Genomic DNA, 57,671 nt, shown 5'->3' with positions numbered 1-57,671 from the left:
CATCCATACCCTTGTCGATCGGCAAAGTACGAATAAAATCGTTGCTTCCATCTCCATTCAAGCCTTGAAAAAAACGCCCCAGGGTGGCGATACTCTCAAGCATTTCGGCGAGATTTTCAAAGGAGCCTACAATAGTCGCACTCAAGAAGTTATCCCAGCCAAAATGCAAGCCATTTCTAAGCGGTTCAAACATCTATTTATCATGATTGATGAAATCACTGGAGATGATAGCGGCGTAGAATTCTTAAATCGCATGACTCACATTCTCAGAGGCTATGGGTTAACCACAGGAAAACATGGATTTAATCCTAAGTTTATTATTGCTGATGCTTCCATTGTAGACAAAAATGTAATTCAACAGCACTTAAAATCCGGCAATCCCGAACCCGATAAAATATTTTTCCGCAAAGCGCAGAAAACGGCTTCACCCTTGACGGTAGAACCGTTTCAATTCAAACGCTATCCGGCAACCCTCATTAATACTAACTCCTATCCCGCCAGCGACCTCAATATAGGCTACAATATTATCATACATTCGACTCGATTTCAAGAGCGCGATCGCTTAAAACCCCAAGAAGATGATTTAGCCCAAAAATTGCGAGAAAAAATCTTAGCGGATATCGAGCGTATTACTGAAGAACAGGGAGAAACAGATGCTCAAATTTTAGTCTATATTCAAAACAAACAACGATTGCAACAACTGATTGAAGCACTTCAACGTCGTTGGCAGAGGTTTGAGAAAAACCAAGACTATCTAGAAATTCATGCCAGCCTTTCCGAGAGCGAAAAGCAAGCCATTCATCTTTATCAAAACGAAGTCAAGATCATCTTTATGACTTCCTCTGGCAGTCGCGGGTTATCTTTCCCCAAAGTTAAGCATATTTTAGTCGATATTCCGCGCTTCCAGGTGGAAAAAAATCTGATGGAAATCATTCAAGTCATCTATCGGGGGCGAGGAAATTTAGATCGGGATAATCAATCCAAATCTTTACACTTTTATCTGGCAGAACGTGCCGTTTACTTTGACGATGAGCCGCAGCTTTCCCTGCAAGAGAAAATTCTTAGCATTTTCAATATTTTACTGCTGCTCAAAGCTTCGATCATGACTCGGATTTTGGGAGCGGGAAAAATGGGCAGACAGGAGTATTTAATTATTCCCATTGGCGGAAAGTCGGTATCTGCGGCTGGACAAACTCTGAGTTCTCAACTGGCAAATTTGCTCAGGGAACTGAAAATAGAAACGAGAAATCATCCCAAGGATCGGCGCTTACAAGATTCCTATGAGCATTTAAAGACTTTACTGAGCCAAGCTGATTTTACGATTCCTAAACCGAAAAGCTGTTCTTATATTGCTGAAAACTTCAAAGATCGGTTCTTAGAGTTTATCCAACCAAACTTGAGCAGATTAATCGATTTCCCCCCTCTAGAAACGGGCTATCTGCAAGGAAATTTGCTGATGGTTCCCTTGGGCGATCGCATGGTTTCGGAAACCTATACGTTGTTTCTGGATTTAATTCTGAATCCGAGAACGGGTGAACTCTGGAAGAACTTAAGGTATATCAGTAGCCCCAAAAGTGACTATCATGAGAATCTTAAGTTTGCGACTCGAACAGCGATTGATTTAATTGATGAAATTCGGGAAACTGAGAATAAATCCCAACGCTATGAGCAGCAAAGTCAACGATTGGATCGCTATTATGCGCTACCTTTGTTAACATTTGTCGCTAGAGAGCAGATGAAAGCGTATCTAGCAGGAGGCGATCGCACTCTGTTTCCAGAGATGACATTTCGCTATATTCTGGAAGCCTATGTGCGATCGCTCTATCCCGTCGATAATGTTCTCCCTATGGGGGATCAGTACGAGAATTTCCCGTTCTTGATCTTCAGTAGCTATAGTTTAGGGGACATCCGCAAGCAATGGTTCGGCGATCGCTATCTGCTCAATTCCCATGAGTTAAATATCCTCAATTTGGTTTTATCTCAAGAGGGATAAACTCAGTTATTGCATTAGACCTCAACATCCCTTAAAAGCGCAAACCAGCTCCCATTTGTAGGTTCACTGAAGAGCGATCTCCATTTTGAAGCGGTTTGAGTTCCCAATTCGCTTTTCCATAAACAATAAAGTTATCTAATAGGGAGCTTTCTACCCCAGCAGTGACAACAGGGGTATTTTCTACCGCTTGATTTCCATCCCCATTCACAAAGCGATATCCTGCACCCACAAAGATATTGGCATTGCGGGTAACTGGGAGATCGTAGGAAAAGGTTGGTTCAAGGGTGAGGCGATCGCCTTCCATCACCAGCGATCCCCGTACTGATACCGGTAATAAAGGCACATCCCATCGTCCTTCTAGCGATCGCATCTCTCCCGGTTTAGTTTCGTTTAATAGACTTTCCACAAAGTTTGCACCCGTGGGATCGAGTAAATTATCCATCATGCGATCGGGAGTTTGTCCCACCCCCACATAATTGCCATTTAATCCTCTCGATTGGGCGATCGCACTGTCTGCTGATAACATCAACGGTAAGACTAAGAATAGGGCTTTTAGATTAAACATGATCTAGGGTTCATCCGTTACACAAGGGGCTTTAGAACGCCTTTCCTTCTTAAAAGATTAACGTCAGGATCATTTCTGAGGATAGCAGATTTGGAGTTTAAAGACATTGCGCTACCCGGACAACACCAAGTAGCGCAAGTTACAATATTTAACGGACTATTCCGGTAGTTTAACCAAAAAAGGATTATTCTAAGTCCCGACGACCGGGGTTACGAGAGGGATCGCTGGATAGGAACCCAAATACAAATAACGCTACAAAGAAAAGCACAACGATATTAACAACGATTTTGAGCGTGAGCATTTATGTTTCTCCGAACAGATAGGCTTTGGATCATCATATCGAAATTTGGCTTAAAAACCTAGTAGAGGAGATGAAGCGAGACTATATACCCTTGCGCTATTCCTCCTTTAGACTTCCTCATTCAGCCAACGCCAGACTTTACTCACCTGTTCTTCTACTTTTAGCAAAAGGCGATCGAGCCAGAGCAAGAATTTTTCCGTAGGCGATAGGATATATTCATGGCTGGTGGCTTGGGTTTCAATGTAATCTGGTGCAGGTTCTGGAGGTGCAGAGGCTTGGGGTTGACGAATCGATGAGGGTTGCTTGGGAGTGGAGATCGGGCCAAATAACTCTTCTGAGGTTAACCAAGGGTCATCGGTTTTGATAGGAGCGGGTTGGGCAATGGGTTGGCTTGAGGGAACATCATAATTAAACCCACTAGGTGGATGGAGATCTAAAGAAATCAGCCAAGGAGCGTTAGCGGTAAAGCTATTCAATTGGGCTGTAGGTTCGGGTGGCTGGGTTTGAGACTCCCCAAAGCTATCAATGGCTAGGGCAACTTCCCCTTTTTCTATCCAAGCCATGAGCTGCCAAAAGCGGCGTATGGGGGGCAATACGTCGGCCTGTTGAGCCAGAGTAGAGAAGGGAGTCTGAGGTAGGGCAGTTGGGGAGGGGGGGAGTAGTTTTTGGGCGATCGCCTGTTGGATTTTTTGCTGCTGTTCGGGCCTTAAAATATCTAGGGTTTGATTGGTCTGCGAAATCAGGACTAATTTGCCAGAGTCGAGTTGACTGGCAATACCTTGGAGCAGTTGTTTGGGCAGAGGATAGGCACTCGAAGGGGTAGGTTGAATTAAGGAAGGGAGTTTAACCGGTGGATTAAGTTGGATGACTTCCTCTAAAATTTCCAAAATGGGGGTATCCGCTTCCACCTCTTGCAGTTCTGGCCCTTTCAGCCAAGGCGTTACTTTTTGCTGAAATTGATGATTAATGGTGCGCCCACTTTGGAAGAGCCAATAAATGGGATAAACCATGACTTGGATTGTCCATTCGGCAGCAACTTTCAGGTGTCGTAGGGCGCGGTTTCCCCGGTCTAACCATTGTCGAGAATGGTAATGAAACCCGTTTAAAATCCGACTTTGATAGCGATCGCCAAGAGTCATGTTTTCCCTCCCATTAACCCGTATGATGGTGTTATTCTATAGCATTTGGGAGAGGGCGGGGGCGAGATGGGGGGAAGTGCAGATCGGCTATGACCCATTACTGATGACCCATGATGGATTTTGCTCTTTTTCAACAAACACTGGATCGATTGCGATCGCTCACTTGTCTGGATCTACAATCTCAATGGTTCTACTCTCCCGAAGATCTGCCCATCAACCAGGGCATTAATCCCGATACTTGGTTGTCCTGGAGTCCCGTGCAGATCAATGCCAAAGGCCATGTGGCTTGGGATAAGGGGCAAGTGCTTTGGCTCGGACAACGATTCACCGTTCCCCAACAGTTGCAAAACTATCCCCTAGAAGGATTATGCCTGAGATGGAGCCTGATGTGGTGGGCAGACCTTGCTCAGGTATTTGTTAATGGCGAATCTGTGCAGCAGGGAGATCTCTTTGATTGTGCCACTCGCATTTTATTATCTCCAGAAGTTTCCCCGGAAATGACGTTTAATTTAGCTGTGCGCTTGGTCAGTCCAGGGCACGATCTGGGGGCTATGGTGCGGAGTTTAGCCCTATTTGAGGGGCAAATTGGGCACGATCCAGCCTTTCTTGCGGATGAGTTGGAAGGCTTGTTTTTGTCTGGATCGGATGACCCCGTATTTTTAGAGGGGTTGATGGGGGTAATGACTGGGTTAGACTGGTCTAAGGTGGGCGATCGCCCTCAGTTTAATCGCCAGTTAGAACGATTAGGCGATCGGCTTTTAACCCTCAAACTTCCCCCTACTCCCCAGATTTTCCTCCTCGGCCATGCCCATCTCGATTTAGCCTGGTTATGGCCCGTTTCCGAAACCTGGAAAGCCGCCGAGCGTACCTTTACCTCCGTCTTGCAGTTGCAGGAAGAATTTCCCCAACTTACCTTTGGCCACTCGACTCCCGCTTTATATGCTTGGCTAGAAGAACATCAGCCCCACTTATTTAACGCCATTCAAAATCGCGTACATGAGGGCAGATGGGAAATCATTGCCGGATTGTGGGTCGAACCCGAATTCAATTTAGTCAGTGGGGAATCAATTATTCGTCAAGTCTTGTACGGACAACGGTATATTCTAGAGCGGTTTGGCATTCTTAATCGGGTGGCTTGGTTGCCCGATAGCTTTGGATTTTGTTGGCAACTACCGCAAATCTTTAAGTTGGGAAAAATTGATTATTTTGTTACTCAAAAGCTTCGATGGAATGATACCAATGAGTTTCCTTATGATGTATTTTGGTGGCAGGGTTTAGATGGTACTCAGATCTTAAGCCTGATGTCTGCACCCATTGGTGAAGGCATCGATCTGGTCAAATTAACCCGCTATGCCATGCAGATTAAAAAGAAGACAGGACAGGCACAAGTCCTTGGTTTACCAGGGGTGGGCGATCATGGAGGGGGGCCAAGTCGCGATATGTTAGAGGTCGCAGAGCGATCGCAAAATTCTCATTTTTTGCCTCGGATTCAGTTTACTACTGCTCACACTTATTTAGATCGTTTAGCTCAAGAGAAAGAGTATCCGATTTGGGAGGATGAGCTATATTTAGAATTTCATCGAGGCTGTTATACCAGTCATGCCGATCAGAAATATTATAATCGTCGCTGTGAACGGTTGTTATATCAAGCAGAGCTGTGGTCAAGTTGCGCTAGTTTGTTAACCGGGTGTGAGTATCCTAAACCTAAATTAGAACAGGCATGGAAAACTGTTTTATTTAATCAATTTCATGATATTTTGCCCGGTTCTTCTATTCCACAAGTTTTTGCAGAAGCTAATCAGGAATGGCAAAAAGTAGTCCAGGCTACAGAACAAATTATTCAGCAGGCTTTCAGGGCGATCGCTTCTCAAATCTCTTTCCCCCAAAGTCCGGCTTTAGGAGCGCAACCCCTGCTCATTTTTAATCCTCTTAATTGGTCTCGTTCTGAAGTTGTTTGTCTGACTCTTCCAGAGGGGATGATTTCGGCTAATGTTGTTGATTTAGAGGGACAAAAGCTAGTTAGTCAAATTGATAGTAATAATCTCTATTTTTTAGCTAATAATATCTCTTCTGTTAGCTATAAAATGGTCTGGTTACTGCCGAACAAAACAGATCTTTTATCCCTCAATTTTCCAAAGGATTTTACCCTCGAAAATGAAGCAGTCACAGTCGCGATCGATCCCGAAACAGGGGATATCTTAGAATGGCGCGATCGCCAGCATCATCAATCTATTTTGAGCGGGTTGGGTAACCAACTCCAAGGATTTGTCGATCGGGGTCAATATTGGGATGCTTGGAATATTGATCCTGATTATCAAAACTTCCCTTTACCACCCACAAAGCTAGAAGAAATTAAATGGGTGACTTATGGGGAATTGGTAAAAAAAATAAAAGTTGTTCGGACGTTGGGCAATTCTGAAATCACTCAATACTATACATTATTAGGTCATGAAAATCAACTCAGAATTACTACTCATATCAATTGGCAAGAACGTCAGACTCTTTTGAAGGTAAGCTTTCCGTTGCTCTTACAAGCCAATTATATGACTTATGAAATCCCCTGTGGTGTGATTCGCCGTCCTACGAGATTCAAGACTAAGCAAGAAGAAGCCAAATGGGAAGTCCCTGCACTCAACTGGGCTGATTTAACTGATCAAGATCGAGAGTATGGAGTAAGTCTAATTTCTGATTATAAATCGGGCTACGATCCTCACCCCAATCAATTAAGATTAAGTTTATTACGGGGGTCAACTTGGCCCGATCCTCAAGCGGATTGGGGAGAGCATGAATTTAAGTATGCTCTCTATCCCCATGTGGGCAGTTGGGAAACAGCAGGAACTGTCCAACGGGGATATGAGTTTAACCATCCTTTACAAGTGTATTGCTGTCCTTTATCAGAGCCAGATAGTGGAGGAATTTTGCCCACCCAAATGACGGGTTTAGAGTTTTCGTCAAACTCGTTTATTTTGATGGCTGTGAAGCCATCTGAGAATCATCCACACCATTGGATTATTAGAGGTTATGAATCCCAAGGAAAAACCCAGAGTATACAAATGAAAAATAATCTCGGTCTGGATGAAGGCAAGCGGATTAATTTATTAGAAGAAGAGGACGAAAACAATCCCTTAGAGATTCAACCTTGGGAAATTCTGACGTTGAAGTGTCGCCAACAAAGAATCGAGAAGGTGGATTGAGGATCGAGAGTAAAGAAAAATTAATATGATTCATAACTCTTCCCCTATGCTAAACTGAGGTGTGAAGATTAAAATCGGTAGATAACTTGGTTCGCTTTAATTGGCTTGAAGGGTACGAGTATCTCCGGGTATAAACTTCGATATGCTATTGATTCTAGAGTGAGTTCATGACTGTATATATTGGTAACCTTTCTTTTAAAGCCGAAGAAAACGATCTCAGGGACGTCTTTTCAGAGTATGGCACTGTGACCAACGTTTTTCTACCCGTTGACCGTGAATCAGGTAAGAAGCGGGGTTTTGCGTTTGTAGATATGAGTACGGAGGCAGAAGAAGCTAAGGCGATAGAAACCCTTGATGGAGCGGAGTGGATGGGAAGAATGATGAAGGTAAATAAGGCTAAACCGCGTGAAAACCGTGAATCCCGTGGTCATAATCGCAGCCGATGATTGTCCGGTTAAGACATCAGGAGGAAAGTTGAGTCCCTTGGCTGGAGGTGAAAGTTCAGTCAAAGGACTAAGCGGGAAAAGACCTATGATGATAACGATGATGAGTCGAAGCGTTAAGAAACAGGCGATCGCCAAATCCCAAAGTCCAGTTGGGCAAGAACCGGATTTCCAATCTCGTTTCAACCGACAGGGTTTACCCAAAAATAATCTTCATCAATACCGCACTATTGGCTCTAGTGTGTGCTAAACTGTCTACTGAAGACTAAAATCGGTAGATCACTGTGTTTGTGTTAATGCTTGGCGTATCTCCGAATAGCAACTTCTGCACCTAAATGATTCTGGAGGTATCGCATGTCCGTTTATATTGGGAATTTGTCCTATAAAGTTAATGAAGAGGATGTTAGAGAAGTCTTTGCTGAATATGGCAGTGTAACGCGTGTAAGTTTGCCCGTTGACCGGGAAACCGGTCGGATGCGGGGTTTTGGATTTGTGGAAATGCAAACGGAAGCTCAAGAAGATCAAGCCATTGATGAACTCGATGGAGCTGAATGGATGGAGCGGGTTTTGAAGGTTAACAAAGCCAAACCCCGTGAAACTCGCTCAAACAGACAACCACGCTACTAAGACGCAACATCGAATAGGAAAGGATTCAGAGACAACTACAACGAGCGGAACTGAATCCTTTGTAACTCAAGACCTATGATTGGGAACCAACTCAATTCATAGGTTTATCTGCAATCGATTCTAGAGGTAATTCATGACAGTTTATATCGGTAATTTATCTTATGAGGCCACGGAAGACGACCTAAGATCAGTTTTTACTGACTATGGTTCCGTCAAGAGAGTCTCTTTGCCGACTGACCGGGAAACTGGTCGGATTAGGGGGTTTGCTTTTGTAGACATGGAGAAGGAAGCGGACGAAGACAGTGCTATTTCCAATCTTGATGGAGCGGAATGGATGGGTCGCCAGATTAGAGTGAATAAGGCCAAACCCCGTGAGGATAATCGAGGACGTAGAGATAGAGACCGTAGAGAGCGCTATTAAGATAGCGATCGGGTAAGTATATCCGCCTCTTCAGACATAACTGGAAGTCAAAAACCAGGAAAGTCTAGCATTAATTTGATAAGGCTTCAAATCCATTAGAAGCGATTCAGACACAGAAAACACAGAAACTTTCTTCTTAGTGTTGTTTGTGTCTTTTTTAAGGCCTTTTTTCCTGTGCTGCTGATTTCCTATGAGATTAGAACTCGATACTTACGCCGATCTTCACTCTCCTGTCCATCATTGGGAACCTCGATGTAAGTTCATTGGCTTAATGGGGTTAATTTTTGCCTTTTCAGGAATTCAATCTTTAATCTTGTTACCCATAATATTGGCAATAACCTTAGTTTTATATGCTATCTCTGGCCTCCCCTGGTCTTTTTTAAGGCAACGTTTGCGCTATCCAGGCTGGTTTTTGTTGGGGATCGTGATCTTTTTACCCTTCATCGCTGGAGAAACGGTGCTGTGGGAATGGGGAATATTTGCCTTGCGTTTGGAGGGATGTTTAGCCGTAATTTTAATCAGTGTGCGCTTTGTTTGCATTTTGGTGGTGGCTCTGATTTTGTTTGGTACAGCTCCCTTTTTGCTTATGATTAAGGCAATGGGACAATTGGGGTTACCTTTGGTGGTAGGAGATATGATGCTTTTGAGCTATCGTTATTTAACTGAATTTGGCGATCGCCTGAAAACCCTGAAAATAGCTTCTCGTTTGCGGGGATTTGACCCCAAGCGCTTCAGTTGGCAAAATATTCAAACCTTAGCCGCTTTAATCGGCACTCTCCTAGTGAGAACCTATGAACAGTCTGAGAGGGTTTATCAAGCCATGCGTTTGCGGGGATATGGTAATACTCATGGCATGTTAAGATATGCCTCATCTATCCATCCCCTTGATTATATAGCGACTATAGGAGTCTTGGGGATTGCCCTAGGGTTGGCGATCGCTCAAACCCTGCTTAACTCTTAATCCTTACCCTTTGTAATTCCTGAGTTAGAACCTCCTATGTTAATCAACTATGGTCGAGAAATTCCGCCCTACGAACAAGACATTACTCGAATCGGTTACATTCAAAGCTATGGAGCATTAATTGCTCTAGAAGAAAGCTCTTTTAGAGTCATTTACGTCAGTGAAAATATCGGCGATCTGTTCAGCATTTCCCCCCAAGAATTACTCGGTCATACTGTAGATCGGATACTCGATCAAAACCACCTAGAAGAGTCTATTGCTCAATTGCCTGACTCTGGAATTTTGCCCATTTATACCCCAATCAAAATCAAAAACACTCTTAAAATCATTTCTGCCTTTATTCATCGCAATATTGATCGGCATATTGTCCTTGAATTTGATCGCAATTTATCAGTTGATAACCTTGAACTGTATTCTCTATTAAGCCTAACCCAGGAAGTCAGTAAAAAGCTCAAAGCAGATATCAACTTACAACGATCTTGCCAAACCTTAGCTGAAGAAATGAAAAAAATCACTCAAATCGATCGAGTGATGGTTTATCAATATGATGAAGACTTTAATGGACAAGTCATTGCTGAAGCTAAAAATTTCGATCTGGAACCCTTTTTGGGTTTATATTTTCCCCGACAAGATACTCAATTTACTTTAGAAATATTAGATAAAATTTGGATGAGGATGATTCCAGATATTCATGCAAAAACTATTCCCATATTATCCCATCCCCAATCGGTTGGCGAGGAAAATCTCAATTTAAGCCATTCCATTTTACGGGGATATTCCAGTTGTCATCAAGAATACTTGCAAAACATGGAAGTGGGTGCGAGTCTAGTCTTTTCTTTGAAAAAAGAAGAAAAGTTATGGGGCTTACTCTCTTGTCACCATAATAGCCCCAAATATATCCCCTATGAAATCAGGAAGGTTGGAGAATTCATCTGTCAACTCTTTTCCTTAGAGTTGAGTACCAAAACCGATCATGAAATCTATGAATATCGGGTTGAATCTAGTAGTGTTCAATCTCAACTGCTGGCTTTTATGGGTCGGGATCATACCTTTGTTGATGGTTTGGTTAATCATCGACCCAATTTATTAGATTTAGTCAATTCCCAAGGCGCTGCCATTTTTTGGAACGGCTCCTATACTACTCTAGGAAAAACTCCCGCAGAAAAAGAGCTGAACAAGTTAATTCAATGGCTCAATCAACATCCAGAAAAAGATATTTTCTACACTCAAAATTTATCCCATGTTTACTCAGGAGCAGAAACTTTCCAGGGAATAGCAGTGGGATTATTAGCGATTCATATCCCCTACAATAATTATCTCCTCTGGTTTCGACCCGAAGTCCTCCAGACTGTTAATTGGGGAGGAAATCCCTATGAAAGTTATCGAGAAATTAGGGATGATGAGAATAACATCAAACTCTTGCCGCGCAATTCTTTTGAAGCCTGGAAGGAAATTATTCGCGGTACATCTTTGCCCTGGAAAACTCATGAAATAGAAGCCGCTAAAGAATTGCGTAAGTCTCTCATTCATATTATCTTAAATCAAGTGGATGAATTATCCAAATTGACCAAAGAGTTAGAGCGCTCTAATGCAGAACTAGAAAAATTTGCTTATATTGCTTCCCATGATTTACAAGAGCCATTAAATCTGATTGCTAGTTATGTGGAATTACTGGGAATGCGTTATGAAGATCAATTCGATCGAGATGGTAAAGACTTCCTAGAATTTGTGGTGGAAGGAGTCAGCCATATGCAAGGTTTGATTGATGATTTATTAGCCTATTCAAGGGTGGGGAGAAAAGGACAAGAGTTGATACGGGTGAATTCTCAGGATTGTCTCAAACGCAGTTTAAGCAATTTACAGGTGAGAATTGCTGAAATGGAGGCTCAGATCGCCTATGATGCTCTACCGGAGATTGTGGCTGATCCCACTCAATTAACACAACTGTTTCAGAATTTAATTAGTAATGGGTTAAAGTTTCATCGGGATAGCACTCCTGAGATTTATATCGGAGTTCGAGAAGAGACAGAAGAGTGGTTATTTTGGGTACAGGATAATGGAATTGGTATCGAGAAAGGAATGACCGATCGTATTTTTACGATTTTCCAACGTCTCCACACTCGCGAAGAATACCCAGGCACGGGAATTGGACTAGCTATATGTAAAAAAATAGTGGAATTTCACGGAGGAAGAATATGGGTAGAATCGGATTTAGGTGCAGGATCGACCTTTTACTTTACTTTGCCTAAGCGAACTATCTAAGTGCTGAAGGGTTTAATTAGTACGAGGTTTAGACTTGACATTAGAGATCTCTATGATTATGATTACTTGAAAGCAATTAACATTTTTTAATATAAAACGTAGGTAATAACTTAAAATGACTCATTTGGCTCAACCTCATCGCATTTTAATGATTGAGGATAATTCGGCCCATGTACGTTTAATTCAGGAAGGGTTCAAGAAAATGACGGAACCGTATCAGATTCAATCCGTAGGCAACGGGGTAGATGCGATCGCCTATTTGCGTTCTGAGCCTCCATTTACTGAACGCATCCTTCCAGATCTGGTGCTGCTAGACCTAAATTTACCCCGAAAAAATGGTCGAGAAGTATTAGCAGAAATAAAAGCCGATCCAACTCTAAAACATATTCCGGTTTTGATTTTAAGTACATCTCAACGACCCGAAGATATTCAAGAAACCTATAATTTACATGCAAATTGTTATCTTCATAAACCCAGTAATCTAAAACAGCTTTTTCATCTGGTTGAACAAATCGAAGTATTTTGGTTTCGCACCGTTTCTCTGCCTCTGGCTTGATCCCTAAAGGTTTTTGGCTAAATAGTTAACTTTTGTAAACAAAAGATAACTTTGATGTTCTAAGGGAGAACATTCCTTCTAGAATATGAAAATAGGCTTAAAAACTGTATCATAAATATCAAAATGGTTGGGAAGGGTGATTGGCTGTGGAAGACCCCTTAATTGAGATCTTGTTAATCGAAGATAACCGTGCAGAAGCTCGTCTCTTACAAGAGCGTTTAAAACAAGCGCCCTCTATGGAAGTTGAAGTAACTCATGTGAGTCGGTTATCAGAAGCGCTCCATCAACTGGAGGAGCAGGTGTTTAAAGTGATCTTGCTGGATCTGAGTTTACCGGATGCTGAGGGGCTAGAGTCCCTGTCTCCTCTAATCGAGAAAGCGCCAGATGTACCGATTATTGTACTTACCAATAATACCGATAGTTCCTTGGCGGTTGATGCAGTGCGTCAAGGGGCGCAAGATTATTTGATCAAACGGCAGTTAAATACGGAGCTGCTGATGAGATCTCTGCGCTATGCGATTGAACGCAAACAAGCTTCTGATGCTCTGCGAAAAGCGAATGAAACCTTAGAAAATCGGGTGGTTCAGCGCACCAGTGATTTAGTGCAAGCGAATCTGCGTCTGAAACAAGAAATTAGCGATCGCCAGAATCTTGAACAAGCCCTTCAGCAAGAGAAAGAACTGGCTCAAATCACGCTCAACTCTATTGGTGATGCAGTGATTGTCACCAATCTGAAAAATAAAGTTGAATTCCTCAACCCCATAGCAGAAAATCTGATTGGTTTAACCAGTGGTGCAACGCAAGGCAAATCGGTTCGGGAAATTTTCTCTAGCAGCGATATTAAGCAAAAACCGATTGAATTCTTAGTGAGTCAAAGCCTAACCACGGGAAAAATTATCAAAGTCTCGAACTACAGCCTGTACTCCAAGAGCGATCGCCAACAGTACATTATTGAACTATGCATTGCTCCTATCCGTTTCAAGGGCGATCGCATCGTGGGAACTGTGATTGTTTGTCGAGATGTCACCTCAGCCCGCAATCTTGCCCATCAACTCTCTTGGCAAGCCAGCCACGATCCCCTCACCGGCTTAATTAATCGCCGCGAATTTGAGCAATGCTTAAAAGCTGCTCTTCTAGAAACCCATCAATTTAATCAACAGCATATTTTATGCTATTTAGACTTAGATCAATTCAAAATTGTCAATGATACCTGTGGTCATTCTGCCGGAGATCAACTTCTGATTCAAATCACAGCAATTCTCCAAAGTAAAATTCGTAAAACGGACACTTTTGCCCGTTTAGGTGGAGATGAATTTGGGTTATTGTTGCATTACTGCTCCCTGGCAGAAGGACAAAAAGTTGCTCAGAAAATCATTGAAACCATTCAAGGTTTTCGCTTTGTTTGGGAAGACAAACTGTTTACAATAGGAGTCAGTATTGGCTTAGTCCCGATCGATCGCTTAATTAACAATGAACATATTGCCCTAAGTGCGGCAGATACGGCAATGTATGCGGCCAAAGATGGTGGACGGAACCGGATTCATATTTACCAAGCTGAAGATCGGGAAGTGGCTAAACGCCAAGGGGATATGGAATGGGTCGCTCGAATTAATCGCGCCTTAGAAGAGAATCAATTTTGCTTGTATATCCAGCAAATTATTCCCATTAATTCTACATCCAAAAATCGCCCTTGTGGTGAATTATTTATCCGCATGATTGATGGCAATGGAACACTGATTCCTCCTATGGCATTCTTACCGGCGGCTGAACGTTATGATTTGATGCCAGAAATCGATCGATGGGTAATTCGTAATTTATTTAAACAGTTATCAAGTCACATCAGTGAAGGATCGGGAAGTAAATCTACTCGCCTTTTGAAGCCCATTTATTTGGTCAATTTATCAGGAGCTAGTTTTAATGATGTTTCGTTTTTAGAGTTTCTTAAGGAACAATTTTGGTTATATCATATTCCACCCTCTCTAATTGGTTTTGAGATTACAGAAACGGTGGCCATTACTCACTTAAGTCAGGCAGTCAGGTTTATCACGGAATTAAAAGAGTTGGGTTGTCAGTTTGCTTTGGATGATTTTGGCAGTGGCATGTCTTCATTTACTTATTTGAAGCAATTACCGATTGATTACTTAAAGATTGATGGAACATTTATTAAAAGTTTGATTGACGATCCTGTGAATCGGGTGATGGTTGAATCGATTCAGCGTATTGCCCAAGTGATGGGTTTGAAAACGATTGCCGAATCGATTGAAAATCAAGGAATTTTAGAGCAGGTGCGAGGCTTGGGGATTAACTATGCTCAGGGTTATGGGATTCATAAGCCCCATCCGTTTAATCTGGGAAAAAAGCTTGAGTTTAACTATGGTACTTTGGGGGGATAAATACCAGGGAAGGCGATCGCCTAGAAGCGAAAATACAGATAACGTAAGCGGAAAAGACTTGAGCAATATCTCTCGGACTAATTGGGAAGCATTAGAGAATGGGGATATCGTCAGGATGAGGGTAATCATCTAGGATAGGATAAAGCAGAATCTTAGCTAATGGAGTTTCTAGACAATGAATAAGCGTCAACAGTTAATTGAAGAACTTGAACAAGTGCCCGATGATGTAGTGCAAAAAGTTCTAGAGTTTTTACATCGAATTCAAGTCAGTAAAACAGAACACCCTCTGGCAAAATTTGTCGGGATTTTAAGTGATGCTGAGGCAGAGGAGATGCAGCAAGCTATTCGGCAAAATTGCCGGCAGGTAGATGAAAATGAGTGGTGATACCATTTCTCTATGATGATGCGTTTAATAGTTTTGCCGTAGTGGATTGTTTCAGCTAATTTGATGCATTAAATTTTGTTTGTAGTGAGCGCTTTAGTGCTAAAGCGCCAACACCGAACGGTAAAATCGACACGAATTATATTAAGTCCGGATAAAGGGTGAAGAAGCGGGCAAGATGCCCGCACTCCTCTAATCCCTTGATATTACTGGAGTGGGAGCGTCTCGCTCCCTAAATTTTTAATCATGGTATTTCCGCTTCGCGGACATGAACAATCGGACTTGATATTAAGTGCAAACTTAAAGAGAAATGGTATGAGATAGCTTTAGATACTTCAACTTAATGAAATTTCCCCAAGAAACGCTCTAACCATTTGCGTCGCCAGGTGAGGCGCAGGAGATACATCCACAGCAAAACGATCGCCAGAATAAACGCATAATCTGATACCGATAAGAGCGTCAAGTCAAAGAAGGTTCTCACGGGGGCGATCGCCAAAATCAAGCCGTATAACCCCAACAAACTCAACGCAACCGCCGTATATCGCCAATCTCCGCTCAGGGGTTCCACCGCCACCCAGAACCGGGTTGGGGGTTTGAGAAACAACATTAAGGTTAAGCCGCACAGGATTAAGAGGGTGACTAAGGCGCTGCGGGGAATGGCTAATAACTCATTATCAATGATGACGATTCCATCACGGCTCACCGCTCGCCAAACACTGGTGACTAAATAGCCTAAATAGACGATTAATCCGGCTAAGGTTACTGATAATGTAGCCGGTAAAATAAACCTGAATAAAGAGTGTACGCGGTTTTCACTCTGTTCTCCTCCGGCTTTAGCATAAACGGGCAAACTCATACTCGGAAAGCCCACGGAAAGCGCCGTTACCAAAGCACTATGTTTATTCAATAAGGGAAATGTGCCAATCACTTGACCGGTGGCTAAAATGAGTAAGGTAAACGAAAAAATGCGGATAATAAACAACTTCAAAACATCCTGAATTCCGTTTTGAATGCGTTGCCCTTCCAAAAAAGCAAAGGGGAGGGACACAAACGAATCTTTTAATAACACTAAATCCGCTACTGCTTTAGTGGCTTTACTGCCACTTTCCATGGCTATCCCCAAATTCGCTTGTTTCAGGGATAAAACATCATTGACTCCATCCCCAATCATGGCTACATAAATTCCTTTTTGGCGTAATTCTTTGACCAATTGGGCTTTTTGATCGGGGGTAATGCGCCCAAAAATGGTATAGTCTTGTACCACTTGCGGCCATTGGTGGGGTTCAATTTGGGCTAACTCCGCTCCCGAAATCATGGCTAGATTGCCCTTTAATCCGACTTGACGGGCGATCGCCTGTACCGTCTGCGGATAATCTCCCGAAATAATCTTCAGTTGCACCCCTGCTTGCTGGAATCCTTGCAGCGTTTCTAACACGCCCGGACGCAATTGATCCCCTAAAATTACCAATCCCAAAGGCACAAGGGTGGGGGGAATGGCGGGGGTATTTTCCCCATCATAAAGGCTCACCACCGCTTCAGAACCGGCAAACAGCAAGACGCGATAGCCTTGTTCTGTCCACTGGTGGATGGTTTCCCGGATCTCCTCAGCCAGGGGAATGGTGCGAGCAAGAATATCCGGAGCGCCTAAGACATAGGTTCCTTGAATTTCACCTGTGGCAAAAATGCAACCGCTCCACTTGCGTGCCGAGGTAAAGGGAACTTCACTATTCACCGGTTGGGGGGGGTGGGGAAGGTAGCGAGCGATCGCCTCACTGGTGGCATTTTGCGTCGTTGCACTGGCTGCAAACACCCCTAAAATCTGCTCTAAACGCGCTCTATCTCCCTGAATCGTCTCCAACTGATGCACCTCAATTTGATTCGCGGTTAGGGTTCCCGTCTTATCTAAACAGAGGATTTCCACATGGCTTAGGGATTCCACGGAATTCGCCTGTTGGATTAGAATATCTCGATCCAGCATCCGCACCGCTCCCAGAGCATAGGCGAGAGTAATCGATAAATAGAGGCCCGCAGGCACTAAACTAGAGATCACCGCCGCTTTTTGCACCCCATCAGGGACTGAAAGGGTACGACTGAGAACGGCGATCGCCACTAAAATCCACAGAAAACCAGCCACTAAGATAAAGATGCGAATCACCAGGTTAATCTGTTGTTGTAAAGGTGTATACACCTGTCGCACCGCCCTAGCCCCCGAAGCCAGGCGATAGGCTAGGGTTTCCTTGCCCACCTGTTGTGCTTCATAATACCCATTCCCACTAATGCAAAACGTGCCAGAGAGCAGGCGATCGCCCGGTTTTTTCACAATCGCATCACTCTCCCCCGTCAATAGGGACTCATCCACCTCCATCTGTCCCTGCAACAGCTCCCCATCCACCATAATTTGTTCTCCAGGAATCAGATGCAACACATCCCCCTGTACAATCTCACGAGGATCGAGAGTATGTTCTTGGCCATTGCGTATCACCAAAGACTGAGGACGAGTCAACAATGCCACCTTATCTAACTTACGCTTTGCCCAAATCTCCTGACAAACACTTACCATCACCGCACTAAATAACACCACAATCACAATCGCCCCATCACTGTAGCGTCCCAGGGAAACCAGCAGCGTAAAAATCGAAAAGAACACCCCATTAATGAAAGTAAACACAGTTTCCCGTAGAATATCTTGGTAGGAGCGACTATTGGGCAAATTCACATTATTATGCAAGCCTGACCGATAGCGGCTTTTCACTTGCTCGTCTGTTAATCCAGTGGGTATAGGGTGAGGATTTACCATAAGTCATTTTGAATGGAAAATAGAGCATCAATAATAGAGAATGGGTTAACTCTTTCCCTTGAAAAACCCATTCTCTTGTCCGGAGGATCGCAATTGTCTCTCAATTGTGAACATTCGTCTACTTGCCAGCAGACCGTAATTAAAACATCCTGAATTTTCAAGGAGTATGGAGCAGGATTAGCCCTGAACCAAATACTTATCGAGCAACAGTCCCAACTTTTCGCGGGTTGCATCCGGGATAAACTCTGGTCGAGTAACAATCGCATATTTTAACGCCGAATGGGCCTCAGAAACTGGTGGATTTTCATGCAGCCGACGCACGGTTTCTTGAATCACTTTTTGGGCATTTTCCGCATTATGATATAAATTATCTAGAATCATCTCAACCGTCACATGATCGTGATCCGGATGCCAACAATCATAATCGGTAACTAAATTCAAGCTGCCATAGGCAATTTCCGCTTCTCTCGCTAATTTAGCCTCCGGTATATTAGTCATCCCGATGACTGTTGCCCCCCAACTGCGATAAAGTTTAGATTCTGCTTGGGTAGAAAAAGCAGGGCCTTCCATACACAGATATGTCCCCCCTTTATGTAGGGTTATGTCCGGTAAATCTAAACCTTCAATCGCTTCTGCCAAAACTTGGCTGAGTTGGGCGCAAACCGGATGACCAAAACCAATATGAGCTACAATTCCCTCACCAAAGAACGTAGATACTCGATGTTTAGTGCGGTCAATAAATTGATGAGAGATGACCAAATCGCGGGGTTTAACTTCTTCTTTGAGAGAGCCAACTGCCGAAGCAGAAATAAGATATTCAACCCCAATTTTTTTGAGAGCGTAAATATTAGCCCGAAAAGGGATCTCAGAGGGCATAAGATGATGACCTCGACCGTGACGGGCGAGAAAAGCCACCGGAGCGCCTGAAAGTTGACCAACAATCAGAGGAGCAGAAGGGGAACCAAAGGGCGTTTCGATGGAGATTTCTTGCACATCTTGCAAGGCTTCCATTTGATAGAGTCCACTGCCACCAATAATACCGATTTTAGCGTGACTTTCTGTTGAATAGGTCATAAAAAAGATAAGTCAAGAAAAGAACTTCTGCCCTACCTTATCACCAAACTCGGATCGTTTAGAGGATGGAGTCGGGAATGAGGAGCAGATTTTATGTTACTCTGTAGTTCAAGTTACGAGATGCAATTGCTGTGACCCTTAATCCTCCTGATACCCTCAAGAAAGAACCGCAAACTGCCCCAAAAGCTGGTCAACCGGCGACTCGGATTTTCTGGTCTACGTTTATCACCATTTTCTTAGCCGAAATTGGGGATAAAACCCAAGTGACGACTCTGCTGATGACCGCAGAATCCCATTCTCCTGTGATTGTTTTCCTCGGTGCGGGAAGTGCTTTAGTTTTAACCAGTTTCCTAGGTGTTTGGGTGGGTCAGTGGTTAGCCTCCCATCTGACTCCTCGTCTACTCGATACCTTAGCGGGAGGTATTTTGTTGATTGTTTCCGTGGCCTTATTGTGGGATATGCTACAGATTTAAGAGGAAAAGAGGCGATCGCCCAAATTAACAAGCCAATCCTTAAACTGTATTATAATGTAGTATGACAACACCTGCTGTATTAAAAAAAATTAATGACTTCAGACCGTTTAACTCAGATCAGCAAATATCTCAGTAAACAATTGATTGTTGAGAAAACCTTAATTTGATCCCAATCTTATGGACTCTTTTTATTTCGATCATCCTCAAAACTATCCGAACTATAACAACCAAGCCCAAAGTCGAGGGTTACTCAGCAGTGGCTGGCGACCCCTAAACCGTGAATTTGATTGGGAGCATTTTAGCTATTTACTCGCCAATGACTTTTGGGAACTCAACAACAAAACCATGGGAGCCGTAAGTGACCTAGCCGATGCTTTGGGTCGCAACCAGTATGCTTGGTGGGCTAATATTTTCAACCTCTTCTCTGAAAATACCCGCTATAACCTGGAAGAATATTGGGACTATATTACCCCCCAACCGCCGTTTCCCGACTATCGCTATAAAGATGTACTCATGACGGAAACGCCTGTAGTACAATCAGTAAGTCGCGATCGCATCCCCATTGATTTCGTCCTCAACCGTCTACAAGAAATCACCGTCTTCAAAATCCTCGCCCTCCTCGACAAACCCGACGTAATCACCCAATACTATCTCGACCGCTATTTCTACTATCCCATCAATCGCTTTAACCAAAAAACCGGTATCAACACCTCCTCTAGCCAATCGTCCAAAGACTTTTGGGAGCGTCTAGAAATCCTCGGAACCGTCTATTCCTGTTGGGAAGAAGCCAAAGTTTGGTTACAAGTCGAAAACCTCGGACGAGGAAAACGGCGCTATACGCTCATTGCAAACAACCTTGCCCCCCTCGTCAACAAAGCCACCTATAACCTAGCCGTCATGCTCAGTGGCTATCAAAGCCGTGTGGGACAAGTGCAAAGCCACTTTCCCATCCGCACCTTTCCCACCGATATCCAAGGATTCACCGACACCGTACAACAGAGCATCCTTGACCAAAAACAACTCGCCATCCTTGTCCATGGGGAACCCGGAACCGGCAAAACCGCCTGGACGCAAGCCGTAGCCAAAGAAATCCTCATGCCCCTAGGATATGTGATTTTCATCCTCGATCATGATGCCGTGGAAAACTTTGTGCCTCCCACCTACCTGGAAAAAATTTGTCTCGTCATCAACGAAGCTGATAATCTGGCTCAAGACCGCTCTATAACCGCCAAACAAGACAACACCAAAACTGAGCATATCTTGAGCTTATTAGATGGAACCCTCTATCAAAGCGTCATCGATGAAGATGGCATTCAACTGCAACAACGGCTCGTGGTGATGATGACCTGTAACACCACAGAACGCCTCGATCGCGCTATGCTGCGTAAAGGTCGAGTCGATCTGATGCATCACTTTACCCATCACTTTGTGTAATCGGCATCTCCTAATGGGAACACCGATGGAAATCATCAAGGCATTTGGCGGGCAAAAGGGCTATTTTAAGGCCGTGCGGGAGTTGGAAGCCTAGTTATACTTGAGTAATGAATACAGCGCAAAGCGCTGTATCGGTGGACAGTAAAAGATCCCCCCTTGCCCCCCTTAAAAAGGGGGGAATAGGAAAACCCCCTGCTTTTTAAGGGGGATTTTCCGCAAGCGGACATGAAAGGGGGATCAAGATGTCCCACATAAAGCGCGAAAACTGCTGTAATGAGTAAACGGGTAGGGTGGGGCAGTGCCCACCTTACAAAATTTGACTTGCTCCCTAGGGGAGACAACGAGCGAGACGCTCGCACTCCCTAAAACCCAATGCACTCATTGAGTGCAGTCACAGCACTTGGAATCTGGATTACTCATTACTCATGACTCATTCAGATGAATCGGAATTTGAATCGTAAATTGGCTCCCCCCATCAGGCAATGGGGTATAACTCAGTTGTCCTTGATGTTGCTCCACAATAATTTGATAGCAAATGGAAAGCCCCAAACCACTCCCCTTACCGACGGATTTAGTCGTAAAAAATGGATTAAAAATTTGCGTTTTTATCTCATCTGGAATTCCAACCCCATTATCCTTAAAACAAATTTGCACTTGTTCATCGTTCATCAGGTGAGTGCTAATTTCTAAAGTAGGAATAGAATCATCCGAAGCTAAACCATCAAAGGTTTGATCTTCTAGGGCATCAATAGCATTTTCAATCAGATGCAGAAAAACTTGATGAATTTGTCCAGAATAGCAGGTGACTTTAGGCAACTGACCATAGTTTTTGATCGCTTTAATAGCTGGTCGATTAGGGTTTTGGTGCAATCGATGTTGAACAATTAATAGGGTACTCTCAATCCCTTCATGTAAGTCTACGGATTTAATCGCGGCTTCATCGAGTCTAGAAAAAGTCCGCAGTCCCAAAACAATCCCATGAATTCTTTCCACACCACTTTCCATGGAAGTCATCATCATCTTGAGATCGTCAATCACAAAATCTAAATCAATTTCTTCCGTAAACGCTTTAATATCTTCTGTCGGTTCAGGATAATTTTTCTGATATTTTTTTATGGTATCGACTAAATCATCTAAGTAATCTCTGACATAATGGACATTACCGTAAATAAAGCTGATCGGATTATTAATTTCATGGGCAATACCTGCAACCAGTTGTCCCAAGCTGGCCATTTTTTCACTTTGAACCAGTTGTAATTGAGTTTTCTGAATTTTCATTAAAGCGGCTTCTAAACGCTCAGTTTGTTGTTTCAGCTCTGTTTCTCGTTCTTCTAGAGATACCTGAATTTTTTTGCGATCGCAGATTTCTTGCTCTAAAATCACATTTTGTTGGGCCAGCATTTTTTGTGCTTGTCGCAGTTGTAACTGATTTTGTACCCGTACTAGCACTTCTTCAATTTGAAAAGGTTTGGTAATATAATCTGAGCCACCGACACGGAAAGCTTTTACCTTATCAATCACATCGTCTAATGCGCTCAAAAAAATGACGGGTATTTCTTGGGTTATTTCATGTTCCTTGAGTTTAGTACAGACTTCATAACCATTGAGGTCGGGCATATTAATATCGAGCAAAATTAAATCCGGTGGTTTCGCTTGAGCCGCTTTGAGTCCCATGGCTCCATTAATCACGCTTCTGACCTTATATCCTTGCTTACCTAACAAACTCGACAGCAAGCGAAGATTGTTGGGCATATCATCAATCAACAAAATATTAGCGGGTTCTGGATGATTGGGAGTGTGATTCATGGGAGGGAAAGCGAGTTAAGCTACACTATAAAATTTAACAATTGCATATATTAGCGAGTAATAAACTGGTGACTTTCTTGGCGAATACACTCTTCTGTTATCTCACAAATCGCTTCAAACTGGAAATTATCGACCCAATTACCTAACTGTTGTCTCAATTCTAATTGAGAGGTGGGGAGTTGGTCGATCAAGGGCACAATAAGATCGGCATCGGCTTCAGTTGCTCCTTTTTGTAAGGCTGCAATCCATTCTATCGGTTGTTGGGCCATGGCATCTGCAAGGGAGAATTGGGCAGCTTGAGGGGGGGAGTTGGGATCAGCATCACTTTCTGGTTCTGATTCATAAGTATATTCTAGTTCTAAATACTGAGCAATTTTCTCTAAAATTAGGGATTCAGGAAAGGGTTTATGGACTAAATCATTACATCCGGTGTCCAACATCTGCTGACGCTCTTCTTCAAAGGTACTGGCAGTGGTGACGATGATGGGAACAGGGGTGAGGGCACGTTGCTGTTCTCGTTGACGGATAGTGGCGACTAGACCATAACCGTCTAGGATGGGCATCCGAATATCGGTTAAAATCAAATCTACTGATTCTTGTTCCCACAGCGCAAGGGCTTCTTCTCCTTGAGTGGCTGCTTGCACTTCAAAGCCTAAAGGAGTGAGCAAGCAACGGAGAATTTCCCGGTTTTCCCATTTATCATCCACGACTAAAATGCGATAGGTTTGGTCTGTGGAGGCAATGCCTTGAATTCTGCGCTCGACTCTAGGTATGGGTTCTGTTGTCTGTGGATTAGAGATGAGGGGGAGATCAAACGTAAAGACGGTTCCTAGATTGAGTTGACTTGATACGGTGAGGGTTCCTCCGAGGAGATGGACTAATTGGCGGCTAATGGTTAATCCTAGTCCAGTTCCTTCCTGGGATTGTTTGCCACTTTGGGTTTGTTCAAAGGGTTGAAAAAGTTGGTCTAATTCTTCGCTGGCAATCCCCATACCGGTGTCGGAGATGGTAAATTCTAGAGTGTCTGGTTGATTGGCAAGGGCGATGGTTAAGGAAATTACGCCTTGATCAGTGAATTTTATGGCATTACTGAGTAAATTGAGTAGGATTTGGCGTAGTTTCTGTTCATCGGTGTAGAGTTGATCGGGGACATTTGCTTGAATTTCGATCTGGAGATCGAGGCTTTTCTTTTTGGCTTTGAATAGTAAGATACTTTCTAAATGATGGATGAATGTGGGTAAGCTAAAGGAGTGGGGTAAAAGCTCTAGTTTTCCGGCTTCGATTTTGGATAAGTCTAAAATGTCGTTAATTAGGCCGAGTAGATGTTGGCTACTGCTGTAGATGGTTTGTAGTTGTTCTTGATGTTTGCCGGGTAAGTTTTGCTCTTTAACCATAATTTGGGTGAATCCGAGAATGGCATGGAGCGGTGTACGCAATTCATGGCTCATTTTGGCGAGGAATATGCTTTTGGCTTGATTGGCTTTTTCGGCGGCTTCTTTGGCTTGGAGGAGTTGCTCGGTATGGGTTTGTACTCTTTCCATGAGGGCGTTGAGGGTTTTACCCAGGGTGGCGATTTCGTCTTGGGTGTGGATGGGTATTCGGAGTTGCCAGTTTTCGTCTTGGGTGGCGGTGCTGGCTAAGTGGGTGAGTTTTTCTAGGGGACTGAGAATGGCTTGGGTGGTGCGTAGGGCGATCCAACCGGCGATCGCCACGGCTAAGAGGCTACTGGTAATAATAATGCTTTTTTCTAGACCTTGGGCATTTTCGAGTTCGACTTCGGCTTGCCGAGCTTGCTGTTGAGCCATGATCAGCATTCGATCGAGGGTAGTGGCTAAGTCTTCTAATTCTTGTTGTTGGGAGAGAATCAGGGATCTGAGTTGATTGTTCTGCTCTTCTAAGGAAATATTCGGTTGGTTAATAATCTGTTGGATGCGATCGCTATATTGGGCTAAGGCTTGGATATACTGGTCTAAAAATGGCCCAAAGGTTTCTACAGGAACGGCTAACCAGGCGGGATTACCTGTGATAAAGGTTTGTAGGTTTTGATGGATGGTGTCGATCTGCCCTAGGTTGTCTTTGAGACTGTTTTGGTAGAGTTCTAGAGCTTGGCGATCGCCGACTACAGTGGTGAGTAAAAGGGCGAGTCGCTGCGATCGCTCAATTTCCACCTGGAAATGAACCAACAATTGAGCCTGAATATTCGCATCCGCCAATTGTAGAATTCCCTGTCCTTGATAATAATCCGCCACCACCAAGCCAACTAAGGAACCCGCTAATCCTGTGCCAATGGCTAACACATAACCCGATCCGATCTTGTCCCGGATACGCCCTAACCTAATGCGATTCCACTGCTGTTTGATCTGACGAGTTATGTTACCCATTGCGATCATCAATTTACCTGTTGAGAGAGTTGCTCACTAATTAACTGATGGACTCGATCGAATTGGAAATCATGAACCCATTCAGTCAGACACTCACGCATCTGTGAGTTAGGAATAAAGATTTCATCAATTAATTTGAGGAGTAATTCTTCTTCAGCCGCTAAAGTTGCTTGTTGCAGTTTTATCCAATCTGAGGATTGAACATAACTGAGATCTTCGATTTCAAAGAGTTGCGGTTTGATCTCCAAATCTGTATTCAGGGGTTTGAGATGGGCTGGTATGGAATACTCTATGGGTTCTGAAGGGACAGTGGAGACTAAAGAAACATCGAGTTTGACAGGTAGAGTAAACCGGAACTTACTTCCTTTTCCTACCTCCGATTCTACGGTTAGCGCACCTCCCATCAGTTCGACTACTTGTTGACTAATGGGTAAACCCAAACCCGTTCCTTCTTGAAAACCGCGATCGCTCGAACTTTGTACAAAGGGTTCAAATAAGTGATTCAACTCACTCGGCGCAATCCCAATTCCGGTATCTTGAACTTCACAGACTAAGGTTGCCTCCTCCAAGGTTCTATCATGGGAGAAATCTACCCGCACATTAATCCCCCCTTGGGGAGTAAACTTGAGAGCATTACCTAATAAATTAATAAACACTTGGCGCAATTTTCCCGAATCGGCTTCAATAAAAGGAGGAACCTTAGCCGAAACATCAAAAGACAAATTTAACCCTTGATGATCTGCTTTAAGTTTAAACATTTGATAGAGGGTACTGAGCATATCGTACAAATTGAAGCGAGTCTGATGGAGTTCCATTTTTCCGGCTTCTATTTTTGACCAATTTAACAAATCATTAATCAGGTCTAATAAATGTTCCCCACTGTTATGAATCACTTTCAGATAACCAAAATGCTCTTCAATTTGAGCCGGACTCAGAGCCGTAGGATTAGCACTCAAATGGCGGATCATCACCTGTGTAAACCCTAGAATCGCGTTGAGGGGAGTACGCAATTCATGGCTCATTTTTGCCAAAAAATTACTTTTAGCCTGATTGGCCGTTTCTGCCACTTCCTTAGCCCTAGAGAGGGCTTCCATCACTTCTTTGCGCTCAGTAATATCACGAGCAATCCAAATGACAGCATCACCCATGCCAGAGGCATCCGTAATCGGGGCAATCGTGGCAGAAAACCACAGGCTTTGATCTTCTATGATGAGTTGATATTCGGTTTGTAGGGTGGTTTGAGTATTCAAACTCTCCCAGATCCAATTGATAAAGGTCGCTGATTGTTCCGATTCAAAGATATCTTGTACACTTTTACCAATCAGGTGGGAAGGCATTTGGTAAAGGGGTTTGGGAGTGGTCGGGGCAATATTCAGGATGTAGCCTTGGGCATCAAAGACCAAAATTACATCAGTGATCGCACTGAAGAGAGTTTTGAATTCTGTAGTGACTTGTTTTTGATGGAGAATGCGACCAAAGTCGAGGGCCCGATAGGAGAGTTGTTTTACCCAGTAGGGATCTTGGAAGGACGAATAATGGGTAAAGAATACTAAAATTCCCAAGGTGGCAGACCGTCTAGGAATCAGGTTAGGCGTTAAGGTTTCTTGAGCAGGGATGGGAATTGGCAGGCCAAAGGCAGCTCCTAGACCGACTTTATGGGCTAGGGTTCCCCTAGAAAAAATATCATTATCTTGGGAGAGGTTCCCAAACCATTGGGGTTGGTTACTATGCCAGACTTGTCCGGGGATATCTTCTTCGGGTAGGAGGATGAGGCCTTCGGTGTAGTGGCGGAAGTCTTGTAGGGTATTGAGATGATCGGGGGAGAGGGTTTGGGTATTTTTGTACCAGATGGGACTACATTGGAGGGCGCTTTTATCAGCCGTGGGAATCCAGGCCTCGGCATAAGTCCAACCGGTGAGTTGACAAATTTGTTCGAGGATCAGGTGGAGGGTGCTGGGAAAGTCAGTTGTGGTATTTAAGGTCTGTTCTAGGGTGAGAAGGAGGTTGGAGGAGACTTCTGGGGGCTGATGTTGATCGTTGTCTGGGGGAGGTGAGGGGGTTTTAGGGGGTTGGCGAAGCTGACGGTGTAAGGTGTAGGTGTTTTTGATTCCTAAAGCGGTGGTTAAGAGGAGAGTTATCCAGGTTAACTGGATGGCTGGAGGGATGGGGAGTCCGCTTCTTAAATATACCCATGCACTTAGTCCGATGGCGATCGCACTTGAGAGGCATAACGGAGCGACTAAAAGGATGGGGAAGAAGGGAGATCTGGACATACTTCTAGGGAATCAGAAAATTCATGCTAGGGATGAGGGGTGTAGATGCCGCTTTGAGTGGTCACGGTTATAGCTTATCGTAGAAGTCTACCATTGGGGATTAGATTGCAGCAGGGCAGTCGCTTCTCTGATATTGAGGGGTTTGGCAAACCAATAGCCTTGGCCAAAATCACAGTTGAGTTGTCTGAGGATTTCCAGTTGTTTTGGGGTTTCTATGCCCTCAGCGACCACTTTCATGTTCAGGGTTTGGCCAATTTGGATAATGGGGGGAATCAGGCCAAGATCTGAGGGGTCTTGACTGAGGGTGTTGATAAAGGAGCGATCGATTTTTAGAATATCGATGGGTAGGGTATGGAGATAGGACAGGGAAGAGTAGCCCGTACCAAAGTCATCTAGGGAAATGTGAATGTCTCGATCTCGGATTTCATGGAGGAGGGTGCGGGCGTGCATGGGGTTTTCAATCAAGGCACTCTCGGTGATCTCCATGGTGAGGCACTGGGGCAAAATCTGGGTTTGGGTGACGGTTTCGGCCACTTTTTCCATTAGGTTTATTTGGGAGAATTGGCGGACGGAGAGATTGATGCTGATTTTAAGGCTGTCATTTTTGAGGGTTTGTTGCCAGATTTTGAGTTGATGACAGGCTTGCTGAAAGACCCAATAGCCAATGTCGTTGATCAGTCCGGTTTCTTCGCAGATGGGGATAAATTCTCCAGGGCTGATCAGTCCTTTTTGGGGGTGTTGCCAGCGCACGAGGGCTTCAAATCCACTGATTTTACCCGTTTGCAGGTTAATGATGGGTTGGTAGTGAATGAGAAATTCTTGGTGTTCTATGGCTTTGCGGAGTGCGGTTTCTAGGTTGAGCCGTTTGAGCGCCAATTCGTGCATGGTGGGGTCAAAGACATGGTATTGTCCTTTACCCATGGCTTTGGCTTTGTACATGGCGGTGTCGGCATCTCGGAGGACATATTCGGGTTTGTGGTAGTCCGGATGGCTGAGGACAATGCCGATACTGGCGTTAATAAAGACTTCGTGGTGTTGGAGTTGGAAGGAGTAGGAGAGGCTCTTGAGGATGGTTTCTGCTAGGTTTTGAACTTCTTCTAGGCTGCCCGTCGATTCTATGAGTATGGTAAATTCGTCTCCGCCTAGGCGAGCGAGGAGCATGTTGGGATCTAGGAGGCTGTTGATTCGTTGGGCGATCGCCTGGAGGAGTTGATCGCCGACGAGATGGCCGAGGGAGTCATTGATTACTTTGAAGCGATCGCAGTCTAGGAATAAAACGGCAAATTGGCGATCTGAACTCATCTTGAGACCTTGGATAGCCGATTCGAGTCGTTCCATAAATAAAGCCCGGTTTGGTAGTCCCGTTAAGGAATCATGAAGAGCCATATCCAACAGTTTCTGCTGAATTCGCTTGCGTTCCTGAATTTCTTGGCTTAAGGCTTGATTACTTTCTTGCAGTTTTTGCGTTCGTTCTTGAACTCGTGCTTCGAGTTTTAAATTTAAATCTTTCAGTTCATTTTGAGTTGTTTTCAGTTTCAATTGATGTTTGACTCTTGCGAGAACCTCTTCAATTTGAAAGGGCTTACTAATATAGTCACATCCTCCCACTCGGAAGGCCTTAACCTTATCAAAAACCTCATTTAATGCACTGATAAATATAATCGGTATTTCTTGAGTTTCATCAATTATTTTAAGTTCCTGACAGACTTGATACCCATTCATTTGGGGCATATTAATATCAAGTAAAATCAAATCCGGCGGTTTTGCCTGAGCTGCTTTAATCGCTGTTCTACCATTCATAACACTCCGCACTTTATAACCCTGTTGACTCAGTAAATCAGAGAGCAAACGTAAATTTTCTGGAGTGTCATCAACCAGTAAAATATTGTATTTATTAGAATCTTCTGAGTTATAAAAAACCATGAATTCACCACTTATTCTTGTTTTCTGGGTTGACTTAGCCGATCTTAATATAACACTAAATTTAAGTTTTTAGTGATTAATTCAAAATCAAAATTATCAACCAAGTTATTCAAGTATTCTGCTATATTTGAATGATCTTCGGAAATTTCTTCAATCAATTCTAAAATTATTTCAGCATCAGCTTCTAGCGCCGCTTGGTAAAGACTTTCTAACCAAGGTTGGGGCATCAGATCCCATTTGATGGAAGTCTGAGTGGCCGATTCATCAGAGTTTGAAACCGATAATGGGGAGGTACGATCAACATAATCACAGACATAGGCCACACCTAGATGTTGGGTAATTTTTTCAAATAATTCTTGATCTTGAAAAGGTTTACTGAGAAAATCATCGCATCCTACGGCAAAGACTTGTTCCCGTTCTTCAGCAAAAGCACTGGCAGTTAGGGCAATAATCCGGGTCGATTGTCCTTGAGTAAGAGATTTAATATACTGAGTTGCTTGTAGTCCATCCATTACAGGCATCCGAATATCCATCCAGATGAGATGGGGATTCCAGGTCTCCCAAACAGAAATCGCCTCTTGTCCATTGCTGGCTAGTTGTACTTCAAAACCTACACTTTTTAATAAAGACTCTAAGAGGAGCCGATTATCTAAGGAGTCATCCACCACTAAAATACGGTAGCTCGGTTGATGGGGGGCTAAATGAATCACTCGACTGGAAGTTCTGAGGCTATGGGGTTGATTTAAAATCGGTTTGAGGAGTAAATCAAAGGTAAATTGAGTGCCGAAACCAACTTGAGAGAAAACCTGAATATCTCCTCCCATCAATTGTACAAATTGACGACTAATGGGTAATCCCAATCCGGTTCCTTGTTGAGATTGTCGGCCGACTGCGGTTTGTACAAAGGGTTCAAATAGGCTATCTAGGTCTTCTTCAGCAATTCCCGGGCCGGTATCACTCACGTCAAAGCTGAGTCTTAAGCGGGAGTTTTCTGGTAAGGGAACTGCTGAAACTGATAATTTTACGCCTCCCTGTTGGGTAAACTTAATGGCATTACCCAACAGATTTAACAAAATTTGACGCAGTTTGCTTTCATCCCCCTCTACATATTCTGGGACTTCAGAAGAGCAAACTAAGGCCAAGGTTAACCCTTTACTTTCCGCTTTAATTTGTAGCATTTCTTTGAGGGTATCTAACAACGTCCATAAATTAAATTGACTTTCGTTTAGGGTGATTTTACCAGCTTCAATTTTTGACATTTCTAGAATATCATTAATTAAGGACAATAAATGTTCTCCACTCCGATTAATGATCCGCAATTGCTGGCGATGAACAGAGTCTAAGTTAGGACTGCGGTCAATCAATTGAGTAAATCCCAAGATGGCATTTAATGGGGTTCTTAACTCGTGGCTCATATTCGCCAAAAAGTTACTTTTGGCTTGGTTGGCAGATTCGGCAGTTTCTTTGGCGTGGATTAAGGCAATTTCTGCTTGTTTGCGATCGGTAATATCCGCTATCATCGAAGCATAACCGATGACATTATTTTGGCGATCCATGAGGACAGTATTGTACCATTCACAGACAATTTTTTCCCCTGAGCGCCTTACATTATCACAAATAGCATAGGTGGTATCTTCTTCTGCTTCTAAGGCTTGCATTAAATTATAGGCTTGAGTTTTTTTAGATTCTGTAAATAAAATCTCAAAGCTATGGGGAGAGGACAAAACGTCTAAGCGACGATAGTCAAAAATACGTTCGGCAGCTTTATTCCATTCTACAATTTGCCAATCAACTGACCATTCAATTACCCCTAAAGGGGTTTGATCGACTAAAAATTCTAAGCGTTGCTGAGATTCTCGGAGCTTTTCTTCAGATTCTTTGCGTTCTGTAATATCGGTGTATGAGCCAATAATTCTGATTTCTTCTCCTTGACGATCGTACAGGATCTGACCCCGATCTAAAATCCATTTATAACTTCCATCTTTACAGCGCATCCGATATTCAATGGTAAATAGGGGGTTGTCTTCCTTGGGCTGATAATGAAGATTAGTAAACATGACTTGTTCAAAGTCATCAGGATGTAAACGAGTCATCCATTCGCTAGGATGATCGCTAATTTCTGATTCAGAAAAACCCAACATTTCTTTCCAGCGTGCGGAATAAAAGATGGTATTTTTTTCTAAATCCCAATCATAGATACCATCATTGTTACTTTTGAGAGCGAGTTGCCAGCGTTTTTCGCTCTTTTTCAAAGCTTCTTCTGCACTAATGCGATCTGTGATGTCAGACTGAAGCATAACATAATGGGTTAATTTTCCCATGGGATCTCGTAAGGGATATAGGGATAAATGACTCCAAAATATTTGGTTATTTTTACGATAACTTGGACAAGTAAACTGAAAACTATTTCCTTGAGCGATCTGTTTTTTTATGGTGTTATATTCTGTTTTCTGCAATCTGTTCTCATACAGAAACAAAAGAGGGTTTTCGAGTACCTCTTCTGAGAAATATCCACTAATTTTTTCAAAGGCAGGATTGACATAAATAATGGGTAGATCCTGTCTTTGGGCATCACTAATTAAAATACCATTATCAGAAACTTCTACGGATCTTTTCAGGAGTCTTAGCTGTTCTTCGCTTTGTTGCTTTTCTGTAATATTACGAGCCACAAAAATGACTTTCTTTTCGGGCATTGGAGATAGGGTGGCAGCAAATCCTAAAGTTTGTTTATTTAGGATTAACTGATATTCAAAATTGAGGCTTTTTTTCTGGTTAGCAACGGTTTGTAAGTGTTGCATGAGTTCTGAACGATAGTCTCCATAAATGATCTGATTAATGGTTTCTCCAATGAGATCGGTATTGTTTTGATAATATAGGGCGGGACAAGTGGGAGAAACTTTTATTACTTCTGAGTCACGATCCATAACTAGGACAATTTCAGTCATGGCGGCAAAAACCGATCGCAGTTCAGCTTCGGAACTATGTAACTTTTGTTCTAAGAGCTTGCGATCGCTAATATCTTGGATCGTACTGAGAAAGTAAGCTGGCTCTCCAGATAAATCACGCACTAAGGATATCGTAATATTGACCCAATTTTGAACCCCCGATTGGCTACAATAGTTATTTTCAATACTAATAAAGGGTAATGTACCACTTAACAGTCGGTCTAAATAGCGTCGAGTTACGGCTTCATAGTTATGATGGTCTGAACTCTGGAGGTTCTGAGGAACCATGAGTTTAAAAAAAGAGTGATGAATCAGGTCTGAACTGCAATACCCCACTAAATCACAAAATGTCTGATTGACTTCAATAAAGTGTCCCTGTAAGTCAATATGAGCCATCCCAATGACGGCTTGGCTAAAGGTTTGATCGAAAGCTGTCTGGGAAGAGAAAGAGGAATGAGGTAATCTGGGTTCAGCTCGTTTACTCAGATTTTGTAATAGAGTTGACAGACGAGCGAGACCGATTAATTTACGACTTGGAGTAACTAAAGGCAGGTGGGTAAGTTGGTGTTGCTGGAAGTATGCAATTAGGGTTGAGAGATAATCTTGAGTGCTGAAAGTTTCTCCATCAGCAATTTCTAGCGTTATGCCTTCGGGTTCCATCAGTTGCTCAACGGTAATCTTTTCAGCACTCTCTGGGGCAATGAGGTAAGGTAGACAACGAGACAAATGCAACAGGCCGACTAAGCGCTGGTCTTGGACGACTAAAGCTAAGGAGGGCGGATTGGGTACAGGTTGACACTGCTGATAGAGTTGCCAATGGGCGATCGCCTCTGACAATAGCATCTGAGGCTCTAGGGTTAGAGGATGAAAATCAATCCACTCATCCTCTGTAAGAGTCGCTATTTGGGAATTAGACGGGTGCATAATAGCCAGAGAGTCGAGGGCTTACGCCATATTTACTATTCAAAATGAATCCTGTAGAATTGGCATTTTTGTCAATTGGGCGCTTGTTTTCTGTTATATCAAATTTAAATCGGTTTTCCTAACCGAGTTAATTTAAGTAAATTTGGGTACTTTTCAGAACTTCATAATCCGTTCAAAAGCAGGTGAAGTTAGTCATATAGGTTACATTCTGAATCTATTCAGATACCCCAATCAAGGTAAAAGCTGCCCAATTACGGGGTTCAGGAAACTTCTGTTGGGTGAGTAACATGGCTTCACGTAGGGCACTGGCCTTATCTTCTCCTTGCTGCATTTGTTGATAAAAGTTAGTCATCACCATTACAGTGGGCTGATCGGGAATTGCCCATAGGGAGACTAATACCCCTTCTGCTCCCGCACTGACAAAGGCCCGTGAGAGTCCAATGACCCCATCACCGTTAATGGTTCCCCGTCCGGTGTCACAAGCGCTCAGTACGGCTAATTCGGCTTTCAGGGAGAGTTGAGCAATTTCTTTGGCAGTCAGAAAACCGCGATCGCCAGTCGTTGGAGCTAAAGCTAAGGAACTCAAAAGCCCTCCCATATCATTGAGGAGTCCATGGGTAGCCAGATGGATCGTAGTGCTAGATTGCATTTGAGAGACAACTGCCCCTTTGGTTGCGCGATCGCCAATTAAGGGTTCTGTATTCAATAAAGTGGCGATCGCCTCCGCTTCCCGTTCTGCACCTGGTAAATCCTCCAATTGCACCGTAATTTTACCCCCTTCTAACTCAATCTCTGGCATGGTGGGATTCCCCACCACTAAAGCCGGTTTTGTATCAGAGCGTCGATCTTCATTCCGATATCTATTTTTACGAGTTAAATCTAACACCTGAATCGAAGGGGAAGTCATCAACGTATGCTTTTCTACCAAGTAAGTTCCCTGTTGATCTTGGAGAGCAGGAAAGGGAACTAACAATAGAGAATCTTGAGGAATAAACGTCACGCGCTGCTGCGGATCTTGGGGGAGTAAATCAGCAATAGGTTTAATCAAATACTCATGCAGTTCTTTCAAAGGCTCCCCTGGAGGTAGTCGGCGACGAGAAGCCCCCGTCAAAGTAATAAAAACCCGCGCTTTTTGCACCAACTCATCTAAATTTAAATTCAGAGGAATCTGGCGAAACTCAATTTTTCCTTGGGGAGAAATCACCCAAACATATAACTCAGTAGCTATTCTTTCTAGCGGATCGGATGTTAACCATTCTCCAGGGCCCTGTTGATAAAAACGACCATATTCATATTGAACCGTATAAGTGACCAATGTTGTATTTTCCCGTTGGGCAATTTGCTTAATCTGCTCGATATTGGGCGGTTCAGCAGTCGCGATCGAATTGGGATCGGTTCCTAATTTACTCACTAATAAATCAACCAAAGCTCTAGCGCGACCAGCCTCGGATAATTCTAGCGCTTCCAGAGGTTTCTTTTCTAGAATCGCAATTTGCTGCAACAGGCGATAAATATCTGTCGATTGATCGTAAGTAAATATCTTAATTTCATCTTCAGATAAATTCGTAAAATTCAGAGTAGACAAAATTGAGTTACGCTGGGCATCATATCCTTGCATGGCTTGATAAAATCTTGCTTTGGCTGCTTCAAACTCTTCAGTTTGCAACAGTAAAAAGCCCAACATTTCTTGACCCAAGGCTTGAGAAGAAAAACGAGCAAACTCTAGAGCATCCCCAGCGATTTGGTTTTCTTGCTGTTGTTGTTTAAATCCATTATCTAGAATCTCTAAGGCTTGAGTTTGTAGTTGAATGGCCCGTTCTATATCTCCTGACCAATAGTAGATTTTACCCAGATCTTGTAGCGCAAAAGATTCTAAGGCAAAATCATTATTTTTCCGAATCAGAGTTAAGCGCTTTTGCTGCAAAGATAGAGCGCGATCGTAATTTCCTTGTAGAGTATAATACTCACTCAACGCTTTTAAGGCTTGATCGACTTGGAAATCATTCCCTGTTATCTCTCCAACAGCTAAAAGTTCCTCAAACGTTTGTAGAGCTTTTTCTGGTTCTCTAGTGCGACTATAACTAATTCCTAGGTGAACCAAAACCCCCCCTTTAAGCATTACATTTTGTATGGATTCTGCCAAAGCCAAAGCTTGCTCTTGTACCTGAACCGCCTGGCTATAATCGCGATTAGCAAAGTATGCTAATCCTAAATTATTGAGTCCTTCAATTTCTTCTTCTTTTGTGCCTATCATTCGCACGATGTCTACATATTCTTGACGCAATAAAATAACTTTTTCATAATCGATTTTTTGCATATAAGCCAAGCTCAAATATTTGAGGATGACCTTGCGAGTTGAAGGGGTAGAAGCCCCTTGTAACTGGGATTCTAAAAAACCGATGCCATAGATGTCTCCCAGCTTACTATGAATGGTCGCTAAATTCCAGAGAATACTTCCTTGAATGTCTTCATCTCCCAATTGCTGTGCTAATTTAAGGGCCTGTTTATAGAGGGCGATCGCTTGCTCAAATTCACCAAAATATTGATGGGCGACGGCAGCTTTATTGAGTACACCCAATTGAAAGAGAGGATCGCCGAGTTGCTGGGCTTGCTCCAACTCCTGGGGATAGGTTTGTAAAATGTTTTCATAAACGGGACGCAACTGTTCCGTAGGATTTGCCCAACTCACGGAAGGCAGAAAAATTAGAGCATTGAAAAACAAAATGTATAGGATAGATTTTTGCATAAATAAAAGGTTAAGATGAGTCAATTTTTTCTCAAATTTATCTTAATCTGAGTTAGAATACACAAAATGTTGTTGTATTCATCCATCATAGACCAATGACCAATCGTTTGGCTCAATCCAAAAGTCTCTACCTCCGCAAACATGCTGAAAATCCCATCGACTGGTGGCCCTGGTGTGATGAAGCACTGCAAACAGCGAAAGAGGACAATAAACCGATTTTTCTGTCGATTGGCTATTCAAGCTGTCATTGGTGTACGGTGATGGAAGGGGAAGCCTTTAGTAATGCAGAAATTGCTGCCTATATGAATGCTAATTTTCTGCCCATTAAAGTCGATCGAGAAGAGCGCCCCGATGTGGATAGCATTTACATGCAAGCGTTGCAAATGATGACGGGACAGGGGGGATGGCCCCTAAATATTGTCCTGACTCCTGGCGATCGCATTCCCTTTTATGGCGGAACCTATTTTCCCGTAGAACCCCGCTATGGTCGGCCCGGATTTTTACAAGTATTGCAGGCTTTGCGAACCTTCTACGATCGCGAAAGGGAAAAATTAGCCAGTCGCAAACAGGCGATCGCCGAAGCCCTGCACCAAGCAGCCACCATTCCCGCAAGCGGAGAATTAGGCGAAGATCTCTTACAACAAGGACTCTCCACCAGCCTCAGTATCCTCAGATCGCGGGATATGGGCCCCAATTTTCCCATGATTCCCTACGCCGAAACCGCCCTCAGAGCCACCCGTTTTGCCCGGACGACTCCCCCCCAAGATAGCCTAGAAACTTGCGCTCAGAGGGGCTATGACCTAGTGCTGGGGGGCATTTTCGACCATGTAGCCGGAGGTTTCCACCGTTACACCGTTGATGGCACTTGGACGGTTCCCCACTTTGAAAAAATGCTCTATGACAATGGTCAGATTATGGAATATCTGGCACACCTGTGGGACGCAGGAATACAGGATGGGGCGATCCAAAGGGCGATCGCCTCCACCGTCACCTGGTTAAAGCGAGAAATGACCAACCCCCAAGGCTACTTTTGGGCCGCCCAAGATGCCGATAACTTCACCTCATCCACCGCCCTAGAACCCGAAGAAGGAGACTTTTACACCTGGGAATATAGCACATTAGAAAGCCAGTTAACTCCAGAAGAACTTGCCGAACTTAAACAACACTTTGACATTAGCCAAACCGGAAACTTTGAAGGCAAAATCGTCCTACAGCGCACCCAAAAAGGCTCCCTTTCAGACACCCTAGAAACCGCCCTTAGCAAACTCTTTACCCTGCGCTATGGAAGCGATCTCAACACCCTAGAAACCTTTCCCCCCGCCCGCAATAACCAAGAAGCCAAAACCCAAACTTGGCCCGGACGCATTCCCCCCGTAACCGACACCAAAATGATCCTCTCCTGGAACAGTTTAATATTATCCGGGTTAGCCGCAGCCGCCAAAGTTTGGCAACGTCCCGATTATCTCGACTTAGCCATTCAAGGAGCCAACTTTCTCCTCAAAAATCAATGGGTGAATGGTCGTTGTCATCGCCTCAACTATGAAGGTATCCCCGATATTTTAGCCCAATCCGAAGATTATGCCCTATTGATTAAAGCCCTCTTAGACATTCAGCAAGCCAGTCTATGGTGTTCTTCAAGTGGAGAAATTCCCAATCTACAAGCCAAAATTATCGAAATTCAAGCCGAATTTGATGACCTACTCTGGAGTGTAGAATTAGGCGGGTATTATAATAGCGTCAAAACTGACGATCTCATTATCCAAGAACGCAGTTATATGGATAATGCCACCCCCGCAGCCAATGGCATCGCCATTGCTAATTTAGTGCGCCTCTTCCTCTTAACCGAAAACTTAGATTATTTCGATCGCGCCGAACAAGGCTTACTCGCCTTTAGCACCATTTTAGCCAAATCTCCCCAAGCTTGTCCCAGTTTATTTGCTGCCCTAGACTGGTATCGCAATTGTACCCTAGTGCGGATAGTCGAAGACCAACTAGAGCAGCTCAGGGGCTTCTATTTACCAACCGTAATGATTCAAAAAGTACAGTCCTTACCCGAAGGCGCGATCGCCTTTGTTTGTCAAGGACTCTCCTGTAAAAAACCAGCAACCTCCCTAGAGGAATTGCACAGTCAGTTAAGGCAATGTCAAACCCGATCTTAATCCCAAAAGTAGGGTGGGCACTGCCCACCCAAACCATCAACTAAACCTCAATCAATCATCAAAAAAAATACCATGACTAATTCTCGTAACCCTGTCGTTTTAATTCATGGCATTTTTCGCAAAGCCTATGTGTTTAACCGCATGGTAAAATACCTCAAAGAGCGCGGATGGGACGTGCATCGATTTGATGTCGTTCCCAATACCTCAATTGTCGGATTAGATCGACTTGCCCAACAAATTAAAACCTATGTCGATCAAACCTTTGCCCCAGATCAACCCATTGATTTAATCGGCTTGAGTATGGGTGGCTTAGTCAGTCGATACTATGTGCAGCGCTTGGGAGGACTAGAAAAAATTCAACGGTTTATTACCATTGCTTCCCCCCACCATGGAACCTACATGGCTTACTTACTCCCCTTTATTGGCTGTGTACAAATGCGTCCAGGAAGTCAGTTTTTAGCCGATTTGAATCAAGATGTGCAGCCCTTAGAGCAAGTCAACTTTAGTTCTCTCTGGACTCCCTACGATTTTGTCATTGTGCCAGCACAAAGCTCTATAATGCCCGTAGGAAAAAATGTTAAACTCTCTGTCTTTCCCCATGCGATGATGGTACGTAGCAACAGCACCTTAATTACGGTAGAAAAAGCCCTAATGGATCAACTTTAGCTATTACTATATAATACAGAAAAAGAGGTTATTGACCAATGGATAGGCTAACACTTTATCGTCAATGGATTGAGGAATTACTTAATAAAAGAGCTAGAAGATCGCCAAACGATCCGATTCAAAGCCATGTCATCATCGATCGCGAAAATGACCACTATCAACTGGTAAACTTGGGATGGAAAAACCCTAGTACCCGCATCTATGGCTGTGCCATTCATGTGGATATTATTGACGGTAAGATTTGGGTACAACATGATGGCACTGAAGATGCCATAGCCGAACAATTGGTTGAAAAAGGGGTTCCCCCAAAAGAAATTGTTCTCGCTTATCATGCCCCCCATGTTCGTCAATATACTGAGTTTGCAGTTAATTAAACAGGGGAATCAGCGATTAATCATGCCAGCTAAAGACTTCTACCACGATCGCGTAAAAACTGCCCTGATCAAGGACGGCTGGGAGATCACTAACGATCCCTTACGTCTAAAATGGGGTATTCGAGAACTTTTTGTTGATTTAGGAGTGAAAAAATTAATTGCTGCTCGCAAAGCCCAACAAAAAATTGCTGTCGAAATTAAAGGATTTACGAACCCTTCAGCGATCGCTGATTTAGAACAAGCTTTAGGACAATACTTGATTTATCGGGCTGTTCTAGAAGAAGCTTATAACGATTTTAGCTTATATTTGGCAATTCGTCAAACAACGTACCGGGCGATTTTCTCTGAACCCATAGGCGAATTAATCGTCCAAAAATATAAGGTAAAATTATTGGTTTTTGATGATAGAAATGAGGAAATTAGACAATGGATAACCTAGCTCAATATCGAGATATTATTCAATCCACTCTGCTTGAATATACTAAAATACCCTACGCTTATGGAGATTTGCAATGTCGCTTAATTATCAGCGAAGATCGCAATGATTTTTTGTTAATCACTCTCGGATGGGAAGATAATATTCAAGTTCATGGATGTTTAGTTCATCTGCAAATTATTGGAGATAAAATCTGGATTTATCGGGATGGTATAGAAGATGGAATTGCGAATGATTTATTGAGCGCCGGAATTCGTAAAGAAAAGATTGTTCTAGGATTTCATCCCCCGGAAGTTCGTCAATATACTGAGTTTGCAGTTAATTAGAGAAACATGAAAATTTTATTGGTAGAAGACGATCATCGCATTGCCGAAGCCTTAGCGGAAGCCTTAACCGATCGCCATTATACCGTCGATATTGCCGAAGATGGGGAACTCGGTTGGGCATTTATAGAATCAGCCGCGTATAATCTGATTCTGTTAGATGTAATGCTCCCCAAACTTGATGGCATTCAATTGTGTCAGCGACTGCGACAAAAGGGCTATACCATTCCCGTACTCATGCTCACCGCTAGAGATACTAGCACCGATAAAGTGATGGGTTTGGATGCGGGAGCCGATGATTATGTGGTGAAACCCTTTGATTTACCCGAACTGATGGCGCGGGTGAGGGCACTTTTGCGCCGCAATCCTGATATCTTACCACCAATTCTGGAATGGGGAGAACTGCAACTTGACCCCAATACCTGTAATGTGGAATATGCAGGAGAAGTGCTGCAACTTACGCCGAAAGAGTATAGTTTATTAGAATTATTTCTTCGCAGCCATGGTCGGTGTTTAAGTCGGAGTATGATTTTAGATCAAGTCTGGTGTTTTGAAGCACAACCAGGGGAAGAAACGGTAAAAGTGCATTTACGCTCTTTGCGGCAAAAATTAAAGGCTGCGGGAGCGCCTGCGAATTATATTGAAACGGTTTATGGCTTGGGATACCGACTCAATCAAAATATCTAAGCGTCCGTTTAATCGTTTGCGCTGGCGGTTGTTGCTCTCCTATTTGGGGGTGATGATGGCAATTTTGGCGAGTTCAACTCTGGCGGTTTATGAGTTTTTTGCGAATAGTTTATATGCCCAATTGGATCATCAGTTGTTGACGTTGGCAGATGCTGGGGTGCATGGTTTAGAGGCGGTGAAAGAACGATACGAGGAGGAGGAGGATGATGATGATGATGATTATGATGATTATGATGATTATGAGGCGATCGCCCCTCGCTTAGATAATGATGGGGATCTTGATATTCCTTGGCAAAACTTTCGCCAACCCGCTCAAGGCATTGAATGGTTTGATGAACGGGGGAATCTCTTGGCGAAACAAGGGCGCATTTTTCCTCCTATACCCCTGGTTCTGCGGAGTTCTAATGAGGGTTCTGGACATACCGTTAGGGGGGGAATTCGTACCCTGACTTGGGTGGCTCATGAGCAGGATGAGGAGGATCTCGACATTGAAGGCTATGTGCGCGTCAGTCAGTCTACAGAAGCAGTGGAGGAAGTGCTGGTAAAGTTGCGTTGGGGGATGCTCTTAGGGGGGGCGATCGCCGCCAGCTTAACGGCAGTCGGAGGCATCTGGTTAACCGATCGCTCCCTCAAACCCATTGAAGCCAGCTTTAACCAACTCAAACAGTTTACCGCCGATGCTTCCCATGAATTGCGATCGCCCCTAACTGCCATCAAAACCTCCGTCGATGTCATGCTCTCCCATCCAGAGCGCATCCATCCCGCCGATGTCAAGAAATTTGAGGCGATCGCCAGCGCTCTCAAGCAAATGACACGGCTCGTCGAAGATCTCCTCATCCTCGCTCGCACCGATAAAAGCAGCCATCCCAGTCAATGGGTAAACCTGCCCCTCGAAGAACTCTTAGAAGACTTAATCGACTTATGGCTACCCCAAGCCGAAGCCAAAGACATTATCCTCCGAGCCGATGAGATCGCCCCAGTCACCATCCAAGCAGATCCCTTTTTATTACAGCGCCTATTTGCCAATCTCCTCGAAAACGCCCTCAACTACACCCCCCCAGGCGGAAAAATCACCCTTTCCCTAGAGCAACAAGAAGACTGGATTACAGTTTCCATCCAAGATACCGGCATCGGTATTGCCCCCGAACACTTGCCCCTCATCTTCGATCGCCTCTGGAGAGCCGACAAAGCCCGCACCCGTCGCGCAGGCGGTTCCGGCTTAGGCTTGGCGATCGCCAAAAGTATCGCCGAACACCATCAAGGACACATTCTCGTCACCAGTCAACTCAACCTAGGCAGTTGTTTCCAAGTCCTTCTGCCCATTAATTTCTAACCCTTTCCGAGTTTTTTACTTTTCATCCCTAAAGTGAACAATACAGCAGTTTTCACTCTTTCGAGGGACATTTTGATCCCCCCAACCCCCCTTAAAAAAGGGGGGCAGTAAAAGTCCTCCTTTTTAATGAAAAAAGGGGGGGCAGTAAAAGTCCCTCTTTTTAATAAAAAAAGGGGGGCAGTAAAAGTCCCCCTTTTTAAGGGGGATTTAGGGGGATCTTTAAACCTTGAGCCAACTGCTAATAAGTCAAATATTAGAGGACGAAACCCCATGAATCAGCGCACCTTTCGCAAAATTCATCGTCAAGTTGCCCCCATCTTATTCTTACCCCTCATGATTTCCGCCTTAAGCGGCATCGGCTACCGCCTAGGAAAAAGTTGGTTTGGCATGTCTGGAGAAGCTGCCGATATTTTCATGATCTTCCATCAAGGGGAATATCTCGGCGACGCACTCAAACCCATCTATGTCTTGCTTCTAGGCATCGGTTTAATCGGCATGATTGTCACCGGCGTAACCATGAGTCGATTTTGGCAACCTTCCAACCCCAAAGCCTCCAGTTCCCTACCCGCCTTTCGGCAAATCCACCGCAAATTTGCGCCCATCATCTTTCTACCCTTAGCCCTCAGTTCCTTTACAGGCATCTTCTATCGTATCGGCAAAAGCTGGTTCGGTATGTCTTCGGAGCAAGCCGAAATTTTTATGGACATTCACCAAGGTGAATATTTTGGCGACTTCGGTAAACCCATTTATGTGCTTTTAGTCGGGTTAGGATTAATTGCCATGTTAGCCACAGGCATTAAGATGACCGGCATTTTTCGCCAACGTCGCCCCCAAGAGTAGCTCAAGTTTCCCCTTTTTTATCCCCTGGCTAAAATTCACCCATTTTTCCTCTATACCGTTTTACGATCCACCTAGGCTAAAATCGGAACATCCGCCTTTAGATCGCGGTTGTATACAAGAAATAGGGTTCATTCATAGAGGTTAGCTGCCATGGCGCAGGATAGAAGAGCCAGATCCAGAAAATCAGGTAATCCTCCATCTCAGAGTATCTTAAGGCAACGGCTTAACGATAGCTCATGGACAAGGTTTCTCAGTGAACTCTTAGGCAATAGCGGGCATTTTCTGATCGTTAAAATCTTAACCGATATCATTTTAGATGGCTGGTTAGAGTTTATTAACGACCCGACTGAATATATCCTAATTGCCGCCATGTTCGTACAAACTTGGTATTTATCTCGACCCAAAGCCCATCGGTTTTGGGGCAATATTTTGGGCGTTTCCATTTACACCATCATTGATGTCCCCGCAGACGGTTTAGGCTTTTTTCGAGATTATCTTCACATCATTTTTTGGTCTTTTTCCTTAATTATTGCCACCTTACAACACCTGCGTTTTCAGGAGAATAAAAATTTAGAAACCTGGATTATTCCCTTAGAAAGCTTAGTGCGTAGTGGCATGGTGGTAGCTTTCTATGTGGCGGTGGAAGTTAAATCCTATGAACTTCCTCTGTATTGGGACTTAACCTCTAATTTTTGGCAAGAAAGCTCCCATCTTTTCTTGGTCGTCAGTATGCTATTGGTGGGGATGCTTTTAGGCTTGCAATCTTTACAAATTACCAAACAACGAGAAGAACTGCAAGAGACCGCCAAACTTTTAGGGAATATGGCAGAATGGGGCATGGGCGCTCATGTGGTGGAAACGGCTCTGAGTAATCCAGAGGCTTTAGCGTTTCAAAAGTGCGATCGCACGATTATCTTTATGGATATTCGTGGCTTTACCCATTGGTGCGAAACTACCTCACCGGATTTAGTCGCCGCCGTTCTCAATCAATATTATACCCAAGTTGAACCGGCTGCCTCTCGCTATCAACCCCTGAGAATCACCTTTACAGCCGATGAAGTGATGGCCATTTATGCCACCCCAGAACAAGGCATCGCCGCCGCCAAAGCCATGCAAAAAGCCGCCTTAACCGTCCTCACTCCCTATAAGATTGGTGCAGGTTGTGCCGTCCATTGCGGTCAAGTTACCGAAGGCTTATTTGGGAGTAAAGATGTACGCACTTATACTGTTATTGGAGATGTTGTTAATACTGCCAAACGACTAGAAAGCGCCACCCCAGCCGGAGAAATCACCCTTTCTGATGCCGTCTATCATGCCATGAGCCAAGACTTAAAAGTACAACCCTGTGAACCCATTAGCGCCAAAGGGAAATCGGAGAAACTCATCGCTTGGCGATTAGGATAGTGCCTTGACTGTGCTAAAATAGGGCAATATTTTAAGAGTGCGAGCATCTTGCTCGCTGTTATGTGCCTGAGCGAGCATCTTGCTCGCTGTTATGTGCCTTAGCGAGCGAGACGCTCGCACTCCTTAACTCCTTACTTTGGGAAATTATTACCGCAATTCTTCCGCTTTCCTTTGAGCCGCTTGGCTATTCTCCTGATAGCGCATCGTTCGATCTTGAGCAATCTGATACCGGTCATCCGAAGCCGAAACTTGAGCCATCAAATCACTCGCTTGCTGCCATTTATCCGCTAGAGCTAACCATTGCGCCTCAGTTTGTGCCGTCTGTCCCTCCTTCGCCGTAGCTTCAGCTAGGCGTACCGCGTCCGCAAAGGGATCGGCCGCAGGCATTTGAGCAGCAGTAGCATCTATGGGAGAGTTAGTTTCTGCTACAGGTAAATCCTCCCCATTAGAATCCTGGGGAGTAGTCCACCAAGACATCACCCCTAGTCCCCCTAAAACCAGCAGACTACTGAAAATCGCACCGCCAATAATCCCTCTCCGAAATTGGCGCTGTTCCCGTGTTAACTGAGAGGGGGTATAGTTCGGTAGAGGAGTCTTACGCTTGCGAGGAGAATTGGCCTGACGGTTATTTACCCATTGGGTTAAGAATCCCGGTTTTTTGAGTACAATTAATTCTGACCAGAGGAGTTGCCCTTCTGGATCTTGCTGAATTTCTTCCAACCACAACAGTTGCTGTTCGCGAACAATACGACTATTAATATTCACGCGCCGAATATGACGAGGGGCAATTTCCTCTAAAATATAGGTGACCTTCTCTACCACTGGAGTTTGTTCCAGTTGACGCTCGGTTTCCCCCTCACACAACAGTTGCAAAATCCCTCGGTCTAAAACGGCCCTAGTGCGAATCCCTGAGTTAGCTAATTTTTCATTCAAGACCTGAATGATAGCGGCAACACTACCCTGGCGAGCTTGTTGGAAAATATCATCCATCGGATCGACCCTTTGTCCTTTTGGCGTTAACCCTGATGGAGAATCAAAGATATTGTTTTTCATTGTGGTTGGCATAGACTCGTTTTCAAGGAACCAAGAATAGGCAAGGGAAAAAATGCTTCACTCCTGACTTGCCGTAAATCATACTCCAATCTGGCTGCCAGCGTCATGAGTATCTGAGCCAACTGGAAGTTTTAGGGGCGATCGCCTAACTGCCGATTATAGCTTGTGGCGGCGGCGATCGCTCATAAACCATGACCCATGGCCACAATTGCGTATAATCTGTAAGGAAATCTTAGGATAGCCACCGATTTCTGAGTGCTACTTAAAAATAGAACAACTTAAGTTAAGATTTCCATGATCGCCAACCCTTTTGTTGTCTCTCCTCACTCGATCGCCCAGAGAGCCAACCGCCCACTTTAGAAAACTACCTTAGCAATGCCCCGGATATTAGTCATTGATGACGATCCCGCCATCTCAGAATTAGTTGCTGTCAACCTGGAAATGGCTGGCTATGATGTCAGCCAAGCACCCGATGGCATTAAAGGCCAAGCCCTCGCTATTCAGTTGCTTCCAGATATGATTGTCCTAGACTTGATGTTGCCCAAAGTTGATGGCTTTACCGTCTGTCAACGGCTGCGTCGAGACGATCGCACCGCCGATATTCCTGTCCTCATGTTAACGGCCCTCAGCCAAACCCAAGACAAAGTAGAAGGCTTTAATGCTGGTGCAGATGACTATCTCACCAAACCCTTTGAAATTGAGGAAATGTTAGCACGGGTGCGGGCCCTGCTCCGACGCACCGATCGCATCCCCCAAGCCGCTAAACACAGCGAAATTCTCAATTATGGCCCCCTAACGCTCATTCCAGAGCGTTTTGAAGTCATTTGGTTTGACTCCACCGTGAAACTCACCCATTTGGAGTTTGAATTACTCCACTGTCTTCTGCAACGCCATGGCCAAACCGTTTCTCCGAGCGAAATTCTCAAGGAGGTTTGGGGATACGATCCCGATGATGATATCGAAACCATTCGGGTTCACGTTCGCCATCTGAGAACCAAATTAGAACCCGATCCTCGCCATCCGCGTTATATCAAAACCGTTTATGGGGCGGGTTATTGTCTAGAGTTACCTTCGACTAAATCAGAAGCCTCTTAGCCTTCGATCAACCTCTTGTAGGTGCGTTACGCTGTCGCTAACGCATCCTACTGCCGTGACACAGCTAAAATAGGGCATTAGTGTAGGGTGGGTTAGGCGGCTAAAACCTAGACTGTGACAGCCATCTATCAATACGCCGTAACCCACCATTTTAGCGCGGTCACGGCACTACGATATGGCATGGGGCAAGAACCCATCCTATTACCCATTAAGGTTTATACGCTTGCAAAACTTGCAGACTTCCCCCTCCGTAGAGGGTGGGGGGTTCTACCTGAAACCCGATCGCCTGTAAGGTTTGTCTTAAGTCGGTTTGTAATAATTGCCAGGCCGTTTCCGTTTCAAACAGGAACAGGAACAGATATAATCCGGGGATAAAGATGGGGTTGGTGGGAGGATGGAAATCGGCGATCGCCAAAACTCCCCCCGGTTTCAACACCCGATAAGCTTCCCGCAAGATCTCCTTAAGCTGCTCTGGGGACATTTCATGCAATGCAGCACTCGTATGCACCAGATCGAAACTCCCATTATCCAAAGGCATCTTTTCCGCAAACCCTTCCACAAACTTCGCCTGCGGAACATTCCGTTGCGCTCGTTCCAGAGAAAGGGGAGACGCATCTAACCCCGTCACCTTCTGCGAATACGTCACTAAAACTTGTGTCGCTTGGCCACTCCCACAACAGAGATCTAAAATTTCCGTATCTGAATTGATCTTTAAACCTTGTAGAGCCAAGCGACGAAATCGGTATTCTCCCCCCACCGCAAGAGCAGACACCCGCGAAATAGAATCATATAACCACTGATATTGATAACTTAAATCTCTTAAAAACGTTGCCATAGTATTAATGATCTGAATCAATTTTCCCCTTCTCCCAGGGGAGAAGGGATAGAACATGAGGAAATCCGATTAAGAAAGTCCGACTAACTTTTCACTCAACTCCCATAGACGTTGTGCTTTTTCCATATCACTTCCTTCGGCTGAAAGTTCTTGGGCGAAAGCTTTGCGCCCCTCTTGTTGTCGGTTTCCCCAACTCCAATGCACTCCAGACTCTTGATATTCTGGTTCTGCCATCACATCAGCAACCCGTTCCCCAGCCAACTCTTGGGAAACATAGCCACCCGTAATATTCTTTTGGAATAGGGGGAAAATAGTCCGGAAGAGGGGATAATGATTGCGGAATAAAGGCGTATCTGCCACACATCCAGGATAGAGGGAATTGAAGACAATTCCAGTGGATTTATAATACCGGCGATGCAGTTCGCGGGTAATGAGCATATTACAAAGTTTACTATCTTTGTAAGCTTTACCTGACTTAAATTTCTTACCATCAATCATGGAAATTGGGGCTTTAAATCCTTGCTCTAATCCTTGCATATCCCCTAAATCGGGAGGAGCAGGAATAGGAATTTTACCCCCTAACTCTTTCGTATTTGCTGTAACTGTTCCTAGGATAATCAGGCGACGATTGGAGAATTTAGACTGAATCAGATCGTCTAGGAGCAGGTTGCACAGGAGAAAATGACCGAGATGGTTAGTCGCGACACTGATCTCATAGCCATCTGGCGATCGCTGGGGTTCTTTGAGTAACGGTAGATACACTGCCGCATTACACAACAGCACATCTAGAGCGCGTTTGCTCTGGTGGAAAGTATTGACAAACTGGCGCACACTCTCTAGACTGGCTAGATCTAAGTGCATAACGGTATAAGCATCCTTGGGAATCTCCAGTTCCCTAGCAGCAGCTTCTGCCTTCTCTAAATTGCGGCAAGCCATGATAACATGCCAGTTCTCTCGTTGAGCCAGGGCTTTAGTTGCGTATAAGCCGACTCCAGAGGATGCGCCTGTGATGATTGCAGTTAAGTTACGTTTTTGTCCCATATGATTGATTAAACTCGATTGACCCAAGTGTGTGAGATTCGGTCTAGACTTATTAGCATATGGGCAAAAGGGGGCGATCGCAACTGCCCGAATCCGTAATGGGCGATTGAAAATCCTCAGATTAAAGATTAAAATCTGAACCTCATATTTTTTCAGTCTATCAAATTACCCAACGAAAATTCCCTCAATTCGCATGTTTATTATGTAGTTTTTCCATAATTAACTGGATTCCAAAAAACTCGCTATACTATAATAGAGCTAGTAATTTTTGGGATGCCACCCGACTCTGAACCCAGTCTCAGAGCCAACCACTGTTTAGTTAAAACTTGATTAATCTCCTCTTAATATGAGCCAAATTCTTGATGCCTTGTCTAAAATTGATTCTGAGCGCCTCGTCTGTAGCTATAGAAATAATAGTGAATCGATTCAAATTGCCCGGATTGCCAACATTCCTCATTGGTATTTTGAACGGGTAGTATTCCCCCAAGAATATCTCTTATTTGAAGCTCCTCCATCCGCCCATCTGGAAATTTATCAAGGGGATGAACCAGAAGAAGTGAAGTTAGTCACCAAGATCCTGTGCGATCGCCTCTGCATCAGCGAACCGGAACCTCTCCCCATTTAAATCTAACTCCAAAAGCCTTATCATAGGCCGAGGAAAACACTAAGGGCCCTCAACTCCGGATGCAAGCGAATTTACCCCTATTCACCCCTGGTACATTAAGCGATCGCATTAGCGAACAAACCGAGTATGCCTTAAACTGCGGGGCCCTACATCCCATTCTCACCGACTACGAAATTATCGAAGACCAGGGGATACCTTTTCTCGTGAGAATCATTGCAAATCTAGACCGTAAAGAAGCCCAAAAACGCAAACAACAGGAGGCTTCAGAGTCGAGCAAACCGGTTAATCCCTTTCTACCCTGCGATCGCCGCCTCTTCGTCAGCAACATCTCCCCCACCCACATCTGTCTGCTCAACAAATACAACGTCGTCAATCGCCATATCCTCATCGTCACCCGCGACTTTGAACCCCAAGAAAACTGGCTCACCCTGGCTGACTTTCAAGCCTTGTGGTTTGCCCTAGCCGAAATTGACGGACTCGGATTTTACAATGGTGGAACCCTTGCCGGAGCCAGTCAACCCCACAAACATTTCCAACTCGTTCCCCTCCCCCTCATTCCCCAAGGCATTGCCATCCCCATCGAGACAGTATTTGACCCCAAATCACCTCAGAGCAACCCCTATCAGAGCCATAAACTGCCCTTTCCCCATGCCATTAGCTTTTTTGACCCTCAGATCGTAAACAGCCTAGAAAACGCCGCTCAGGTCAGCCTCAACCACTACCATCAGCTCCTGCGGCAGGTCGGATGCTTAAAACAAGACGACCCAGGAACTCAGCAAACCGGAGCCTATAATTTACTCATCACCCGTCGATGGATGATGATTATTCCCCGCTCCCAGGACTCTTGGCACTCCATTTCAGTTAATTCCCTTGGCTTTGCTGGAGCCTTATTAGTTCGAGATCCGCAACAATTATCAGAACTGAAAACCCTGGGACTGATGAATCTATTACAGCAAGTATCAGGGTGATAAAAAGACAAGCAGGAATGGCGATCGCCGAAAATTGATTAAAATGGGAGCGTAATCACCGATAACAGAACAAAACATACATGATTATCCCTCCCGGTTTTGAACAAAACTCCGTGGTGACCAGCTTAGGCCGTATGGTCTACTACCACCCCAGCGAGTCCTTTTGGGGTTCTCAGGTGAAGCTACAGCCCAAATTAGTCTTTTTACATGGGTTTGGGGGAGGGTCATCAGCCTATGAATGGTCTCAGGTCTATCCCGCATTTGCTGCCGAATATTATACCCTCGCTCCCGACTTGATCGGTTGGGGTCGTTCCGACCATCCAGAGCGCAACTATACCATTGAAGATTATCTGACGACCATTCGGGAATTTTTAGAACTCACGGGTGATGGAGAACCCTGCACCGTAATTGCCTCCTCTTTAACCGCAGCCTTCGTCATTCGAGTAGCCATTGACCATCCCCAGCTCTTCCAGTCTTTAATTTTAACCACTCCCGCAGGATTATCGGATTTTGGCCAAGATTATAGCGCCAGTTTATTTGCCCAGTTGATTAAGTTTCCGATTTTGGATAAATTCGTTTATAGCAGTGCGATCGCCACCGAAAACGGAATTGCCTCCTTTCTCCAAGCTCGCCAATTTGCCCAAAGCAGTCGCATCTACTCAGAAATCATTGAAGCCTATCTAGAATCAGCCACACAGGAAAAAGCAGAATATGCCGCACTCTCCTTTGTTCGGGGTGATTTATGCTTTGATTTAGCCAAATATATGCCCCGTTTAACCACCCCAACCGCCATCCTTTGGGGCAAAAAATCCCAATTTACCGGCCCCGAAATCGGTCAACGGCTCGCGGGTTTAAATCCCGAATATGTGAAACGGTTTATGACTCTAGAAAACGTGGGACTTACCCCCCAATTAGAAATGCCCGGATTAACCATTGGTTTAATTCGCCAACTCTGGAAACAACTGCGGACTTAAGGCATTGTGCGCGGTAAGGGGTAAGGGGTAATAGTAAAACCGTTTGCTTCTTAAAAAACCTCATCCCCCAGCCCCTTCTCCCGCAGGAGAAGGGGAGCATAAGTCATATCAAGTTCGCTTATTCATGTCCGCGAAGTGGAAATACCCTAATTAAAAATCCAGGGAGCAAGATGCTCCCACTCCAGTCATATCAAAGAATTCGAGGAGTGCGGGCATCTTGCCCGCTTCTTAACAAATTTTCATGTCCGCTTGCGGAAACCGGACTTGATATCCCTCTCCCACGGGAGAGGGATATTCCTGCGGACATGAAAAAGAAAGGGCATTTCCAACTCGTAGATTCAATGCTGTGGGGTTATCCCTCAATATTCTTTGGGATCTTCGATCAAAAAAGTAAGCACTCTGGGCAGACTGGTGTAGAATAATAAGAAATGTTACAGAGCGGAAAAAAACTAAATGCGAGTTGCGATCGCTGGAGCTGGATTAGCAGGACTCTCCTGCGCCAAATACCTCACTGATGCGGGTCACACCCCCATTATCCTAGAGCGTCGGGATGTCCTAGGGGGAAAAGTCGCCGCCTGGAAAGATGAAGACGGAGACTGGTATGAAACCGGGTTGCACATCTTTTTTGGGGCCTATCCCAATATGCTGCAATTGTTCAAAGAGCTGGACATCGAAGACCGGCTGCAATGGAAACAGCACACGATGATCTTCAACCAGCCCGAAAAACCCGGAACCTACTCCCGGTTTGACTTTCCTGACCTACCCGCCCCCATAAATGGCCTGATTGCCATTCTCCGCAACAACGACATGCTCACCTGGGGCGAAAAAATCCAGTTTGGTATTGGACTACTTCCAGCTATTCTCAAGGGACAGAGCTACGTGGAGGAAATGGATCAATATTCCTTCAGCGAATGGCTCAAAAAACAGAACGTCCCCCCTCGCATCGAAACCGAAGTGTTCATCGCTATGTCCAAAGCGTTGAACTTCATCAACCCGGATGAAATCTCCGCCACCATTATCCTCACGGCTCTGAATCGATTTCTCCAGGAGAAAAACGGCTCGAAAATGGCCTTTCTGGATGGGTCGCCCACAGAACGACTATGCCAGCCTTTAGTCGATTATATTGGCGATCGCGGCGGCCAAGTCCGACTCAACGCCCCCGTCAAACAATTCCTCCTCAAAGATGACTACAGCGTAGGCGGCTTTTTACTGCGAGGAATGGATGGCCAACCCGATGAAGTCCTCACCGCCGATATCTACGTCTCCGCCATGCCCGTAGACCCCCTAAAAACCATCCTCCCCCAACCCTGGCGAGCCATGCCCTACTTCCAGCAACTCCAAGGTTTAGAAGGGGTTCCGGTGATCAACCTCCATCTGTGGTTTGACCGCAAACTCACCGACATAGACCACCTACTCTTCTCCCGCTCTCCCCTCCTGAGCGTCTACGCAGACATGAGCAACACCTGCAAAGAGTACGCTAACCCCAACCGCTCCATGCTCGAATTGGTGCTTGCACCGGCAAAAGACTGGATTTCTAAATCCGATGAAGAAATCATCGCCGCCACCTTAGCCGAACTCAAAACCCTCTTTCCCCAACACTTTACCGGGGACAACCCCACAAAACTGCTTAAGTCCCACGTGGTCAAAACCCCCCGCTCCGTCTACAAAGCCACCCCCGGACGGCAAAACCACCGCCCCTCCCAGGAAACCCCCATTCCCAACTTCTATCTCACCGGAGATTACACCATGCAGCGCTACCTAGCCAGCATGGAAGGAGCGGTCTTATCCGGTAAATTAACCGCCCAAGCTATTGTCAGAAGTCAGGAATTAGGAGAAACTCCAATAAAGTCCCCGGCTAAATCTGAGTCTACACTCTAAGTCCCCCACCGCCGAATCTCTCTGTAACCCATGCTGCAATTACCGAAGCCTGCTCGCATGAGACCGCTTGTCTCCCTAGAAGAATCCTATGAACTCTGTCGTCAAATTACGGCAACCTATGCCAAAACCTTCTATTTAGGAACCCTATTGATGCCAGAAGCCAAGCGCCGCGCCATCTGGGCCATTTATGCTTGGTGTCGCCACACCGATGAATTAGTCGATGGCAAGGAAAGTGAAATTACCACCCCAGCCACTCTTGATGATTGGGAAGAGCGCCTAGAAGAGGTGTTTAAGGGTCATGCTCTCACGGATGAGGAAGTGGCCCTAGTGGATACCCTAGAACAGTTTGCCCTCGATATTCAGCCTTTCCGAGATATGATTGCCGGGCAACGGATGGATTTATTCCAGAATCGGTATCAAACCTTCGAGGATCTATATTTGTACTGTTACCGAGTCGCGGGAACCGTGGGGTTAATGTCTACATCCGTGATGGGGGTAGATGAGTCCGGTTCTATTGCCCCTTGGCATAATCAGCCCTATGTGCCCATTGATGAGGCGGTTGCCCTGGGTATTGCCAATCAGTTAACCAATATTCTCCGGGATGTGGGGGAAGATATTGAGCGGGGCAGAATTTATTTACCGTTGGAAGAGTTGGCCCTGTTTGACTATACGGAAGAAGATTTACTCAATGGGGTTATTGACGATCGCTGGCGCAACTTTATGCGCTTCCAAATTCAACGAGCGCGGAAGTTTTATAAACAAGCGGAGGGGGGTGTACGCTATCTGATTCGGGATGCTCGATGGCCGGTTTGGTCAGCGCTGATGCTCTATCAACAGATTTTAGGGGCGATCGAGCGCAATGATTATGATGTGTTTACGAAGCGTGCTTATGTGTCTTTGCCGAAGAAATTGGTGAGTTTGCCGGTGGCTTATATGCGATCGCAAATTTTCTGATCGTACCCTTTTAGGGTTGTCACGGCACTACCGACTTGTTTAGTCATTTCAAATCTGAATAATCAATTATGATATGTCATTGCGAAGGTCGCGCCAGCGAAATGAAGCAATCTCGATCATCTCGCTAATCTTGGGGAATGCTTCCCTGCGATCGCAATGACAACTGTTTAACCGGACATGATACAGCACTTCGCGTGTTATGGTGTACAGTCTTAAAGGCTCAAAGCCATGTACCACAACCCTATTCCCTATTCCCTATTCCCTATTCCCTAGCGCGTTCATGTCCGCGAAGCGGAAAGCGCTATATTACCCGCTACCTGCTAAATCAAAAATTAGTGGTCTGTACAACAAACCATTTAAACAATTTGTAGGGGCGAACGACCGTTCGCCCCTACAGGGTATCTGGATGAAATCCTCTAATCCAGAAATTATTGGCAATGACCGTAGCAATTAAGAGCGAGAGCGACGACGACGAACAGACCAGAAACTCGCACCTAAAACACCCAAGCCAAGCAGCATAGAAGGTTCAGGAACATCAGCCGGTTCAATGGATTCCATCATCACGACTAAATCATTAAAGTCAGAGTCCGAACTTCCTCCACGCCACAGATCTTCAAAGGCAATGATAAACTCATTATCAGTAAAGGTTCCTTCTGCTCTTCCTGGCAACTCCATGACCGTTTCATCATCACCCTGATATACAACAGCTTGCTGATAACCGCCGTTATTTTTGCTGCTTTGAGAGTAGAAGGTTTCGCCATTCTTGTTGGTTAGGTAGAAACCGAATTCGTTACCAAAGTCTTCAAACATATTCCATACAGGAGCATTGATAGGGCCGGGTTCCAACTGCTGAGTGGTTCGACTCACCTTGCCTTCACTGAGGAAGTTGACAGTGACTGTATCACCCGCATCATTTATTCCACCAAACAAGCTAATCTTAGAACCCGCCTTGTTGTAAATCCCGAATTCGTTGTGAGGAGCAAAACCAGCAACCTCAAACATGAAAGTGCCAGTAGCATTTCCAGTAGCGGTATTGGTAAACCATTCGTAGCCCGTTTGGTCAGCAACAGCGTCAATTCCACCACTTACGGTCTGACTATCGAAGAGATCTTGTAGAGAACAAGTAGTAGGAACAGATACTGTCCCAGCATCAGCACACTTGCTAGGATTATCCCAAGTAGAACCAAAGTTTACGAAAGCTTGGGCACTTCCACCGGTTAAGCCAGCTATGCCTAGGGTTATTGCAGTTAAAGTAGTAGTAGCAAAGAGACGTTGGGGGGATACATTTAGAGATTTCATTTAGGGTTCTCCTTAAATAAGGGTAATGTAAGTAAGAGCTAGTAGCAAGGATGCGATACTGAAAGGGATCTTACGAGATCGCGATTTCCTTTCCTCGTTGACAATTCCCATCGTAGACAATCCCCCGGAAGATCGCCTAGAGTTTTTCACAGAATTCACGGAACCTTTAAATTAGAAACCACAAATTTAAAGATTCTGTGAAGTTGACCCCCTAGATCCCAAAAATAGCTCCTTATTTTCACAGACATTGAAGAAATGTAACGGTTTGTCGGGAGTCAAATTATAATTTCTCTGGAGAGTTTGCGTAAAATCCTATAATTGAGTCGAGGAATGGGAAGCTAAACCGTAAGAACAGGAGCGATAAGTATGGGGATTGGGACTCTACACAACTATATCGATGGGGAGTGGCGAGTTTCTGGGGCAACGGAATCAATGCCGGTGATGAATCCAGCGACGACGGAAGAGTTGGGGCAAGTTCCGGTTTCTCCAGCCACTGAGGTCGATCGCGCCGCAACAGCAGCTAGTGTAGCCCAACAGGAGTGGCGCAGGGTTCCCCCACAAGAGAGAATTCAGTATTTGTTTAAGTTAAAGAGCTTGCTAGAGCGGGACTTTGAGAGCCTGGCTGAGACGATTACGATTGAGTGTGGTAAAACCTTGAAGGAGTCGAAAGGGGAGTTACAGCGAGCCATTGAGAATGTGGAAGTGGCTTGTGGCATTCCCACTCTGATGCAGGGTTATAACCTGGAGGATATTGCCCAAGGAATTGATGAAATCATGATTCGGCAACCGGTGGGGGTGGCAGCAGTGATTGCGCCGTTTAATTTTCCGGCGATGATTCCTTTTTGGTTTATGCCCTATGCTCTGGCTTGTGGCAATACCTATATTGTGAAGCCTTCGGAGAAAGTGCCCCTGACGATGGAGAAGGTGTTTCACCTGCTGGAGGAAACGGGGTTGCCGAAGGGGGTGGTGAATTTAGTCCATGGAGCGAAGGAGACGGTGGACGCGATTTTGGATCATCCTCAAATTCGGGCGATTAGTTTTGTGGGTTCGAGTCCGGTGGCTCGCTATATCTATAGTCGAGCAGCCGAGCAGGGGAAGCGGGTACAGTGTCAGGGTGGGGCGAAAAATCCGATTATTGTGTTGCCGGATGCGGATTTGGAGATGACGACGAGAATTGTGGCTGATAGTGCGTTTGGCTGTGCGGGACAGCGTTGTTTGGCGGCTTCGATCGCCCTTACAGTGGGTTCGGTGCGAGATAATTTTCGGGAGGCGATCGCCACTACTGCCACGGAGCGCAAGGTGGGATTTGGTCTGGATGAGGGCATTCAGATGGGGCCCGTAATTACCCAAAATAGTCAACAGAGAATTCACGGAATCATCGATCGCGGCACTCAGGAAGGCGCTGAACTGCTCATAGATGGCAGAAATCCGAGCATTCCCGGTTACGAGAAGGGTTACTTTGTGCGGCCGACCATTTTAGATGGGGTAAATGCTGGGAGTGCGATCGCCGGTACAGAGATTTTCGGCCCCGTTCTCGGTTTAATGCATGTGGACAGCTTAGACGAGGCGATCTCTTTAATCAACCAAAGTCCCTGGGGAAACATGGCCTGTTTATTTACCAGTAGTGGCGGTTCCGCCCGTAAATTCCGCTATGAAGTCGAAGCGGGAAATATCGGCATTAACATCGGAGTTGCCGCACCCATGGCCTTTTTCCCCTTCAGTGGTTGGAAAGAGAGCTTTTTTGGTGACTTGCACGGTCAAGGTCGTCATGCTGTCGAATTTTTCACGCAAACCAAAGTCGTCATTGAACGCTGGCCCAAAACCTGGTCGCGGCAATTCTAGATCATGGCTCATCCCTACCGCTATGTTCCTCTAACCAATGGGATACATCCTCCATACTTTGGCAATCAAAAAGAGCAGCACCGAGTAACTCTAATTGAGAACCCGACAAAGCTTCTATCTGAGTTTGCACAGTAGGGGCGATCGCTCCAAAGCGCTGTTGTACTAATCTCAAAATTAGCTGAAGTTGCCCCTCTTGTCGTCCCTCTTGTCGTCCCTCTTGTCGTCCCTCTTGTCGTCCCTCTTGTCGTCCCTCTTGTCGTCCCTCTTGTCGTCCTTCTTGTCGTCCTTCTTGTCGTCCTTCCTCGCGTCCTTCCTCGCGTCCTTGTTCTAATCCGTCTATCCTTGCTTGCGTCACATAACCTTCCTGGTCGAGTATCCACCGTTCCTTTCTCTCTAGCTCTTCTGCTTCCTTGGGACTCAAATTGGCTCGATTGGCTATTCCCAAGGCTTTGCCGATTTCTGGCACTTCTTCTAGAGAACTAGGAATCATCTCTAGATTGGGGGCTTCTTTCATGAAGTAAATCCACTTTTCTGTGAGTGTTTCGAGTTCTTCCAGGGATTTATTGAATTTCCGCAACTCCACAAAGATCAGTTCTATTTGTTCGTCGGGATACTCAAACGAGAGCGTTTTCTCTTTTAAGCGAAAGTGGGTAATAATGGTCGATTCTGCCTTGGGAAAGAGGGGAAAATCGACAATCGTTAGAGCGATAACCGGTTGCAGTCCCACATAAGGTTTTCCCATGCTCAGTTGATTGCCATAGGTTTTTGCCCAGTTGTACAACACTCGCTTTTTGAAAGCAGGTACATTTAGCACTTGCATCTCAATCAGGACGGTTGTACCGTTACCTAAGACTGCTTTCACATCCAGATAG

At 44.7% G+C, this 57,671-nt stretch carries 45 protein-coding genes (1 of these 45 running past the window's edge); 29 read left to right on the top strand and 16 right to left on the bottom strand.

Translation table 11 applies throughout. The features are described 5' to 3' along the window. Nucleotides 1-1,993: the 3' portion of a helicase-related protein gene (locus tag PMG71_RS17445; RefSeq protein ID WP_283754988.1), read on the top strand. It extends 1,652 nt beyond the left edge of the window; 1,993 of the gene's 3,645 nt are visible here — the last part of the coding sequence; its start codon lies beyond the left edge, outside the window; it ends in the stop codon at nucleotides 1,991-1,993. Between the two features lie 31 nt (nucleotides 1,994-2,024). Here PMG71_RS17445 and PMG71_RS17440 read toward each other — a convergent pair whose 3' ends face one another. The 3 genes from PMG71_RS17440 to PMG71_RS17430 all read right to left on the bottom strand — a co-directional run bounded on the left by PMG71_RS17440 (nucleotide 2,025) and on the right by PMG71_RS17430 (nucleotide 3,998). Continuing rightward, entirely contained in the window at nucleotides 2,025-2,558 is a 534-nt protein-coding gene (locus PMG71_RS17440; protein WP_283754987.1) for a hypothetical protein, read from the bottom strand. Between the two features lie 184 nt (nucleotides 2,559-2,742). Next, nucleotides 2,743-2,859, bottom strand: coding sequence for a photosystem II reaction center protein I (locus PMG71_RS17435; protein ID WP_283754986.1), 117 nt, complete (start codon nucleotides 2,857-2,859; stop codon nucleotides 2,743-2,745). A gap of 107 nt (nucleotides 2,860-2,966) precedes the next feature. Beyond that, a complete protein-coding gene (locus PMG71_RS17430) occupies nucleotides 2,967-3,998 on the bottom strand; it encodes a hypothetical protein (protein ID WP_283754985.1) in 1,032 nt (343 codons plus the stop codon). Nucleotides 3,999-4,108: 110 nt separating this feature from the next. Here PMG71_RS17430 and PMG71_RS17425 point away from each other — a divergent pair, with 110 nt between their 5' ends. From PMG71_RS17425 to PMG71_RS17380, 10 genes are all read left to right on the top strand, one after another. Further along, complete coding sequence (locus tag PMG71_RS17425) at nucleotides 4,109-7,192, top strand: alpha-mannosidase (RefSeq protein WP_283754984.1); 3,084 nt, start codon at nucleotides 4,109-4,111, stop codon at nucleotides 7,190-7,192. 167 nt (nucleotides 7,193-7,359) lie between these two features. Further along, nucleotides 7,360-7,638, top strand: coding sequence for an RNA-binding regulator (rbp, locus tag PMG71_RS17420; RefSeq protein WP_283754983.1), 279 nt, complete (start codon nucleotides 7,360-7,362; stop codon nucleotides 7,636-7,638). A gap of 85 nt (nucleotides 7,639-7,723) precedes the next feature. Then, complete coding sequence (locus PMG71_RS17415) at nucleotides 7,724-7,885, top strand: hypothetical protein (protein ID WP_283754982.1); 162 nt, start codon at nucleotides 7,724-7,726, stop codon at nucleotides 7,883-7,885. Nucleotides 7,886-7,989: 104 nt separating this feature from the next. After that, on the top strand, nucleotides 7,990-8,262 hold the full coding sequence (gene rbp / locus PMG71_RS17410) for an RNA-binding regulator (protein WP_283754981.1): 273 nt from the start codon (nucleotides 7,990-7,992) through the stop codon (nucleotides 8,260-8,262). Nucleotides 8,263-8,395: 133 nt separating this feature from the next. Then, on the top strand, nucleotides 8,396-8,683 hold the full coding sequence (rbp, locus tag PMG71_RS17405; protein ID WP_283754980.1) for an RNA-binding regulator: 288 nt from the start codon (nucleotides 8,396-8,398) through the stop codon (nucleotides 8,681-8,683). Between the two features lie 190 nt (nucleotides 8,684-8,873). Beyond that, nucleotides 8,874-9,644 (top strand): cobalt ECF transporter T component CbiQ, encoded by a 771-nt coding sequence (gene cbiQ / locus PMG71_RS17400; RefSeq protein ID WP_283754979.1) that lies wholly within the window; start codon nucleotides 8,874-8,876, stop codon nucleotides 9,642-9,644. A 36-nt stretch (nucleotides 9,645-9,680) separates the two neighbouring features. Next, nucleotides 9,681-11,906 carry an ATP-binding protein gene (locus PMG71_RS17395; RefSeq protein ID WP_283754978.1) on the top strand — a complete coding sequence of 742 codons (2,226 nt, stop codon included), beginning with the start codon at nucleotides 9,681-9,683 and terminating at the stop codon, nucleotides 11,904-11,906. A gap of 115 nt (nucleotides 11,907-12,021) precedes the next feature. Next, nucleotides 12,022-12,462: a response regulator gene (locus tag PMG71_RS17390; RefSeq protein ID WP_283754977.1), complete on the top strand. Its 441-nt coding sequence runs from the start codon at nucleotides 12,022-12,024 to the stop codon at nucleotides 12,460-12,462. A gap of 146 nt (nucleotides 12,463-12,608) precedes the next feature. Further along, the gene (locus PMG71_RS17385) at nucleotides 12,609-14,855 is read left to right on the top strand and encodes an EAL domain-containing protein (protein WP_283755083.1); all 2,247 of its coding nucleotides are present in this window, start codon (nucleotides 12,609-12,611) and stop codon (nucleotides 14,853-14,855) included. A 175-nt stretch (nucleotides 14,856-15,030) separates the two neighbouring features. Further along, entirely contained in the window at nucleotides 15,031-15,240 is a 210-nt protein-coding gene (locus tag PMG71_RS17380) for a hypothetical protein (protein ID WP_283754976.1), read from the top strand. 337 nt (nucleotides 15,241-15,577) lie between these two features. Here the strand turns inward: PMG71_RS17380 and PMG71_RS17375 are convergent, their stop codons facing one another. Continuing rightward, nucleotides 15,578-18,034 (bottom strand): HAD-IC family P-type ATPase, encoded by a 2,457-nt coding sequence (locus tag PMG71_RS17375; RefSeq protein ID WP_283754975.1) that lies wholly within the window; start codon nucleotides 18,032-18,034, stop codon nucleotides 15,578-15,580. Between the two features lie 177 nt (nucleotides 18,035-18,211). Next, a complete protein-coding gene (locus PMG71_RS17370; protein ID WP_283754974.1) occupies nucleotides 18,212-19,108 on the bottom strand; it encodes an S-methyl-5'-thioadenosine phosphorylase in 897 nt (298 codons plus the stop codon). Nucleotides 19,109-19,239: 131 nt separating this feature from the next. On the opposite strand from PMG71_RS17370, the gene PMG71_RS17365 reads away from it, so the two are divergent. Both PMG71_RS17365 and PMG71_RS17360 read left to right on the top strand, forming a co-directional pair. Continuing rightward, nucleotides 19,240-19,581: a TMEM165/GDT1 family protein gene (locus PMG71_RS17365; protein ID WP_283754973.1), complete on the top strand. Its 342-nt coding sequence runs from the start codon at nucleotides 19,240-19,242 to the stop codon at nucleotides 19,579-19,581. A 177-nt stretch (nucleotides 19,582-19,758) separates the two neighbouring features. Beyond that, nucleotides 19,759-21,015, top strand: coding sequence for an AAA family ATPase (locus PMG71_RS17360; RefSeq protein WP_283754972.1), 1,257 nt, complete (start codon nucleotides 19,759-19,761; stop codon nucleotides 21,013-21,015). A 423-nt stretch (nucleotides 21,016-21,438) separates the two neighbouring features. Here the strand turns inward: PMG71_RS17360 and PMG71_RS17355 are convergent, their stop codons facing one another. From PMG71_RS17355 to PMG71_RS17330, 6 genes are all read right to left on the bottom strand, one after another. Next, nucleotides 21,439-22,821 (bottom strand): hybrid sensor histidine kinase/response regulator, encoded by a 1,383-nt coding sequence (locus PMG71_RS17355; RefSeq protein ID WP_283754971.1) that lies wholly within the window; start codon nucleotides 22,819-22,821, stop codon nucleotides 21,439-21,441. A 50-nt stretch (nucleotides 22,822-22,871) separates the two neighbouring features. Further along, nucleotides 22,872-25,202: an ATP-binding protein gene (locus tag PMG71_RS17350; RefSeq protein ID WP_283754970.1), complete on the bottom strand. Its 2,331-nt coding sequence runs from the start codon at nucleotides 25,200-25,202 to the stop codon at nucleotides 22,872-22,874. Nucleotides 25,203-25,210: 8 nt separating this feature from the next. After that, nucleotides 25,211-27,475 carry a sensor histidine kinase gene (locus PMG71_RS17345; RefSeq protein ID WP_283754969.1) on the bottom strand — a complete coding sequence of 755 codons (2,265 nt, stop codon included), beginning with the start codon at nucleotides 27,473-27,475 and terminating at the stop codon, nucleotides 25,211-25,213. 87 nt (nucleotides 27,476-27,562) lie between these two features. Continuing rightward, nucleotides 27,563-29,398: a two-component system response regulator gene (locus tag PMG71_RS17340; RefSeq protein WP_283754968.1), complete on the bottom strand. Its 1,836-nt coding sequence runs from the start codon at nucleotides 29,396-29,398 to the stop codon at nucleotides 27,563-27,565. 44 nt (nucleotides 29,399-29,442) lie between these two features. Next, entirely contained in the window at nucleotides 29,443-33,267 is a 3,825-nt protein-coding gene (locus PMG71_RS17335) for a PAS domain S-box protein (protein WP_283754967.1), read from the bottom strand. A gap of 214 nt (nucleotides 33,268-33,481) precedes the next feature. Further along, nucleotides 33,482-36,013 (bottom strand): CHAT domain-containing protein, encoded by a 2,532-nt coding sequence (locus tag PMG71_RS17330; RefSeq protein ID WP_283754966.1) that lies wholly within the window; start codon nucleotides 36,011-36,013, stop codon nucleotides 33,482-33,484. A 95-nt stretch (nucleotides 36,014-36,108) separates the two neighbouring features. On the opposite strand from PMG71_RS17330, the gene PMG71_RS17325 reads away from it, so the two are divergent. The 9 genes from PMG71_RS17325 to PMG71_RS17285 all read left to right on the top strand — a co-directional run bounded on the left by PMG71_RS17325 (nucleotide 36,109) and on the right by PMG71_RS17285 (nucleotide 44,235). Further along, nucleotides 36,109-38,172, top strand: coding sequence for a thioredoxin domain-containing protein (locus PMG71_RS17325; protein ID WP_283754965.1), 2,064 nt, complete (start codon nucleotides 36,109-36,111; stop codon nucleotides 38,170-38,172). Nucleotides 38,173-38,244: 72 nt separating this feature from the next. Further along, nucleotides 38,245-38,838, top strand: a complete 594-nt coding sequence (locus PMG71_RS17320) for a lipase family alpha/beta hydrolase (RefSeq protein ID WP_283754964.1) — start codon at nucleotides 38,245-38,247, stop codon at nucleotides 38,836-38,838. Between the two features lie 38 nt (nucleotides 38,839-38,876). Beyond that, on the top strand, nucleotides 38,877-39,212 hold the full coding sequence (locus PMG71_RS17315; RefSeq protein ID WP_283754963.1) for a XisI protein: 336 nt from the start codon (nucleotides 38,877-38,879) through the stop codon (nucleotides 39,210-39,212). Next, nucleotides 39,178-39,651, top strand: a complete 474-nt coding sequence (locus PMG71_RS17310; RefSeq protein WP_283754962.1) for a XisH family protein — start codon at nucleotides 39,178-39,180, stop codon at nucleotides 39,649-39,651. Before PMG71_RS17315 ends, PMG71_RS17310 begins: the two co-directional genes overlap by 35 nt. After that, on the top strand, nucleotides 39,639-39,974 hold the full coding sequence (locus tag PMG71_RS17305; protein WP_283754961.1) for a XisI protein: 336 nt from the start codon (nucleotides 39,639-39,641) through the stop codon (nucleotides 39,972-39,974). The genes PMG71_RS17310 and PMG71_RS17305 overlap by 13 nt, the downstream gene beginning before the upstream one ends. Before the next feature lie 6 nt (nucleotides 39,975-39,980). After that, nucleotides 39,981-40,658 carry a response regulator transcription factor gene (locus PMG71_RS17300; RefSeq protein WP_283754960.1) on the top strand — a complete coding sequence of 226 codons (678 nt, stop codon included), beginning with the start codon at nucleotides 39,981-39,983 and terminating at the stop codon, nucleotides 40,656-40,658. Continuing rightward, nucleotides 40,624-41,991, top strand: a complete 1,368-nt coding sequence (locus tag PMG71_RS17295; protein ID WP_283754959.1) for a sensor histidine kinase — start codon at nucleotides 40,624-40,626, stop codon at nucleotides 41,989-41,991. The genes PMG71_RS17300 and PMG71_RS17295 overlap by 35 nt, the downstream gene beginning before the upstream one ends. A 270-nt stretch (nucleotides 41,992-42,261) precedes the next feature. Further along, nucleotides 42,262-42,831, top strand: coding sequence for a hypothetical protein (locus PMG71_RS17290; protein WP_283754958.1), 570 nt, complete (start codon nucleotides 42,262-42,264; stop codon nucleotides 42,829-42,831). A 150-nt stretch (nucleotides 42,832-42,981) separates the two neighbouring features. Further along, nucleotides 42,982-44,235, top strand: a complete 1,254-nt coding sequence (locus tag PMG71_RS17285; RefSeq protein WP_283754957.1) for an adenylate/guanylate cyclase domain-containing protein — start codon at nucleotides 42,982-42,984, stop codon at nucleotides 44,233-44,235. Between the two features lie 147 nt (nucleotides 44,236-44,382). Here the strand turns inward: PMG71_RS17285 and PMG71_RS17280 are convergent, their stop codons facing one another. Continuing rightward, the gene (locus tag PMG71_RS17280) at nucleotides 44,383-45,300 is read right to left on the bottom strand and encodes a hypothetical protein (RefSeq protein WP_283754956.1); all 918 of its coding nucleotides are present in this window, start codon (nucleotides 45,298-45,300) and stop codon (nucleotides 44,383-44,385) included. A gap of 363 nt (nucleotides 45,301-45,663) precedes the next feature. On the opposite strand from PMG71_RS17280, the gene PMG71_RS17275 reads away from it, so the two are divergent. Beyond that, entirely contained in the window at nucleotides 45,664-46,383 is a 720-nt protein-coding gene (locus PMG71_RS17275) for a response regulator transcription factor (RefSeq protein WP_283754955.1), read from the top strand. Between the two features lie 208 nt (nucleotides 46,384-46,591). Here the strand turns inward: PMG71_RS17275 and PMG71_RS17270 are convergent, their stop codons facing one another. Both PMG71_RS17270 and PMG71_RS17265 read right to left on the bottom strand, forming a co-directional pair. After that, nucleotides 46,592-47,218, bottom strand: coding sequence for a class I SAM-dependent methyltransferase (locus PMG71_RS17270; RefSeq protein ID WP_283754954.1), 627 nt, complete (start codon nucleotides 47,216-47,218; stop codon nucleotides 46,592-46,594). A 69-nt stretch (nucleotides 47,219-47,287) separates the two neighbouring features. Next, complete coding sequence (locus tag PMG71_RS17265) at nucleotides 47,288-48,259, bottom strand: protochlorophyllide reductase (RefSeq protein WP_283754953.1); 972 nt, start codon at nucleotides 48,257-48,259, stop codon at nucleotides 47,288-47,290. Between the two features lie 346 nt (nucleotides 48,260-48,605). Between PMG71_RS17265 and PMG71_RS17260 the strand changes: the two genes are divergently transcribed. The 5 genes from PMG71_RS17260 to crtB all read left to right on the top strand — a co-directional run bounded on the left by PMG71_RS17260 (nucleotide 48,606) and on the right by crtB (nucleotide 53,658). Next, nucleotides 48,606-48,884, top strand: coding sequence for a DUF1830 domain-containing protein (locus tag PMG71_RS17260; RefSeq protein WP_283754952.1), 279 nt, complete (start codon nucleotides 48,606-48,608; stop codon nucleotides 48,882-48,884). Between the two features lie 59 nt (nucleotides 48,885-48,943). Beyond that, nucleotides 48,944-49,852, top strand: a complete 909-nt coding sequence (locus PMG71_RS17255; protein WP_283754951.1) for an ATP adenylyltransferase family protein — start codon at nucleotides 48,944-48,946, stop codon at nucleotides 49,850-49,852. A gap of 80 nt (nucleotides 49,853-49,932) precedes the next feature. Further along, the gene (locus PMG71_RS17250) at nucleotides 49,933-50,826 is read left to right on the top strand and encodes an alpha/beta fold hydrolase (protein ID WP_283754950.1); all 894 of its coding nucleotides are present in this window, start codon (nucleotides 49,933-49,935) and stop codon (nucleotides 50,824-50,826) included. 453 nt (nucleotides 50,827-51,279) lie between these two features. Continuing rightward, the gene (pds, locus tag PMG71_RS17245; protein WP_283754949.1) at nucleotides 51,280-52,704 is read left to right on the top strand and encodes a 15-cis-phytoene desaturase; all 1,425 of its coding nucleotides are present in this window, start codon (nucleotides 51,280-51,282) and stop codon (nucleotides 52,702-52,704) included. A 30-nt stretch (nucleotides 52,705-52,734) separates the two neighbouring features. Further along, nucleotides 52,735-53,658, top strand: coding sequence for a 15-cis-phytoene synthase CrtB (gene crtB / locus PMG71_RS17240; protein WP_283754948.1), 924 nt, complete (start codon nucleotides 52,735-52,737; stop codon nucleotides 53,656-53,658). 450 nt (nucleotides 53,659-54,108) lie between these two features. Here the strand turns inward: crtB and PMG71_RS17235 are convergent, their stop codons facing one another. Next, a complete protein-coding gene (locus PMG71_RS17235) occupies nucleotides 54,109-54,957 on the bottom strand; it encodes a DUF4114 domain-containing protein (protein WP_283754947.1) in 849 nt (282 codons plus the stop codon). Nucleotides 54,958-55,323: 366 nt separating this feature from the next. Between PMG71_RS17235 and PMG71_RS17230 the strand changes: the two genes are divergently transcribed. Further along, nucleotides 55,324-56,799, top strand: coding sequence for a CoA-acylating methylmalonate-semialdehyde dehydrogenase (locus PMG71_RS17230; protein ID WP_283754946.1), 1,476 nt, complete (start codon nucleotides 55,324-55,326; stop codon nucleotides 56,797-56,799). A gap of 1 nt (nucleotide 56,800) precedes the next feature. On the opposite strand, the gene PMG71_RS17225 is transcribed toward PMG71_RS17230, so the two are convergent. After that, nucleotides 56,801-57,671, bottom strand: an 871-nt coding sequence (locus PMG71_RS17225) for an Rpn family recombination-promoting nuclease/putative transposase (RefSeq protein ID WP_283754945.1), incomplete at its 5' end; no start/stop codon positions are given.

It is taken from the genome of Roseofilum acuticapitatum BLCC-M154 (assembly GCF_030068475.1).
Taxonomy (GTDB): Bacteria; Cyanobacteriota; Cyanobacteriia; order Cyanobacteriales; family Desertifilaceae; genus Roseofilum; species Roseofilum acuticapitatum.
The sequence above is the reverse complement of the archived record's forward strand: the minus strand, read 5'-3'. Positions and strand labels throughout refer to the sequence as shown.

Coding starts and splice junctions, on each gene's coding strand:
- PMG71_RS17320 (WP_283754964.1), top strand. CDS start 38,245: ATGACTAATTCTCGTAACCCTGTCGTTTTAATTCATGGCATTTTTCGC.
- PMG71_RS17355 (WP_283754971.1), bottom strand. CDS start 22,821: ATGAATCACACTCCCAATCATCCAGAACCCGCTAATATTTTGTTGATT.
- PMG71_RS17360 (WP_283754972.1), top strand. CDS start 19,759: ATGGACTCTTTTTATTTCGATCATCCTCAAAACTATCCGAACTATAAC.
- PMG71_RS17260 (WP_283754952.1), top strand. CDS start 48,606: ATGAGCCAAATTCTTGATGCCTTGTCTAAAATTGATTCTGAGCGCCTC.
- PMG71_RS17305 (WP_283754961.1), top strand. CDS start 39,639: ATGGATAACCTAGCTCAATATCGAGATATTATTCAATCCACTCTGCTT.
- PMG71_RS17265 (WP_283754953.1), bottom strand. CDS start 48,259: ATGGGACAAAAACGTAACTTAACTGCAATCATCACAGGCGCATCCTCT.
- PMG71_RS17330 (WP_283754966.1), bottom strand. CDS start 36,013: ATGCAAAAATCTATCCTATACATTTTGTTTTTCAATGCTCTAATTTTT.
- PMG71_RS17285 (WP_283754957.1), top strand. CDS start 42,982: ATGGCGCAGGATAGAAGAGCCAGATCCAGAAAATCAGGTAATCCTCCA.
- PMG71_RS17310 (WP_283754962.1), top strand. CDS start 39,178: ATGTTCGTCAATATACTGAGTTTGCAGTTAATTAAACAGGGGAATCAG.
- PMG71_RS17345 (WP_283754969.1), bottom strand. CDS start 27,475: ATGTCCAGATCTCCCTTCTTCCCCATCCTTTTAGTCGCTCCGTTATGC.
- PMG71_RS17255 (WP_283754951.1), top strand. CDS start 48,944: ATGCAAGCGAATTTACCCCTATTCACCCCTGGTACATTAAGCGATCGC.
- PMG71_RS17415 (WP_283754982.1), top strand. CDS start 7,724: ATGATGATAACGATGATGAGTCGAAGCGTTAAGAAACAGGCGATCGCC.
- PMG71_RS17395 (WP_283754978.1), top strand. CDS start 9,681: ATGTTAATCAACTATGGTCGAGAAATTCCGCCCTACGAACAAGACATT.
- PMG71_RS17375 (WP_283754975.1), bottom strand. CDS start 18,034: ATGGTAAATCCTCACCCTATACCCACTGGATTAACAGACGAGCAAGTG.
- PMG71_RS17275 (WP_283754955.1), top strand. CDS start 45,664: ATGCCCCGGATATTAGTCATTGATGACGATCCCGCCATCTCAGAATTA.
- PMG71_RS17250 (WP_283754950.1), top strand. CDS start 49,933: ATGATTATCCCTCCCGGTTTTGAACAAAACTCCGTGGTGACCAGCTTA.
- PMG71_RS17325 (WP_283754965.1), top strand. CDS start 36,109: ATGACCAATCGTTTGGCTCAATCCAAAAGTCTCTACCTCCGCAAACAT.
- PMG71_RS17230 (WP_283754946.1), top strand. CDS start 55,324: ATGGGGATTGGGACTCTACACAACTATATCGATGGGGAGTGGCGAGTT.
- PMG71_RS17425 (WP_283754984.1), top strand. CDS start 4,109: ATGATGGATTTTGCTCTTTTTCAACAAACACTGGATCGATTGCGATCG.
- PMG71_RS17235 (WP_283754947.1), bottom strand. CDS start 54,957: ATGAAATCTCTAAATGTATCCCCCCAACGTCTCTTTGCTACTACTACT.
- PMG71_RS17380 (WP_283754976.1), top strand. CDS start 15,031: ATGAATAAGCGTCAACAGTTAATTGAAGAACTTGAACAAGTGCCCGAT.
- PMG71_RS17435 (WP_283754986.1), bottom strand. CDS start 2,859: ATGCTCACGCTCAAAATCGTTGTTAATATCGTTGTGCTTTTCTTTGTA.
- PMG71_RS17350 (WP_283754970.1), bottom strand. CDS start 25,202: ATGGGTAACATAACTCGTCAGATCAAACAGCAGTGGAATCGCATTAGG.
- cbiQ (WP_283754979.1), top strand. CDS start 8,874: ATGAGATTAGAACTCGATACTTACGCCGATCTTCACTCTCCTGTCCAT.
- pds (WP_283754949.1), top strand. CDS start 51,280: ATGCGAGTTGCGATCGCTGGAGCTGGATTAGCAGGACTCTCCTGCGCC.
- PMG71_RS17280 (WP_283754956.1), bottom strand. CDS start 45,300: ATGCCAACCACAATGAAAAACAATATCTTTGATTCTCCATCAGGGTTA.
- PMG71_RS17270 (WP_283754954.1), bottom strand. CDS start 47,218: ATGGCAACGTTTTTAAGAGATTTAAGTTATCAATATCAGTGGTTATAT.
- PMG71_RS17440 (WP_283754987.1), bottom strand. CDS start 2,558: ATGTTTAATCTAAAAGCCCTATTCTTAGTCTTACCGTTGATGTTATCA.
- PMG71_RS17370 (WP_283754974.1), bottom strand. CDS start 19,108: ATGACCTATTCAACAGAAAGTCACGCTAAAATCGGTATTATTGGTGGC.
- PMG71_RS17315 (WP_283754963.1), top strand. CDS start 38,877: ATGGATAGGCTAACACTTTATCGTCAATGGATTGAGGAATTACTTAAT.
- PMG71_RS17340 (WP_283754968.1), bottom strand. CDS start 29,398: ATGGTTTTTTATAACTCAGAAGATTCTAATAAATACAATATTTTACTG.
- PMG71_RS17300 (WP_283754960.1), top strand. CDS start 39,981: ATGAAAATTTTATTGGTAGAAGACGATCATCGCATTGCCGAAGCCTTA.
- rbp (WP_283754980.1), top strand. CDS start 8,396: ATGACAGTTTATATCGGTAATTTATCTTATGAGGCCACGGAAGACGAC.
- rbp (WP_283754983.1), top strand. CDS start 7,360: ATGACTGTATATATTGGTAACCTTTCTTTTAAAGCCGAAGAAAACGAT.
- PMG71_RS17335 (WP_283754967.1), bottom strand. CDS start 33,267: ATGCACCCGTCTAATTCCCAAATAGCGACTCTTACAGAGGATGAGTGG.
- crtB (WP_283754948.1), top strand. CDS start 52,735: ATGCTGCAATTACCGAAGCCTGCTCGCATGAGACCGCTTGTCTCCCTA.
- PMG71_RS17295 (WP_283754959.1), top strand. CDS start 40,624: ATGGCTTGGGATACCGACTCAATCAAAATATCTAAGCGTCCGTTTAAT.
- PMG71_RS17290 (WP_283754958.1), top strand. CDS start 42,262: ATGAATCAGCGCACCTTTCGCAAAATTCATCGTCAAGTTGCCCCCATC.
- rbp (WP_283754981.1), top strand. CDS start 7,990: ATGTCCGTTTATATTGGGAATTTGTCCTATAAAGTTAATGAAGAGGAT.
- PMG71_RS17390 (WP_283754977.1), top strand. CDS start 12,022: ATGACTCATTTGGCTCAACCTCATCGCATTTTAATGATTGAGGATAAT.
- PMG71_RS17430 (WP_283754985.1), bottom strand. CDS start 3,998: ATGACTCTTGGCGATCGCTATCAAAGTCGGATTTTAAACGGGTTTCAT.